General features: G+C 70.5%; 60 protein-coding genes. 10 read left to right on the top strand and 50 right to left on the bottom strand.

Annotated elements, in window-relative coordinates; translation table 11 throughout:
• Both BLS56_RS33075 and BLS56_RS21410 read right to left on the bottom strand, forming a co-directional pair.
• A partial coding sequence (locus BLS56_RS33075; RefSeq protein ID WP_407640546.1) for a pentapeptide repeat-containing protein occupies positions 1 to 151 on the bottom strand: 151 nt, incomplete at its 3' end.
• A 263-nt stretch (positions 152 to 414) separates the two neighbouring features.
• Entirely contained in the window at positions 415 to 819 is a 405-nt protein-coding gene (locus BLS56_RS21410; protein WP_091453860.1) for a VOC family protein, read from the bottom strand.
• A 76-nt stretch (positions 820 to 895) separates the two neighbouring features.
• Here BLS56_RS21410 and menE point away from each other — a divergent pair, with 76 nt between their 5' ends.
• Positions 896 to 2,053 carry an o-succinylbenzoate--CoA ligase gene (gene menE, locus BLS56_RS21405; protein WP_091453857.1) on the top strand — a complete coding sequence of 386 codons (1,158 nt, stop codon included), beginning with the start codon at positions 896 to 898 and terminating at the stop codon, positions 2,051 to 2,053.
• 384 nt (positions 2,054 to 2,437) lie between these two features.
• Positions 2,438 to 3,310: a 1,4-dihydroxy-2-naphthoate polyprenyltransferase gene (locus BLS56_RS21400; RefSeq protein ID WP_091453854.1), complete on the top strand. Its 873-nt coding sequence runs from the start codon at positions 2,438 to 2,440 to the stop codon at positions 3,308 to 3,310.
• 322 nt (positions 3,311 to 3,632) lie between these two features.
• Here the strand turns inward: BLS56_RS21400 and cds1 are convergent, their stop codons facing one another.
• Genes cds1 through BLS56_RS21385 form a run of 3 tightly spaced genes read right to left on the bottom strand, consistent with a single transcriptional unit; the run spans position 3,633 to position 6,033 of the window.
• A complete protein-coding gene (gene cds1, locus BLS56_RS21395) occupies positions 3,633 to 4,730 on the bottom strand; it encodes an L-cysteine desulfhydrase Cds1 (RefSeq protein ID WP_091453853.1) in 1,098 nt (365 codons plus the stop codon).
• 9 nt (positions 4,731 to 4,739) lie between these two features.
• A complete protein-coding gene (locus tag BLS56_RS21390; protein WP_091453851.1) occupies positions 4,740 to 5,213 on the bottom strand; it encodes a GFA family protein in 474 nt (157 codons plus the stop codon).
• Positions 5,200 to 6,033 (bottom strand): SDR family NAD(P)-dependent oxidoreductase, encoded by an 834-nt coding sequence (locus tag BLS56_RS21385; protein WP_175482969.1) that lies wholly within the window; start codon positions 6,031 to 6,033, stop codon positions 5,200 to 5,202. Before BLS56_RS21385 ends, BLS56_RS21390 begins: the two co-directional genes overlap by 14 nt.
• A 57-nt stretch (positions 6,034 to 6,090) precedes the next feature.
• Between BLS56_RS21385 and BLS56_RS21380 the strand changes: the two genes are divergently transcribed.
• On the top strand, positions 6,091 to 6,684 hold the full coding sequence (locus tag BLS56_RS21380) for a TetR/AcrR family transcriptional regulator (protein ID WP_091453845.1): 594 nt from the start codon (positions 6,091 to 6,093) through the stop codon (positions 6,682 to 6,684).
• A gap of 437 nt (positions 6,685 to 7,121) precedes the next feature.
• Here the strand turns inward: BLS56_RS21380 and BLS56_RS32405 are convergent, their stop codons facing one another.
• From BLS56_RS32405 to BLS56_RS21360, 4 genes are all read right to left on the bottom strand, one after another.
• Complete coding sequence (locus tag BLS56_RS32405) at positions 7,122 to 7,394, bottom strand: hypothetical protein (RefSeq protein WP_228771819.1); 273 nt, start codon at positions 7,392 to 7,394, stop codon at positions 7,122 to 7,124.
• A gap of 639 nt (positions 7,395 to 8,033) precedes the next feature.
• Positions 8,034 to 8,867 carry a helix-turn-helix domain-containing protein gene (locus tag BLS56_RS21370; protein ID WP_175482968.1) on the bottom strand — a complete coding sequence of 278 codons (834 nt, stop codon included), beginning with the start codon at positions 8,865 to 8,867 and terminating at the stop codon, positions 8,034 to 8,036.
• A gap of 239 nt (positions 8,868 to 9,106) precedes the next feature.
• Positions 9,107 to 9,403: a DUF4229 domain-containing protein gene (locus BLS56_RS21365; protein WP_091453841.1), complete on the bottom strand. Its 297-nt coding sequence runs from the start codon at positions 9,401 to 9,403 to the stop codon at positions 9,107 to 9,109.
• Between the two features lie 10 nt (positions 9,404 to 9,413).
• Positions 9,414 to 9,872: an Lrp/AsnC family transcriptional regulator gene (locus tag BLS56_RS21360; RefSeq protein ID WP_091453839.1), complete on the bottom strand. Its 459-nt coding sequence runs from the start codon at positions 9,870 to 9,872 to the stop codon at positions 9,414 to 9,416.
• Positions 9,873 to 10,027: 155 nt separating this feature from the next.
• Here BLS56_RS21360 and BLS56_RS21355 point away from each other — a divergent pair, with 155 nt between their 5' ends.
• Both BLS56_RS21355 and BLS56_RS21350 read left to right on the top strand, forming a co-directional pair.
• Complete coding sequence (locus tag BLS56_RS21355) at positions 10,028 to 10,243, top strand: BldC family transcriptional regulator (protein WP_091453837.1); 216 nt, start codon at positions 10,028 to 10,030, stop codon at positions 10,241 to 10,243.
• 80 nt (positions 10,244 to 10,323) lie between these two features.
• Complete coding sequence (locus BLS56_RS21350) at positions 10,324 to 10,518, top strand: hypothetical protein (protein ID WP_091453834.1); 195 nt, start codon at positions 10,324 to 10,326, stop codon at positions 10,516 to 10,518.
• An 84-nt stretch (positions 10,519 to 10,602) separates the two neighbouring features.
• Here the strand turns inward: BLS56_RS21350 and BLS56_RS21345 are convergent, their stop codons facing one another.
• The 22 genes from BLS56_RS21345 to BLS56_RS21245 form a co-directional block, all read right to left on the bottom strand.
• Positions 10,603 to 11,775, bottom strand: a complete 1,173-nt coding sequence (locus BLS56_RS21345) for a MinD/ParA family ATP-binding protein (RefSeq protein WP_407640545.1) — start codon at positions 11,773 to 11,775, stop codon at positions 10,603 to 10,605.
• 681 nt (positions 11,776 to 12,456) lie between these two features.
• On the bottom strand, positions 12,457 to 13,407 hold the full coding sequence (ccsB, locus tag BLS56_RS21340; protein WP_091453829.1) for a c-type cytochrome biogenesis protein CcsB: 951 nt from the start codon (positions 13,405 to 13,407) through the stop codon (positions 12,457 to 12,459).
• Positions 13,407 to 14,903, bottom strand: coding sequence for a cytochrome c biogenesis protein ResB (resB, locus tag BLS56_RS21335; protein WP_091454279.1), 1,497 nt, complete (start codon positions 14,901 to 14,903; stop codon positions 13,407 to 13,409). Before resB ends, ccsB begins: the two co-directional genes overlap by 1 nt.
• Before the next feature lie 47 nt (positions 14,904 to 14,950).
• Positions 14,951 to 15,721: a cytochrome c biogenesis CcdA family protein gene (locus tag BLS56_RS21330; protein WP_456049127.1), complete on the bottom strand. Its 771-nt coding sequence runs from the start codon at positions 15,719 to 15,721 to the stop codon at positions 14,951 to 14,953.
• A 73-nt stretch (positions 15,722 to 15,794) separates the two neighbouring features.
• Positions 15,795 to 16,775, bottom strand: a complete 981-nt coding sequence (locus BLS56_RS30785) for a hypothetical protein (protein ID WP_139190884.1) — start codon at positions 16,773 to 16,775, stop codon at positions 15,795 to 15,797.
• A 119-nt stretch (positions 16,776 to 16,894) separates the two neighbouring features.
• The gene (locus BLS56_RS30780) at positions 16,895 to 17,842 is read right to left on the bottom strand and encodes a hypothetical protein (protein WP_139190882.1); all 948 of its coding nucleotides are present in this window, start codon (positions 17,840 to 17,842) and stop codon (positions 16,895 to 16,897) included.
• A complete protein-coding gene (locus BLS56_RS30775) occupies positions 17,826 to 18,227 on the bottom strand; it encodes a hypothetical protein (protein ID WP_139190880.1) in 402 nt (133 codons plus the stop codon). Before BLS56_RS30775 ends, BLS56_RS30780 begins: the two co-directional genes overlap by 17 nt.
• A 139-nt stretch (positions 18,228 to 18,366) precedes the next feature.
• Positions 18,367 to 18,933 (bottom strand): TlpA family protein disulfide reductase, encoded by a 567-nt coding sequence (locus BLS56_RS21315; RefSeq protein ID WP_091454276.1) that lies wholly within the window; start codon positions 18,931 to 18,933, stop codon positions 18,367 to 18,369.
• 2 nt (positions 18,934 to 18,935) lie between these two features.
• On the bottom strand, positions 18,936 to 19,565 hold the full coding sequence (locus BLS56_RS21310) for a histidine phosphatase family protein (RefSeq protein WP_228771818.1): 630 nt from the start codon (positions 19,563 to 19,565) through the stop codon (positions 18,936 to 18,938).
• Positions 19,562 to 20,881, bottom strand: coding sequence for a glutamate-1-semialdehyde 2,1-aminomutase (hemL, locus tag BLS56_RS21305; RefSeq protein ID WP_228771817.1), 1,320 nt, complete (start codon positions 20,879 to 20,881; stop codon positions 19,562 to 19,564). Before hemL ends, BLS56_RS21310 begins: the two co-directional genes overlap by 4 nt.
• Positions 20,882 to 20,917: 36 nt before the next feature.
• Positions 20,918 to 21,244 carry a hypothetical protein gene (locus BLS56_RS21300; RefSeq protein ID WP_139190878.1) on the bottom strand — a complete coding sequence of 109 codons (327 nt, stop codon included), beginning with the start codon at positions 21,242 to 21,244 and terminating at the stop codon, positions 20,918 to 20,920.
• A 13-nt stretch (positions 21,245 to 21,257) separates the two neighbouring features.
• Complete coding sequence (locus tag BLS56_RS21295) at positions 21,258 to 21,635, bottom strand: hypothetical protein (protein WP_091453816.1); 378 nt, start codon at positions 21,633 to 21,635, stop codon at positions 21,258 to 21,260.
• 139 nt (positions 21,636 to 21,774) lie between these two features.
• Positions 21,775 to 22,332, bottom strand: a complete 558-nt coding sequence (locus BLS56_RS21290) for a hypothetical protein (RefSeq protein WP_091453813.1) — start codon at positions 22,330 to 22,332, stop codon at positions 21,775 to 21,777.
• 58 nt (positions 22,333 to 22,390) lie between these two features.
• Positions 22,391 to 22,840 (bottom strand): hypothetical protein, encoded by a 450-nt coding sequence (locus BLS56_RS21285; protein ID WP_091453810.1) that lies wholly within the window; start codon positions 22,838 to 22,840, stop codon positions 22,391 to 22,393.
• On the bottom strand, positions 22,837 to 23,352 hold the full coding sequence (locus BLS56_RS21280) for a hypothetical protein (RefSeq protein WP_139190876.1): 516 nt from the start codon (positions 23,350 to 23,352) through the stop codon (positions 22,837 to 22,839). The genes BLS56_RS21285 and BLS56_RS21280 overlap by 4 nt, the downstream gene beginning before the upstream one ends.
• Positions 23,353 to 23,386: 34 nt before the next feature.
• Complete coding sequence (gene hemB / locus BLS56_RS21275; RefSeq protein ID WP_091453806.1) at positions 23,387 to 24,364, bottom strand: porphobilinogen synthase; 978 nt, start codon at positions 24,362 to 24,364, stop codon at positions 23,387 to 23,389.
• A 61-nt stretch (positions 24,365 to 24,425) separates the two neighbouring features.
• On the bottom strand, positions 24,426 to 25,958 hold the full coding sequence (locus BLS56_RS21270; RefSeq protein ID WP_091453803.1) for a bifunctional uroporphyrinogen-III C-methyltransferase/uroporphyrinogen-III synthase: 1,533 nt from the start codon (positions 25,956 to 25,958) through the stop codon (positions 24,426 to 24,428).
• A gap of 21 nt (positions 25,959 to 25,979) precedes the next feature.
• Positions 25,980 to 26,939 carry a hydroxymethylbilane synthase gene (gene hemC, locus BLS56_RS21265; protein WP_091453802.1) on the bottom strand — a complete coding sequence of 320 codons (960 nt, stop codon included), beginning with the start codon at positions 26,937 to 26,939 and terminating at the stop codon, positions 25,980 to 25,982.
• Positions 26,939 to 28,258, bottom strand: a complete 1,320-nt coding sequence (locus BLS56_RS21260) for a glutamyl-tRNA reductase (protein WP_091453799.1) — start codon at positions 28,256 to 28,258, stop codon at positions 26,939 to 26,941. Before BLS56_RS21260 ends, hemC begins: the two co-directional genes overlap by 1 nt.
• Positions 28,255 to 29,067: a redox-sensing transcriptional repressor Rex gene (locus BLS56_RS21255; RefSeq protein WP_091453798.1), complete on the bottom strand. Its 813-nt coding sequence runs from the start codon at positions 29,065 to 29,067 to the stop codon at positions 28,255 to 28,257. Before BLS56_RS21255 ends, BLS56_RS21260 begins: the two co-directional genes overlap by 4 nt.
• 538 nt (positions 29,068 to 29,605) lie before the next feature.
• Positions 29,606 to 29,842, bottom strand: a complete 237-nt coding sequence (locus tag BLS56_RS21250; RefSeq protein ID WP_091453796.1) for a glutaredoxin family protein — start codon at positions 29,840 to 29,842, stop codon at positions 29,606 to 29,608.
• The gene (locus BLS56_RS21245) at positions 29,839 to 31,353 is read right to left on the bottom strand and encodes an AMP-binding protein (protein ID WP_091453794.1); all 1,515 of its coding nucleotides are present in this window, start codon (positions 31,351 to 31,353) and stop codon (positions 29,839 to 29,841) included. The genes BLS56_RS21250 and BLS56_RS21245 overlap by 4 nt, the downstream gene beginning before the upstream one ends.
• A 195-nt stretch (positions 31,354 to 31,548) precedes the next feature.
• Between BLS56_RS21245 and BLS56_RS21240 the strand changes: the two genes are divergently transcribed.
• From BLS56_RS21240 to BLS56_RS21230, 3 genes are all read left to right on the top strand, one after another.
• The gene (locus BLS56_RS21240; RefSeq protein ID WP_091453791.1) at positions 31,549 to 32,235 is read left to right on the top strand and encodes a sigma-70 family RNA polymerase sigma factor; all 687 of its coding nucleotides are present in this window, start codon (positions 31,549 to 31,551) and stop codon (positions 32,233 to 32,235) included.
• Positions 32,236 to 32,404: 169 nt separating this feature from the next.
• The gene (locus BLS56_RS21235; RefSeq protein WP_091453789.1) at positions 32,405 to 33,676 is read left to right on the top strand and encodes a DUF5667 domain-containing protein; all 1,272 of its coding nucleotides are present in this window, start codon (positions 32,405 to 32,407) and stop codon (positions 33,674 to 33,676) included.
• Between the two features lie 171 nt (positions 33,677 to 33,847).
• Entirely contained in the window at positions 33,848 to 34,657 is an 810-nt protein-coding gene (locus BLS56_RS21230) for an HAD family hydrolase (protein ID WP_324187532.1), read from the top strand.
• A 197-nt stretch (positions 34,658 to 34,854) separates the two neighbouring features.
• On the opposite strand, the gene BLS56_RS21225 is transcribed toward BLS56_RS21230, so the two are convergent.
• The 5 genes from BLS56_RS21225 to proC form a co-directional block, all read right to left on the bottom strand.
• Complete coding sequence (locus BLS56_RS21225) at positions 34,855 to 35,826, bottom strand: lysophospholipid acyltransferase family protein (RefSeq protein WP_091453785.1); 972 nt, start codon at positions 35,824 to 35,826, stop codon at positions 34,855 to 34,857.
• Between the two features lie 27 nt (positions 35,827 to 35,853).
• A complete protein-coding gene (locus tag BLS56_RS21220) occupies positions 35,854 to 36,879 on the bottom strand; it encodes an NAD-dependent epimerase/dehydratase family protein (protein WP_091453783.1) in 1,026 nt (341 codons plus the stop codon).
• 188 nt (positions 36,880 to 37,067) lie between these two features.
• Positions 37,068 to 37,169, bottom strand: a complete 102-nt coding sequence (locus BLS56_RS21215) for a 30S ribosomal protein bS22 (protein ID WP_018684825.1) — start codon at positions 37,167 to 37,169, stop codon at positions 37,068 to 37,070.
• Positions 37,170 to 37,309: 140 nt separating this feature from the next.
• A complete protein-coding gene (locus BLS56_RS21210; RefSeq protein WP_091453780.1) occupies positions 37,310 to 37,528 on the bottom strand; it encodes a helix-turn-helix domain-containing protein in 219 nt (72 codons plus the stop codon).
• Positions 37,529 to 37,655: 127 nt separating this feature from the next.
• Positions 37,656 to 38,486: a pyrroline-5-carboxylate reductase gene (gene proC, locus BLS56_RS21205; protein WP_091453776.1), complete on the bottom strand. Its 831-nt coding sequence runs from the start codon at positions 38,484 to 38,486 to the stop codon at positions 37,656 to 37,658.
• 236 nt (positions 38,487 to 38,722) lie between these two features.
• On the opposite strand from proC, the gene BLS56_RS21200 reads away from it, so the two are divergent.
• Complete coding sequence (locus BLS56_RS21200) at positions 38,723 to 41,284, top strand: P-loop NTPase fold protein (protein WP_091453774.1); 2,562 nt, start codon at positions 38,723 to 38,725, stop codon at positions 41,282 to 41,284.
• A 29-nt stretch (positions 41,285 to 41,313) separates the two neighbouring features.
• Here BLS56_RS21200 and BLS56_RS21195 read toward each other — a convergent pair whose 3' ends face one another.
• From BLS56_RS21195 to BLS56_RS21130, 14 genes are all read right to left on the bottom strand, one after another.
• A complete protein-coding gene (locus BLS56_RS21195) occupies positions 41,314 to 41,544 on the bottom strand; it encodes a hypothetical protein (RefSeq protein WP_091453771.1) in 231 nt (76 codons plus the stop codon).
• A gap of 8 nt (positions 41,545 to 41,552) precedes the next feature.
• Complete coding sequence (locus BLS56_RS21190) at positions 41,553 to 42,410, bottom strand: thioesterase family protein (RefSeq protein WP_228771814.1); 858 nt, start codon at positions 42,408 to 42,410, stop codon at positions 41,553 to 41,555.
• A gap of 61 nt (positions 42,411 to 42,471) precedes the next feature.
• Complete coding sequence (locus BLS56_RS21185) at positions 42,472 to 43,398, bottom strand: proline dehydrogenase family protein (protein ID WP_175482967.1); 927 nt, start codon at positions 43,396 to 43,398, stop codon at positions 42,472 to 42,474.
• Between the two features lie 52 nt (positions 43,399 to 43,450).
• Positions 43,451 to 44,254: a sugar phosphate isomerase/epimerase family protein gene (locus BLS56_RS21180; RefSeq protein WP_091453766.1), complete on the bottom strand. Its 804-nt coding sequence runs from the start codon at positions 44,252 to 44,254 to the stop codon at positions 43,451 to 43,453.
• Positions 44,251 to 45,819 (bottom strand): hypothetical protein, encoded by a 1,569-nt coding sequence (locus BLS56_RS21175; protein ID WP_091453763.1) that lies wholly within the window; start codon positions 45,817 to 45,819, stop codon positions 44,251 to 44,253. The genes BLS56_RS21180 and BLS56_RS21175 overlap by 4 nt, the downstream gene beginning before the upstream one ends.
• Before the next feature lie 102 nt (positions 45,820 to 45,921).
• The gene (locus BLS56_RS21170) at positions 45,922 to 46,875 is read right to left on the bottom strand and encodes a Ppx/GppA phosphatase family protein (protein WP_091453760.1); all 954 of its coding nucleotides are present in this window, start codon (positions 46,873 to 46,875) and stop codon (positions 45,922 to 45,924) included.
• A 24-nt stretch (positions 46,876 to 46,899) separates the two neighbouring features.
• Positions 46,900 to 47,589, bottom strand: a complete 690-nt coding sequence (locus BLS56_RS21165; RefSeq protein WP_091453758.1) for a response regulator transcription factor — start codon at positions 47,587 to 47,589, stop codon at positions 46,900 to 46,902.
• Positions 47,586 to 48,806 (bottom strand): sensor histidine kinase, encoded by a 1,221-nt coding sequence (locus BLS56_RS21160; RefSeq protein WP_175482966.1) that lies wholly within the window; start codon positions 48,804 to 48,806, stop codon positions 47,586 to 47,588. The genes BLS56_RS21165 and BLS56_RS21160 overlap by 4 nt, the downstream gene beginning before the upstream one ends.
• Before the next feature lie 271 nt (positions 48,807 to 49,077).
• Complete coding sequence (locus BLS56_RS21155) at positions 49,078 to 49,824, bottom strand: phosphoglyceromutase (protein ID WP_091453756.1); 747 nt, start codon at positions 49,822 to 49,824, stop codon at positions 49,078 to 49,080.
• Between the two features lie 501 nt (positions 49,825 to 50,325).
• Positions 50,326 to 51,237 (bottom strand): DUF4349 domain-containing protein, encoded by a 912-nt coding sequence (locus BLS56_RS21150; protein WP_091453754.1) that lies wholly within the window; start codon positions 51,235 to 51,237, stop codon positions 50,326 to 50,328.
• A gap of 72 nt (positions 51,238 to 51,309) precedes the next feature.
• Positions 51,310 to 51,804, bottom strand: coding sequence for a type III secretion system chaperone family protein (locus BLS56_RS21145; RefSeq protein ID WP_091454269.1), 495 nt, complete (start codon positions 51,802 to 51,804; stop codon positions 51,310 to 51,312).
• 29 nt (positions 51,805 to 51,833) lie between these two features.
• Positions 51,834 to 53,129, bottom strand: a complete 1,296-nt coding sequence (gene mshA, locus BLS56_RS21140) for a D-inositol-3-phosphate glycosyltransferase (RefSeq protein WP_228771813.1) — start codon at positions 53,127 to 53,129, stop codon at positions 51,834 to 51,836.
• Positions 53,130 to 53,131: 2 nt separating this feature from the next.
• Positions 53,132 to 53,953 (bottom strand): alpha/beta fold hydrolase, encoded by an 822-nt coding sequence (locus BLS56_RS21135; protein ID WP_091453746.1) that lies wholly within the window; start codon positions 53,951 to 53,953, stop codon positions 53,132 to 53,134.
• Entirely contained in the window at positions 53,950 to 55,101 is a 1,152-nt protein-coding gene (locus BLS56_RS21130) for a L,D-transpeptidase (protein WP_194957330.1), read from the bottom strand. Before BLS56_RS21130 ends, BLS56_RS21135 begins: the two co-directional genes overlap by 4 nt.
• Before the next feature lie 183 nt (positions 55,102 to 55,284).
• Between BLS56_RS21130 and BLS56_RS21125 the strand changes: the two genes are divergently transcribed.
• The coding region (locus tag BLS56_RS21125) for an SDR family oxidoreductase (protein ID WP_091454265.1) at positions 55,285 to 55,844 on the top strand (560 nt) is incomplete at its 3' end.

Genomic DNA, 55,844 nt, shown 5'->3' with positions numbered 1-55,844 from the left:
CGGTCAACCGGGCTGCGGTCAACCGGGCTGCGGTCAACCGGGCTGCGGTCAACCGGGCTGCGGTCAACCGGGCTGCGGTCAACCGGGCTGCGGTCAACTGGGCTGCGGTCAACTGAGCTGCGGCCTGCCAAGCCGCCGTCAGGTGCGCCACGGCCGGTCGATCTCCGGTCGGACAAGCCGTCGTCAGGTACGCGGTCAGGTGCGCGCCGGTCAGCCGGGCCACGGTCCGACGAGCCGTGCTCGGACGCGTGCGGGTCGACCGGGCCAGGCAAGCCGGGGGCGGGCGAAGGCTGGTCGGACACGTCCTGCTCTGGCGCGCTCGGGTCGGGCGATCGTCCGTCAGGCGGGTTCCGCTCGGGGGTGTCGGGGGCAAACGGGTGCTGGGCGAACTCGTTTCGTTCGGGCATGTGCTGGTCAGACGAGGTTGAGCTGCCAGGACACGCCGAAGCGGTCGTTGGTCCAGCCGAACTTGGTGCTGAAGCCGTAGTCGGACAGCGGCATCAGGGGTTGGCCGCCGTCGGACAGTGCCGCGTAGAGGCGGTCGATCTCCGCCTCGGTGTCGCACTGGGCGTACAGCGAGATCGACGGGGTGAAGGTGAACGCGTGTTGGACAGTGCTGTCGATGCACATCACCTGCTGTCCGCCCAGGGAGAAGGTGGCGATCCGCACTGAGCCTTCCGTGCCGGGGCTGTTCGCGCCCCACCGGTCGATGGTGAGGATCTCCGCGTCGTCGAACAGGGAGGTGTAGCAGGTCATCGCTTCCTCGGCCTGGCCCTGGAACATCAGGAAGGTCGTGACCTTCCTCGGCGCTGTCGGCATGGGCTGCCACTCCTCTCGGGACCGTTCCCGCCCGAGCGTAGGGGCGGGCGCCGACACCCGCTGCGAGGATGGGGCCATGCGCCTGATCCCCATTGACGGCACGCCTGCCGCGGTTCGCGTCCTGCGGCGCGCCCTGGGCGACGCGCTGGCGGGCTCGGGTGCCACCGTGCTGCCGGTCGGGCCGGGGCAGTCGGGGGACTTCGCGCGTCCGGACGTCGCGGTCGAGCAGGGGGCCGCGCTGGTGGTGCGGACCTCGGGGTCGACGGGCACGCCCAAGGGGGTGCTGCTCTCGGCCGCGGCGCTGCGGGCGTCGGCGGAGGCGACGCACCGGCGGTTGGGGGGGCCGGGGACGTGGCTGCTGGCGTTGCCCGCGCAGCACATCGCGGGGGCGCAGGTGGTGGTGCGCTCGATCATGGCCGGAACCGACCTGTCGGTGATGGCGGCGGGCGGGTTCCGCGGTCGGGCGTTCGCCGAGGCGGCGTCGGACGTGTTGGGAGCCATGGGACCGCGCTACACGTCGCTGGTGCCGACGCAGTTGACGCGGTTGCTCGACGAGGGGGGCGACGCGCTGGCGGCCTTGCGCGCGTTCGACGCCGTGCTGGTCGGCGGCGCGGCGACGTCGGCGGCCACGCTGGCGCGCGCCCGGGAAGCCGGGGTCCGCGTGGTGACGACGTACGGGATGAGCGAGACGGCGGGAGGGTGCGTCTACGACGGGGCGCCGCTGGACGGTGTGCGGGTGCGGATAGTCGATGGGCTGGTCCACCTGGGCGGGCCCACGCTGGCGCTCGGCTACCGCCTGGACCCGACCGCGACCGCAAGCGCTTTCGTGGACGGCTGGTTCCGGACTTCCGACCTGGGCCGCCTGCACAGCGGCACGCTGGAGATCCTGGGCCGCGCCGACGACGTGATCAACACCGGGGGCGTGAAGATCGCGGCAGCCGCCGTCGAGCGGGTCCTGACCGGCCAACCGGGGATCGCCGATGCCTGCGTGGTCGGACTCCCCGACCCGGAATGGGGCCAGCGCGTCGCGGCGGTCGTCTCCCCGAGCCGACGGCCGCACCGAACGAACGAGCACCAGGTAGACGAAACCGCCGCGCTGGCCGCCGTGCGCGCCGAACTCGGCCCGGCGGCAACCCCCCGCGTCCTGCGCGTCGTGGCGGCGCTGCCCTTGTGCGGACCCGGCAAGATCGACCGGGCCGCCGTCGCCAAGCTACTGGCCGACGAAAACCGCTGATCGCGCCGCCACACCAGGACCTCCGGAAACAGCCCGAACCGGCGGCGAAATCGACGTTTCGCGTCGGGGTCCGTCAACGCGACACAGCGCCTCAGGCCATCGACAAGCAGCAGCCGCGAGCCGCCGTCAGCGAGCGGCCAGGAATGACTCCATGCCGTCCAGCAGTCGGAGCAGGCCGAACTCGGACAAGTCGTCCAGCACCAGGTCGAAGCCGCCGCGGTTCACGGTCATCCTGGCGAACGTCGGGTGTTTTCCGCTTGCCAGACCGTGTGGCCGCTGGTCGCGCGCGATGCGGCCGGGCGTGGTCCACCGGACCTGTGCCAGGTGAGGCGGACGTGACGAGCCACTCGTCCCCGGCGGTCGGGGATCGGTGAAGATGGACCTATGGCGACAGTCGCGGAGTGGATCGAGGGCGCACGCGTGCGCACGCTGCCGAACTCGGTCGCGCCCGTGCTCGTGGGAGCGGGCGCGGCGGGGGCGGTGGGCGCGTTCTCCTGGGTGCGGTCGCTGCTGGCCCTGGTGGTGGCGCTCGCCCTCCAGGTGGGCGTGAACTACGCCAACGACTACTCCGACGGCGTCCGCGGAACCGACGCGGAACGGGTCGGTCCGCTGCGGCTGGTCGGGTCCGGGGTCGCCGCGCCGGGGGCGGTCAAGGCGGCGGCGTTCGCGTGTTTCGGCGTCGGCGCGCTGGCCGGGCTCGTGCTGGTCGCGGTGTCGGGCCACTGGTGGCTGCTGGCGGTCGGCGCGGTGTCCATCGCGGGGGCGTGGTTCTACACCGGCGGGAAGCGGCCCTACGGGTACTCGGGCTGGGGCGAGGCGGCGGTGTTCCTGTTCTTCGGGCTCACCGCTGTCCTGGGAACCCAGTACGTGCAGGCGGGCCGCGTCACCTGGCTGGGGGTCGCTGGCGCGGTCGCGATGGGCTCGTTCTCGGCGGCGGTGCTGGTGGCGAACAACCTGCGGGACGTCCCGACCGACCGGGTGGCGGGCAAGAACACCCTGGCCGTGCGCCTTGGCGAGGCCCGCACCCGGGTGCTGTACGAGGTGCTGGTGGCCGTCCCGTTCGCGGTGACCGCTGCGGCGGCGTTCGTGACCCCGTGGGCGCTGCTGGGTCTGGTGGCGGCGGCCCTGGTCGTGCCTGCCGTGCGGCGGGTGGGTGGCGGGCAGACCGGGCTGGGCCTGATCCCGGTGCTCAAGGAGACCGGCCTGGCCATGCTCGCCTGGGCCGTGGTGACCGGAGCGGTCCTCGGCTTCGTCTGACCCGCGCCTGGGCCCCACGCGATCCGCGCGGTGGACGGCGGGTACCGGCTGGGCGGATATCACGGGGGCAGATCGGCGCGACGGATGTGCGGGCGAACCGCGGCGCGTGGGTCAGTGCGGTGAGTGCCGGTGTGCGGTCACCAGGCGTCTCCGCGCAGGACGATGGGGGCGTTGTCCTCGTCGTCGGTGGGGCGGGCGTCTTTCGCTGGCCGTGCGGGGCTGGGGGGTGCGGTTCTCGATCTCGGTGAAGGTGGTGATGGCGCGGATTCAGTCTGTTTTCCAGAGGTCGCTCATGGAGTTCGCCGTTCTCCCGGGTAGGTGGCTAAGACTGGGTGGGCCAGTGTCCGGTGGACAGGAACTCGCCGAGGAAGTGGCGGTGGGGGGCGATGTCGATGGACTGCGCGGATAGCCAGGAGTCGTCGTAGTAGGTGTGGGTGTAGCGTTCGCCGCCGTCGCAGAGCAGGGTCACGACGCTGCCTGAGCGGCCCGCGGCCACGAGTTCGGCCACGATCTGGAAAGCGCCCCAGAGGTTGGTGCCGGTGGAGCCGCCGACGCGTCTGCCGAGGATGTCTTCCGCCAGCCGGATAGCGGCGAGTGAGCCCGCGTCCGGGACCTTGATCATGCGGTCGATGACCTGGCCGAGGAAGGACGGCTCGACACGGGGGCGGCCGATGCCTTCGATGCGGGAGCCGTGGGTGACGGTGAGGCCGGGGGTGGCGTCGCGCCAGGCGGCGAAGAAGACGGAGTTCTCCGGGTCCACGACGGCCAGGCGGGTGTTGAGTTTGCGGTAGCGGATGTAGCGGCCGATGGTGGCGCTGGTGCCGCCGGTCCCCGCGCCCACGACGACCCAGTCGGGCTCGGGGTGCGGTTCGAGGGCCATCTGCTCGAAGATCGACTCGGCGATGTTGTTGTTGCCGCGCCAGTCGGTGGCGCGTTCGGCGTGGGTGAACTGGTCGATGAAGTGGCCGCCCAGTTCGCCCGCGAGGCGGTGGGACTCGGTGTAGAGCTGACCGGGCTCGTCCACGAAGTGGCAGCGGCCGCCCTGCCGTTCGATCAGCTCGACCTTCTCCTGGCTGGTCGTGCGCGGCATGACCGCGATGAACGGCAGGCCCAGCATCCGGGCGAAGTACGCCTCGGACACCGCCGTCGACCCCGACGATGCCTCGATGACCGGTGTGCCTTCGACAATCCAGCCGTTGCACAGCGCGTACAGGAACAACGACCGGGCCAGCCGGTGCTTGAGCGAACCGGTCGGGTGGGTCGACTCGTCCTTGAGGTAAAGCTGGACGTTCCACTCCGGCGGAAGCGGAAAGGGCAGCAGATGCGTATCGGCGCTGCGGTTGGCGTCCGCCTCGATGATGCGCACGGCCTCACACACCCACGCCCGGGTCTTGTCGCAACATCGGTCGACGGCGGTCATGCCGCGAGCCTAAGCGTTGTCGACGGCTTCCGGCGTCCCTGGCGGACGCGCCCAGGCTAGTGGATCTGGCCGGTGCCGGGGATGGGCGGGGAGATCGTCCGCGTAGGTCCAATAGTCGGCCTGCTGCGAGACGAACAGGTGCCGAGTCGGGCGCAGCCCACTGGGCTGGTCCAGTGACCCGGCGGCGACGCACACCAGGTGCCCTTCCTCGGGAATCCAGAACAGGCTCGATCCGCACGTGGGGCAGAAACCTCGTCGTGCTCGGCGCTCGCTGTTCGGGCTTGTGAACCAGGTCAGCTCAGTGCCGGGTGGCAGCGTGAGCTGGTGCTTGAGCACGACCGTGCCCGCGCACAGGCTTCCGTTCCACCGTCGACAGTCCACGCAGTGGCACAAGAACATCTCCCCGAGCGGGGGCTGCACCTGGTACCTGACCGCCCCGCACAGGCAGCCGCCGCTCAGGATGGCGCGGTCAGCGCGTTCCACGGCCGACCTCTTCCCAGCACCGCAACTCGTCCAGCCTGGTGCTCAACGAGGTCCCGATCGCGTCGACCGCGTCCCCGCCGAGGACGAGACGGAGCGGGGGCTTGGTGGCGCGCACGGCGTCAATGATCGCCACGGCGGCCTTGTCGGGGTCGCCCAGCAGCGAGGGATCAGTGGACGCGAACGCGTCGGCCGCCTTGCCGACGCTGCCCAGGTAGTCGTCCAGCGCGGGAGGTGTCACGTGGAGCGCACGTCCGAATCCGGTGGCGAAGTCGCCCGGCTCGACGATGGTGACACCGATGCCGAGGTGTGCCACCTCGCGCGCCAGCACCTCGTTCATGCCCTCCACCGCGAACTTCGTCGCCGCGTACGCCCCCAGGCCAGGCGCCGGAGGCGCGACTCCGGCCAGTGACGAGAGCTGGACGACGTGCCCCCGGCCTTGACGGCGCAGAACCGGGAGCACGGCTCGGATCACGTTGAGCGAGCCGAAGAAGTTGACCTCGAACAGGTCCCGCACCTCGTCATCAGGTGTCTCCTCCACCGACCCGAACGAGCCTCGGCCCGCACCGTTGACCACGACATCCACCCGCCCGAACTCGTCCGCGACGCGGTCGACCCCGCGCTGGACCTGGCTCGCGTCCCTCACGTCGATCTTGACGACGCCGACTCGCCCCGGCCCCGCCTCGCGCAACGTGGCCACGGCCCCGGTGTCCGGGGACCGCACACCGGCCGCGACCCGCCCGCCCGCCGCGAGAACCGCCCGCGACAGGGCGTGCCCGAAGCCGGAACCGGCTCCCGTGATGAACCAGACCTGGTCGTTCACCAATCCCCCCTAATTTCGATACGGAACGATCCGTATCGTACCGGTTAGGCTGGGCCGGTGCGTGAGCAAGAGCAACGTCCCGGCCGTCCTCGTAGCGAGCGGGCGCATCGAGCGATACTCCAGGCCGCGCGTGCGCTCCTGACCGACGAAGGACTTCCCGGACTCAGCGTCGACGCGATCGCCGCCCACGCCGGAGTCAGCAAGAACACGATCTATCGGAGATGGCCGAACAAGGCCGCCGTCCTGATGGACGCCTTCACCGAAGCGACCAGCGCCAAACTGGAACCTCCCCGCGAGGGGACGGCGCTCATGCGATTTCGCGGTCAGGTGCACCGAGTCGCACAGCTGATGAGCGAGCCTGCCGCACGCAGACCGTTCGTCGCGCTAGTCGCGGCGAGCCAACACGACCCCGAACTCGCCACAGCCCTCCGCGAGAGGTTCGTCGCGACTCGACGAGCCGTCGCCATGGGCATCATCAAGGAAGTCCAGCAGGAGCACCCGACCGCCAGTCCCATGGACCCCGACGTCCTCATCGACCTCGTCTACGGAGCCCTCTACTACCGACTGCTCATTACGGGACAAGACCTTGACGCCGCCTCAGTCGACAAACTCCTCGACGCCGTCCTCGGCCCCAACCCCGAGAACACGTGAGCCCCCCTCGACACCCCAACGCTCGAACCTTGATCTCAGCCGGTGATCGCGCCACCGTGTGCGAGCAGGAGTTCGTTCATCTTCTCGACCGGCTTGTGCCAGCCGAGGGTTTGCGGGGACGGCCGTCGAGTTGGCGGGCGACGGCGTCGAGGTGGGCCCGGGAGCGCACCGACAGGTCCGTGCCCTTGGGGAAGTACTGGCACAGCAGTCGGTCGGTGTTCTCGTTCGTGCCGCGCTGCCCCGGGCTGTGCGGGTCGGCGGAAATGCACGGGCATGCCGGTCGCCATGGTGAAGGTGGCGTGGTCGGCCATCTCACTGCCCTGATCCCCCGTGAGTGACTTCCGCAGGAACTCGGGCAGGGTTTTCATCTTGTTCGCCAACAACAACGCCACCCGATCCGCCGAGCGGCCGTGCGGGACCCGGATCAGCACCACGAATCACGTTTGGCGCTCCACCAAGGCCAGGATCTGCGACTTGCACACCGCGCCAAGAACGAGGTCGCTCTCCCAGAACCCAGGCACCGCCCGGTCCTCGGCCTCCTTGGGGCGTGCGCTGATGTCGACCATGCCCACGATCAGGTCACGCCGCGGCCGCTTGGCCGACGAGGACACCCGCCTGGCCCGCCCGGACCGCAACGCCCGGTAAATGATCGCCCGCAACTCGCCTTCGCCCTGCACGAACAGGGCCTGGCAGATCGCCTCGTGCGACACGTGCATCTCCGAGTCACCGGGATATTCGTTTCATCCTGGTCGCGATCTGCCGCCGCAACCACAACTCGACCAACCCCGCCACCACCTAATCCCGCAACCGGCCATCGCGCTCCAACTTCCGCGGTTTCGGCCGCGCCCGCATCACCCTCGCACGCGAGCCGGCCCGAAACACCCAATACCCGTCCCTGCCCCCATCCCGCGCGACCTCACGCGCGACCACCGAATGACGCCGACCCAACACCCGACCAATCGAACGGAACGCCCCACCAGCCCGCAACTCCCGCGAAATCGTCCCTGATCAGCATGACTCACCACCACACGACACGCCACCACCGATTTCCACCCACTCACACACCATGAAAATCACCCCACAGCCGGCGCATCGCACCCTGGAGGTCAAGGTGCGACATCGTGGTTGATCAGGAGGTGGTTGAGTTTTTCGGTGGGGGTGGCCCAGCCCAGTGTCATCGCATTCACCCTGGCAGCGCGGCGGCAACGAAAACACCGACGGATTGCACGTCAACAGGGTTGCGATCCGGTCATGCCCCGGGACCCTGTTCGCTCTGGGAGTGTGCCGACAGGCCGGTGCCTTTCGGGAAGTACTGGCGTAGCTTCTCCCTCCTTACGTCGCTCCATGTCTCACAACCTTTCCATGGTTTGCCTTATGACACCTCGACTTTCCGGGCCGGACAGGGCTATGCGATCGAGTTCAGCGCGCAAGGTCAGGTAAGGACTGACCTCGGCGTCGTGGAGGTAGATTGTGCTGTTCATCAGCTCGATGTGAACGACGGGCGGGTCTTGGGGGAACTCCAAAAGTAACCAGGAGTGGATCAGCGCCGCGGTCGACACGTGTGCGCGAACCACTCGGATGCTGTGCCCCTGGGTATGCGCGTCGTGCAGGTGTTTCAACTGGCCTTTGAGGACTTCCGCGCCACCGACCAGCACGTGCAGAGCGGTCTCGTGGATGTAGGCCACGTAGTCGAGCGTCGGCAAGCGCTTCTGTCGGTTCAGGCGCGCCGTCCAGCGTGTTCGCGCTTCTTCTGGAGTCGCGCCGTCCTTGGCCATGAAGTTTGTCGAGTATTCCTCCGTCTGCATCATGCCGGGGATCACGCCCAGCGACCAGTTCGTCAGTGCTCTTGCCGATGACTCGTAGCCCGCCAACGTGTCCGCGTCGTGCGACACGCCGGGGAGGGGTCGGGACCACCAGCCTGCTTGGCCATTCGTGGCGCGGGCGGCGTTGACCAACGCGTTCCGTTGGTCGGCGGGGATGCCGTAGATGGCCAGCAAGGCGGCCGTGTCCTCGCTGGTGATGTGGCGCTTGCCGGTCTCGGTCCGGCTGAGCGTCGCTGTGGACCAGCCCATGGCCGCTGCCGCTTGGCCTAAGCCGAGCGTTGTCCGCTCCTGTCTGATGATCCTCAGTTGCGCGCCAAGCGTGCGGTCGCGCGCCTGCGATGACTTTCGTTGCCCGGACACCCCACATGCCTTTCCACCCACGGATATTGAGGCTTGCCCGCCGACTTCGAGTCGGAAAGGTTCGCCTGAGACGGGAGAGACTGTGGTTGCCGTGCGCCTATTTGACGAACTGGAGCGTCCTGGCCACGTTCTTAACTCTTGCTCTCGAGTTCATTCTGCCAGGAATGCGGTGGTCGTCCAGCAAGATCCATCGAAAGAGCTAAGCCCTTGGACCTAGGTCCAGCCGTTGACCTGGGGATTCAGTTCGCGTCCGGGTCGGTTTCGCCGCGGAGTTCGGCGCGGAGGCGGTCGCGTTCGGCGTCGCGGTCGGCGTGGCGTTCGGCCAGGCCCGCGGTGACGCGGTTGTTCAGGCCGCGGAACAGCAGCAGGCCGAGCGGGAAGCCGACGACGACGGCGATGGCCAGGCTGACCAGCAGCGGGACGTCGAACAACAGCAGCACGCCCCCGACGGCGGCCACGAGGACCAGCCGCAGCACGGTGTAGAGCGCGATGTCGCGGCCCAGGTGCGTGTCCGGTTTACCCTGCTCCTCTTGCACGTCCTGGAGGCTACTCGGCGGCCAGGTCGGCGGTGTTGGGCCTGCCCTCGAACCGGGTCGACAGCACTACCGTGGACCGGGTGCGGGCCACGCCCTTGATCCGGCGGAGCCTGCCCAGCGTGTGCTCCAACTCGTCCACGGTGGCGACCCGGACCTTGACCACGAACGCCTCGTCGCCCGCCACCCGATAGCAGGACTCGACCTCGGGCAGCTCGCCGAGAGCGTCGGCGACCTCTTCGTCGTCGGCGGTGTCGGTCGGGTGGATGCCGACCAGCGCGGTGACCCCGAGGCCGACCGCGCGCGGGTCGACCACGGCGTGGTACCCGACGATCACCCCGGAGGCTTCCAGCTTGCCCACCCGCTCGTGCACGGCGGACGCGGAGAGCCCGACCTGGCGGCCCAGTTCGGCGTAGGTGGCGCGGCCGTTGGTGCGCAGCGCCGCGATGATGCGGCGATCGACAGTGTCCACGCGGGCAGCGTACGGCGTGGGCGACCGGTGTCCGAACCGGCCGATTTGTCCCTTACTACCTCTTTACCATCACCCAACCGTTCGAGTACCTGACGGGCGAAGTGCCACGATGATCCTGGTTTACCCGACCACGCGGAGCGAGCAAGGAGACGGCAATGACAGTTGCGCACGTCGGAGAGCGGTTGCTGACCCCCGGCGAGGTCGCCGCGCTGTTCCGGGTCGACCCGAAGACGGTGACCCGCTGGGCGACCGCGGGCCGCATCGGGTCGATCCGCACCCCCGGCGGCCACCGCCGCTTCCGTGAGTCGGAGGTCAAGTCCCTGCTCGCCGAACTGACCACCGAGGCCACCGAGCAGGCCGAGCGCGGCTGATCTGTTGACGAGGCACACACCCACGAAACAGACAAAGGGGTTAACCTCGAACACCTAATCGGTTCGGGAGGTGGCTTCGCATGTTGTATGTCCTCGCCGCGGTCGGCGCGCTGACCATCGCGGTCCTGCTGTGGCGGGCGTTCGGGGTGCAGACAGCCAGTGTGTCCTCGCGTCGCACCGCCCCGATCGCCCCGGACGACGACCCCGAGTTCCTGCGCGGACTCGACAAGTTCCGCAAGCGGGACGAGGACGGTCTTCCGCCCAACGGGTCTTGACGGCCCCTGTGTCTGACAGCGGGTAGCGACACTCCCGCCAGACCCGAGACCCTGGTCTGGTGGGAGTCGGTGGCGGCTACCCGGTCAGCGGGTGCGGCCGAGTTCGTTGGGGAAGTCGTCGGCCACGGTGGCGGCCATTTCCAGGAGGGCGAGCCGGGTTGCCGGGGCCAGGCGGTCCAGTTCGATCTCGGCGCCTTCTTCGAGGTGGGGGTCGAAGGGGATGCGGCAGACGGCGCGGCAGCGGGAGCCGAAGTGCTGGGCCAGCTTGTCCAGGTCGACCGAGCCGGAGCGGGGGCGGACGGAGTTGATCACCGCGACCGAGCGGGAGACCAGGTCGCGGTAGCCGTGGGCGTCCAGCCAGTCGAGGGTGGCCGAGGCGCTGCGGGCGCCGTCCACCGAACCGGATGAGACGATGACCAGGGAGTCGGCGATCTCCAGGACGCCCTTCATCGCCGAGTGCATCAGGCCGGTCCCGCAGTCGGTGAGGACGATGTTGTAGAAGTGCTCGAGCAGGGCGACCGTGCGGCGGTAGTCGTCCTCGCTGAACGCCTCGGAGACAGCGGGGTCCTGTTCGCTGGCGAGGACTTCAAGGCGGCTGGGGCCCTGGGAGGTGTAGGCGCGGATGTCGCTGTAGCGGCGGATGCGGTCGGCGTCGCGCAGCAGGTGCCGGACGGTGGCGGTGGTCTCCAGCGGGATCTTCTGGCTCAGAGTGCCGCGGTCGGGGTTGGCGTCCACGGCGATGACGCGGTCGCCGCGCAGCGAGGAGAACGTCGAGCCGAGGGTGGTCGTGGTGGTGGTCTTGCCCACGCCGCCCTTGAGGCTGAGCATCGCGATCTTGTAGCAGCCGCGCAGGGGCTGGTTGACCCGGGCGATCAGCTGCCTGCGGAGGATGTCCGCCGGGCTCTCGCCGGGGTTGATCAGGTGGCCGCTGGCGACGTAGACGGCCTTGCGCCAGCCCGACTGGGGGGCGCGCTTGGCCTGCTTGAGCAGGCGGGCCGAGGACAGTTCGTCGCCGTGCGGGGTGAGGCGCTGCTGCGGGGGCTGCTGCTGGTGCTGCGGGCCCGACGGGGTGGGCTCGACGTAGTAGCCGGGGTTGACCGGGTAGGGACCGGACTGGCCGGGGTTCACCGGGTACGGGCCGGACTGCGCCGGGTTGACCGGGTACGGGCCGGATTGGGTCGGGTTGACCGGGTGCGGGCCGGACACGCCCGGGTGCTGGGGGTTGACCTGGTGGGGGCCCGATGCCGACGGGTTCACCGGGTACGGGCCGGAGCCGACCTCGTAGGGGCCCGACTGGCCGGACGCGACCTGGTGCGGACCGGACTGGGTGGCGCTTACCTGGTGCGGACCGGACTGACCGCCGCTTACCTGCGGGCCGGGCTGTCCGCTGACCGGGAAGCTGGGCTGATTGGCCGCGTAGTGCGCGCCGGTCTGCGCGACCCCCGAGTCGGGCGTCGCGCTTACCTGGTGCGGACCGGATTGACCTGCCGCCGCATAGTGCGCGCCCGTGCTTGCCTGGCCAGACTTACCGGCGGGGGCATAGTGCGCGCCGGACAGCGTCTCATCGATCGGGTGCGCGCCGACCTCGTACGGGCCGGACTGGCCGGACGCCACCTGGTGCTTGGGCGCGTGGCCCGCCGCTGCGTCCGCCTGGTCCCCGGTCAGGCCCGGGTGCGCCGTGGAATCGGTGGCGGCGTCGTCATCAAGATGGGTGTCGCCGATTTCGGGGTTGGGGCCGAACTCCTGGGCGTCCGCACCCTCGGACGCCGCCTGCGGCCGCCAGGCCACCTCGGACTCCTCTTGCCGTCCAGTCACCCCTGCGACTCCTCCTGCAAGCGTCGAGCGGGGAGTTCCCCGATCTCTTGCGACGGTAGTCGCTTACCGCTGGCGACACAGAAAGGGGGGTGATGCGGTTCGCACGAGCAACCGCAGGTCGGGCTAGGCGTAGGAGTGCAGGCTCGTGACAAGGAGGTTGATGAAGAACAGGTTGAACACGACCATGGCGAACCCGATCGTGTTAATCAGGGCCGCGCGGCTCCCGCGCCAGCCCGCGGTGGCGCGGGCGTGCAGGTAACCGGCGTAGACGACCCACGCCACGAAGGCCACGGTCTCCTTCGGGTCCCAGCCCCAGAACCGGCCCCAGGCGGCCTCGGCCCAGATGGCGCCGCAGATGATCCCGAACGTGTAGATCGGGAACGCGAAGATCGTGGTGCGGTAGGCGAGGCGGTCGAGGGTGTCGGCGTCGGACAGGCGCGGGCCCAGCCGGGCGAACTTCGCCGGGTCGGCGTCGTGCTTGACCTTCACCAGGTAGAGCAGGCTGACGACGCCGGGCACGAGGAACAGGCCGCTGGAGGCCGCGGCGGCGGAGACGTGGATGACCAGCCAGTAGGACTGCAGGGCTGGCTGGACGGGGGCGGCCTCGGTGTAGAGGACGGTGCCGCCGAGGAACATCAGGATCACGATCGGGGTGAGCACGAACGCGCCGAGCCTGCGCACGTCGAACTTGCGCATCAGCACCAGCCAGGTGACGACCGCGACCAGCATGGCCGCCGCCCCGTACTCGTACATGTTGCCCCACGGGGCGCGCTCGGTGGCCAGGCCGCGCAGCACCAGCGACGCCAGGTGCAGGACCGCGCCCAGGACGGTCAGCGCGACGGCCATCCGGCCGAACCGCTCGGGCCTGCTCCGCGTCGGCACCTCGGTGATCAGACCGATCTGGGGGGTGGCGGGCGCACCAGCGTGGACGAGTTCGCGGGCGGCTTCGGACTTCTTCGCCGCGCGGCCGAACGCCTGCTCGACGGTGTAGAAGATCATCGCGAACACGTAGACCAGGGCGGCGGCGCCGAAGCTCCAGTCGCTGTAGCTAGCCAGCGTCTCGTTGACGGGCATCAGGTATCCCTCCGGGGACTGAGCAGCCGCGCTGCGATCCTGCTGAACTCCTCGCCGTAACCCGCCTGGTCGGTGCGAGCGAGACCGCCGACTGCCACTACCGTACGGCCCTCGTCGTCGGGGGCCGCGCGCACCCAGAGCCTGCGCCGCTTGACGACGAGCGACGTGCCCAGGCCGAGGATCATCACGACCGCGGACACCAGCACCCACAGTTGCGTCGGGTCGTGGGAGACCTGCAGGTTCACCCAGCGTTCGACGCCGTCGAAGCGGACCTTCGTGCCGTCGTCGAGGGTGATCTCGCCGCCGGGCTTGAGGTTCTGCCGGGCGACGCGGGTGAGCCTGCCGCTGTCGACCAGCGACCGGTCCACCTCGAAGATCGACTGGCTGCGGCCGGAGTCGAGGCCGGTGTCGCCACGCAGGACGTCGACGGCGACGGCGGGGTCGGTCAGGTCGGGGAAGCTGGAGGTGAGGACCTTGTCGTGGATGAGGGCGGTCGGCGCGAACAGGCCGGTGACCGCCAGCTGCCGCGTGCGGCGCTCCCCGGAGTCGGTGACCCCGGGCGGGTCGAACTTGGTGGCGCCCTCGGAAAGCAGCGTCAGGGTGTCGACGGGGCGCCACTGCATGGTCTGGGTGCGGCGCTGCCCGTCGGGGAAGGTCACGGTGAAGGTGGGCGCGTAGCCCTGGCCGAGCAGGTAGACGCGGTCGCCCGCGAGCCGCAGCGGCTCGTTGACACGCAGGTCGTAGGGGTGCCAGCGGCCCGCGGCGAGGTCGTCGCCCGCCTGGTAGCGGATCTTCACCAGGAACTGGTCTACCTGGCCGTTGGGCAGGTAGCCGACGGTGAAGTCGTCCACCCGCACGCAGAACGGGTGCAGTCCGGTGCCGTCGACGGTCAGGCCGGGGCGGAACGAGTCGTAGTTGGCAGGCGCAGCGTTGCAGTGCTCCCCTGAGCCGTCGGCGAGCACGATGACCTGGCCCTCGTAGTTGAACATCTTGCCCAGGGCCAGGGCGACGATCAGGCCGAGCATGGCGAAGTGGAAGACCAGGTTGCCCGCCTCGCGCAGGTAGCCGCGCTCGGCGCTGAGGCTGCGCGCGCCGCCTGCTTCGTCCCGCTCGGCCAGCCGCCAGCCGCGCAACTGGGCGCGCGCGTCGGCCATGACCTGCTCGGGCGTGGCGTCGGCCGTCACCGTCGCGTGGTGCGGGAGGCGGGCCAGGTTGCGGGGGGTCAGGACCGGCTTGGCGCGCAGGGCCTTGGCGTATTCGGTGGTGCGCGGGACAAGACAGCCGACGAGAGAGATGAACAGCAGCAGGTAGATCGCGGAGAACCAGACGCTGCCGTACACGTCGAAGAACTGGAGCCGGTCGAGCAGCGTCCCCCACCAGCCGTGCTCGGCGATGTACTCCCGCGTCTTGCCCGCGTTCAGCGACCGCTGCGGCAGCAGCGCGCCGGGCATCGCGGCGAGGGCGAGCAGGAACAGCAGCACCAGGGCGGTGCGCATGGACGTCAGGCCGCGCCAGGTGTTGCGCGAGAACGCGAGTGCGCGCCTCACAGGGGCAGCTTCACGTCGTTGACCACGGTGTTGCGCAGCCAGGAGACCAGGTCGCCCCACAGCCCGGTGACCAGCAGCACCCCGACGACGAACAGCATCGCCCCGCCGACGATCTGGATGACGCGGCCGTGGGCGCGCAGCCAGGCCGTGGCCCGCACCGCCCAGCGCGCGCCGAGCGCGATCAGCAGGAACGGCAGGCCGAGGCCGAGGCAGTAGACGACCACCAGCAGGTACCCCCGGGCGGCGTTGCTGCCGGTGGACGCGGCGATCGTCATGACACCGGAGAGCGTCGGCCCCAGGCAGGGCGTCCAGCCGAGCGCGAAGATGCCGCCGAGGACGGGGGCGCCCGCGAGACCGAAGCGGGGGGTCTTGTGGATGCGGATGTCCTTCTGCATCCCCGGGACGAGGCCGATGAACACCAGCGACATCGCGATGGTCAGCACCCCGCCGACCCGTTGGAGGGCCTCGGAGTTGAAAAACAACCCGTCGGCGAGCCAGACCAGGCTGCCGATGGTGGCGGCGAACACGGCGGTGAAACCGAGGATGAACAGGGTCACCGCGCCCAAGACGCGGTAACGGCCCTTCTTACGGTCCTCGTCAGTGTCAACGGCGGGGGCTTCGGCACCGACAAGAGCGGCCAGGTAAGCGAGATAACCGGGGACAAGAGGCACAACACAGGGGGACGCGAAGGAGATCAACCCGGCGAGCATCGCCACCGCACTGGCAAGCAGCAGCGGGCCGGATATGGCGAGCTCCGTCGGGTCCACCCGATCAGGGTAAGGAATGCCTGCTGAGAGCCGATGGGCGGTGGCCTGGTGAGGGGCGCAGGTCACAACCCGGTCAGGAGAAGCGCTTGGCCACGACGTCGGCTACGGCTCGGTCCAACTCGGGGGCTTTGCTGGAGTCGACCTCGTACGCGGCCGCCACACCACGGCCGGGCAGGAAGTAGGCGACAACGCACATCAACCCGATCTTGGAGCCGGGAACCGGCAGCAAGCACAGACGGCGCTGCTCTTTGGTGCTTGCGATCGTGGCTGGGCGGCCTGCCACGGTGGTCCCAAGCCCGCCTGCGGTGTGCGTGCCGTCAGTGAGGTCGCTGTCGTAGTACACCGCAACCTCGATCACCACAGTGTGCGACGACTCGACTAAGTAACATCGCAGTGGCTCGCCTACCCGGCTGCCAAGGACGGGCGCGAAACCCGAGGAGAATACGCCGAAGGCGTCGCGCGTGATCTCGCAGGCGACCCGCGCGTCCCCCGCCGCGGCGGCGAAGGCAGCTTCCGGACCGATAGGAACCGGGACAGCAGTGCTGGGCTGACAGGTCATGCCGAAGGGGAAATCGACGCAGGCCCCGATCAGCGCGACGTCCGGCTCGCTTCGGAACACCAGCGCACCCAGCTTGCCGACCGCCACCTCACCCGCAGCCTTGACCGAGGCGCAAAGGTCGCCTTGTGATCTTGGCCCATCCCGGCCGACGATCGTCACGGCCACCTCGAAGGTCGCCGGGATCGCAACCTGACACTGCCCGACCCCCGGCCCTGAAGTCAGGTAAGCGGTGGCACCATTGAGGACAAGCGACGCGGCATTGTACTTCTGGATCCGGTCAAACCGGTCATCGACATCGACTATGAACCGACTATCTCCCGCTCCCTTGGAAATTGCACACTTGTGCGCTTCCGGTGGCTCGGGTGTAGTCCCTGCTGGGAATCCAATAGCCGTCGGGTCAAATAACACGCAGGGATTGAGCGCGCGCAGTGCCTTGACAACGGTACCCTCGTCACGGTCCTTCGGCACCTCGACTTCCGGATATTGCACGGCCACCGGCCGAGCCCGCTCCGGCTCCGCACCGTCCGATGAGCACCCGACCGCAGTGACAGCCAGGACCAATGCGAGAAACCACGCTCGATTCATCGGCCCAATCCCACGTATGATCATTCGGTTTACCCCGGCAGCTTCGGCATGTCCACCAGTCGCCCGGCGAGCCTCGTGAGGTCGTCGTTCAATCTGTCAATCTCTGCACGCACAAGCCGCAGGATCTCTGCTTGAGCAACGAAGTAGTCGTCAACAAGCTTGCGCCATGTGGTGCCGCCGATTTCCGGCCCGCCGCTATCAAGCGTCTTGTCAATCACGGCGGTCATTCCAGCCGCCCAAGCAGCCGCCGCGGTTCCTCCGGACACGTAGGTGAGCGCCGCCCCGGAAATCGCGACCAGAGCCTTGATCAGCACTTTTTCCAGTGGGTTCTCATTCGCATAGAACTTTCGATGAAAAGCATCCACGAGTTTACCCATGGCATTGTTAAGGCTTTTTCGAGCGGCATCGATCACCCCGCCATATTCCAACAAGACTGCGGCCAACTCGACAGCAATCCGGTTGAAATCCTTCATAAAATCATCGATAGCGCCCAGAAACTCTCCAGCACGCAGACCAGCGGAACCTTCCCATACTTGCCGAAGATCCTCAAATTGCCCGCTCAGTTTCCCAATCCAGTCATCATTCTTCCAGGAAGTATCACATAGCCCCTTGAACACCTTGCTAAGGTCGCAATATTCGCCATCGAGGTGTTGCCCGGAGAGAGCTAGGGCCGGATCAAAGAACTGCTCGATGTAACAACCTTCAATCACCGACTCGAATGGGTAGTACTCCGTCGGCTTGACCGGGTCCGGAACCAAGGGGCCATTTGGGTCAATACTGTTGTCTTTTATAGGAAGATTGCCACGCGACTCAACCTTGGTGCCATCTCCTAAGATAATCATCCGGTCATAGTGATGCTCTTCCGGGTGAAGAAGCCACTCAACCCAGGCGGCTATCTCACCTACGTGCCCGAATTCGCTGTCAACTCCCGTGGCCGCCGAGTGGTAAGGGTCAGGACTCCTATCTGGTGGTGCCATCGGAGTTCAACCTCGTTTCCAGACCTCCGGCAAGACGAGTTAGCGAATGCGCGGCGTCCGCCTCTTGCTGCATGTACGCAGCGTTCGTTTGTAGCAGTTTATCGCGAAAATCGCTCACAATGTGTACTAGATTCTGCTGCCGTTCAGTCATCGTACCATGCACATCAAAGAAGGTGTCCAGCATTCGCCGACATGCGTCAGTAAATTCATGACCACCCGCAAGCAGAGGTTTCCCTAGCATTTGGGTATACGAAACACCGGTATCAGAGTAAAGCCTGCTTGCTACAAGATCGAAATTCTCCAAGGCAGGAGTGACCGTCTCATTTACATAGCGATCAAAAGCCTCAGACGAGGTCGAGTATCCCCCGGTCCCCTCGTGATCCACTTCGCCTCCTAGCAGCCATCCAGCCGTACTGCGACGTCGACTTGTCCGCACGAAGGGTAACCGTCCGCATACGAGCTGACTGCCGATCGAATGACCAGTGACGTTACTCACAAACATGATCCCCGGGGGCGGGCAATCGCTACTCGGCTGAGAGGCGGTCTATTACCGGGGTGAGGTCCTCTACCAGGAGTTCGCGGAGGTAGGCGGCGGCTACGTTGCCTTGTTTGTCTATGACGAAGGTGGCCGGGACAACCGTGCGGGGGTAGCCCTTGAGGACCAAGAGGGTGCGACCGGAGGGGTCGTAGATGGAGGGGTAGGTCAGGCCGCGGTCGCGGACGAAGTCCTGGGGGACTTCGCGTTGGTTGTCGCGGAAGTTGATGCCGAGGACTTGGACTCGGTCGGGGTAGGTTTCTTGGATTTTTTGGAGTTGGGCGGCTTCGGTGCGGCAGGGGGCGCACCATTGGCCCCAGACGTTGAGGATTACCACCTTGCCTCGGTAGTCGGTCAGGGAGAGGCGTTTGGTGTCGTCCATCAGGTCGCTGCCGGAGAGGTCCGGGAGCGGTTTGCGGTCGGGGCCGTCGTAGAAGATTTCCGTTTTGCCGCCTGGGGAGACGAAGACGAACTCCGAGCTGTTCGTGTTCTCTCCGGTTGCGCAGCCGGTCAGGGCCAAGGCGAGGGCCGCTATGGCTGCCAGGAGGGCGCGCATGGTCACGCGCCCGTCTTCCTGGGGTCGCTGGAGCCCGCTGGTTCCGAGTAGCGGATCTCGACCAGCTGCTCGTCGTCGAAGACGAGGCTGGTGAGGGAGGCCAGGGAGCACTCGCGGCGGGCGGGGTGGTGCCAGAGGCGTTTGCCCTCCAGGTAGCGGCGGATGGTCCACACCGGCAGCTGGTGGGACACGCACACCGCTTCGTGGCCGTCCGCCGCTTCGCGGGCGCGGTGGACGGCGCCGAGCATCCGGTGCGCGATCTCCAGGTACGGCTCGCCCCAGGACGGGGTGAACGGGTTGCGCAGGTGGGGCCAGTTGCGGGGGGAGCGCAGCGCGCCGTCGCCCACCGAGACCTTCTGGCCCTCGAAGACGTTGGCGGACTCGATGAGGCGGTCGTCGGTGGCGATCTCCAGGCGGTGGGAGCCCGCGATGGGGGCCGCGGTCTCCTGCGCGCGTTGCAGGGGGGACGCCACGACGTGGGTGATGTCGCGGTCGCTCAGGTGCTCGGCGACGGTGAGGGCCTGGCGTTTGCCGGTCTCGGACAGGCGGAAGTTGGGGAGCCTGCCGTAGAGGACGCCGGTGGGGTTGTGGACTTCGCCGTGGCGCAGCAGGTGGACGACGGTCTTGCTCACGCTGGCTCCTTCGCCGCCGCCGCCGCTGCCGCCGCGTGCGGGAGGGCCTCGGCGATCTGGGTGAACGCGTCGTCGTCGAGGACGGCGTTGACGAACCATGCCTCGAAGGCGCTGGGCGGGGCGTAGACGCCGCGGTCGAGCAGGGCGTGGAAGAACGGCGGGAACCGCCAGGTCTGCGCGGCCTTGGCGCCCGCGTAGTCGACCACGGGGTCTTCGGTGAAGAAGACGCTGACCAGGTTGCCCGCGAACTGCACCCGGTGCGGCACGCCCGCCTCGGTCAGCGCGGTGGTGAGCAGCGCGCCGAGCTGGGTCGCGTTGGCGTCCAGGGCGCGGTAGACAGTCTCGTCGGCTGCGCGCAGCGTGGCCAGGCCCGCGGCGACCGCGACCGGGTTCCCGGACAGGGTGCCCGCCTGGTAGACCGGGCCGGACGGGGCGAGCGCGGCCATGATCTCCGTGCGCCCGCCGAACGCGGCGGCGGGCAGGCCGCCGGACATGACCTTGCCGAAGGTGTAGAGGTCGGCGACGACGCCCTCGATGCCGAACCAGCCCGCCGCGGAGACGCGGAAGCCGGTCATCACCTCGTCCATGATCAGCAGCGCGCCGTTGGCGGAGGTGAGCTCGCGCAGGCCCTCGTTGAAGCCGGGGACCGGGGCGATCGCGCCCATGTTGCCCGCGGCGGCCTCGGTGATCACCGCGGCGATCGTCTGGCCGTGCTCGGCGAAGGCGGCGCGGACCGCGTCGATGTCGTTGTAGGGCAGCACGATGGTGTCTTCGGCCTGCGCGCCGGTGACGCCCGGCGTCGTGGGCAGGCCCAGGGTCGCCACGCCGGAGCCCGCCTCGGCGAGCAGCGCGTCGACGTGGCCGTGGTAGCAGCCAGCGAACTTCACGATCCGGGTGCGGCCGGTGAAGCCGCGGGCCAGCCGGATCGCGCTCATCGTGGCCTCGGTGCCGGAGTTGACCAGCCGGACCTGGTTGACCGGGGCGACCCGGCCGATGATCTCCTCGGCGAGGTCGATCTCCCCCGCCGTCGGCGTCCCGAACGACAGCCCGTTGCCCGCCGCGGCGCGCACCGCCTCGACCACGGCCGGGTGCGCGTGCCCGAGGATCATCGGGCCCCACGACGAGACCAGGTCGACGTAGCGGTTGCCGTCGGCGTCCCACAGGTGCGGGCCCTGGCCGCGGACCATGAACCGGGGGATGCCGCCCACCGCGGAGAACGCCCGCACCGGGGAGTTCACCCCGCCCGGGGTGACCGCCTTCGCGCGGTCGAACAGCGTGGCCGAACCGCGCACGTGCGCCTGGGTCTCAGCTTCCACGGGGCCAGTCTCCCAAATCAGGTCGAGTGTCCGCGCTCACGTACGCCGGGAGCGGGCCCGCACGGCCAGCGTGACCTGCCGCACGGCGTCGAGGACGACGACCAGCGCGAGGGTGCCCGCGGCGACCGCAGCGCCGATCCAGTTGCCCTCGTAGCGTTCGAAGGCGAGGTCGGGGCGCTCGGCGATCGGGGTCAGCGGCACCGTTCCGCGCGACCACAGCCACACCGCGAGCCACACCAGCAGGGCCGCGGCGACCAGTTCGGCAGCCGCGACCAGCGCCCGCTTCGGCTCGTTGAGGCCTGCCGTGCCCACCGGCCAGGCCAGGTCAGGGGCCTCGGGCTCGCTCGTCCCCGCTGCTGTCACGTCGGTCAGCCTCTCATGGCTCGGTCGCCCTGGGCGCGGTGGCCGCGCCGGGCCGGCCCGGGTCGGCGAAGTGCTCCCGGACGTCGACCCGCAGCAGCAGGACGACCACGGCGACCCAGAGCGTGATCAGCAGCGCGCCGACGTAGGCGGCGGCGCCGTGGCAGAGCGCGTTGGCCGCGGCGGGCGCGCACAGCGCCCCGACCGGGGCGGTGACCAGGAACGCGTAGCGGGCCCAGGCCTGCCCCGCGCGCAGCGGCAGGGCGAGGACGAGTGCGACGACGGCGGACAGGCCCGCGCCGAACCCCAGATAGCCCAGGGGCCGGTCGGACAGGAACAGCAGGGCGCCCGCGAGCGCGGCGGCGGCCAGCGAGCCGTAGCAGGCTCCGGTCACCGCACCGGGTCTGGAACGGGGCGAATCGGGCGGGGAGGCGGTCATGCGAACTATGTAGTCCCCGGAGACACCCGTGTTACGAGGTGTACTTAACGGTCGTTCGCGCGTCCCGAACCGCCCCGCCCGCCGTCGGACGCGGTCAGCTGGCGCGCTTGGCCGCGTCGAAGTACGCGGAGGACTCCTTGGTGTACATGAGGTAGATCGCGGTGCCGACCAGGGCGATCTGCACGATGCCGACCACCGTTTCGAGCGCGCCCTGCCCGCCCGCGGCCAGGCCGTAGAGGGCGTAGAGCAGGCCGAGGCCGCCCAGGATCGCCAGGGTCAGCCGCGCCCAGTTGCGGCCAGCGCGCATCTTGAACGCGAACAGCAGGTAGAGGCCGAAGAACAGGAGCGCGAAAAATCCGGTGAAAATGAGCGCGGCAGTGACCGCGGTGTCGACATCGGCCTCGGTGAAGGGCCTGCCCGTGTCCTCGAACGATTTCCTGGCCGCCTCGCGCGTCGCGTCCTGGCCGAACACGAGGGTGAGGACGAACCCGAGCAGGCTCAGTCCTGCGCTGACCATCCACAGGGTGAAGGCGGTGTCGACCTGCTTGGGGCGGGCGGGCGTCTGCGGCAGGGATCGCGGGTCGACCGGCGGCGCGGTCGGAAACGGCTCGTAGGGGTCGTTGGGTTGGGGGCCGGGTCCACTCGTTGTCATAACTGAGAAACTATTAGCTTGCCTGGCCCGGTGCACAGCGACTTGGCGACATCGACGATCACGATTTCCGCTCGACCAGTGGCTTCAGCGCCTCGGTCAGGTCCTCCGGGTACCGCGCCCAGGCCAGCACCACCGACCCGTCATCCAGTTCCACCGGCACCTCGGTCGTCTTGCGCGGCACGGTGAAACCGCCGCCGAGCGGTTTCGCGCCCGCGGGGGCCTCGACACCGGTGACCTTGGCGATGCGCCCGACCGGCAGCACTTCCCGCCCCTGGCGCAGCGAGGTGGCGGTCAACGTGACCGCGCAGACCTTTCGCCGAGCGTTCACCCAGCCCGCGGTCATCAGCGTCAGCAGCGCGCCTACCAGCACCCAGGTAAGGCCGTGCACCACACCGGTAGTGGCTTCCAGGCCCGCGCCGACAGCGGAGAACAGCGGCCCCCACAGCACCGGCCACCAACTCGAACCGGGCTCCAGGTAGTGGATGGGCGCTTCGGGCTGCCCGCTCACCGTTCGTCGCTCTCGGCGAAGAACCGCCGCGCCGTGGGCATGTAGAGCATCCCCAGCCCGACGATCACCAGCAGCGCGCTGATCAGCCCGTAGATCGTGACCCGGCCGAACGAGTACTCGAACAGGCAGGCGATCACGCCCACGACCAGCAGCAGCGTCCGGGCCTTGCGCGCGCCGCGGCGCGCGTGGTGGGCCAGCAGCAGGAAGAGCCCCAGGAACATCAGCGAGCCCAGCAGCAGCCACCAGGACAGGCCCACCGCGACCTGCATGACGTCGACCGACTTCATCTCGGGCGTCACGCGCTTCTGGTTCTCGGCCCACTCTTCGCGCAAGATGAAGAAGAGGATCGAGCCGATCAGGCCGATCAGCCCCGCGCTGACCCAGACCCAGAACGCGACCCGCACGACCCGCGGCGCGTCCGTCCGGGCGTGGCCCGAGTCCGCTGCCTCGGCCGCGGTCGGCATGACCGGCTCGTCCCGCGGCGCGGGGTCCGATTCGTCTGGTGTGCTCACGGCCCGAACATACCTGCCGGGTTCCGGGCCGGTGTCAGTGCTCGCGCAGCCAGCCCGCGGCCTCGGCCGCCCAGTAGGTCAAGATCACATCGGCGCCCGCGCGGCGGATCGAGGTCAGGGTCTCCAGGACGGTGCGCCTGCGGTCTAGCCAGCCGTTGGCGGCGGCGGCCTCGACCATCGCGTACTCACCGGAGACCTGGTAAGCGGCTACCGGGACGTCGGAAAGCTCGCGGACGGCGCGGATGACGTCGAGGTAGGCCAAGGCGGGCTTGACCATGACCAGGTCTGCGCCCTCGGTGAGGTCGAGTGTGACCTCCCGCAGCGCCTCACGGGCGTTGGCCGGGTCCTGCTGGTAGGTCTTACGGTCGCCGGTTAGCTGCGAGTCAACGGCCTCACGGAAAGGGCCGAACAGGGCGGAGGCGAACTTTGCCGAGTACGCCAAGAGGCCGATATCGTGGTGGCCCGCGGTGTCCAACGCCTCGCGGATAACGCCGACCTGGCCGTCCATCATGCCGCTGGGGCCGAGCAGGTGCGCGCCCGCCTCGGCCTGGGCCAGGGCCATGTCGGCGTAGACGGCGAGGGTGGCGTCGTTGTCGACTTCGCCGTGCGCGTCGAGGACACCGCAGTGGCCGTGGTCGGTGAACTCGTCCAGGCACAGATCGGCCATCAGCACCGTCTCGTCGCCCAACTCGGCCCGCAGGTCGCGCAGCGCGACGTTGAGGACACCGTCCGGGTCGACGCCGCCGGAGCCCACCGCGTCACGGGTCTCGGGGACGCCGAAGAGCATGATCCCGCCGACCCCGGCGCGCACCGCTTCGACGGCGGCCTTGCGCAGCGTGTCGCGGGTGTGCTGGACGACCCCGGGCATACTGCCGATGGGCGTCGGCTCGGTCGCGCCCTCCTTGACGAACATCGGCAGCACTAGCTGCCGGGGCTCGACGGCGGTCTCGGAGACCATGCGCCGCAGCGCCGGGGTGCGGCGCAGCCTGCGTGGCCGGTGGTTCGGAAACATCTTCAGACCTCCCCAAAAAGCCGCGGGCGGCGTGCCCCCTGCACACCGCCCGCGGGTGGTACTAGCGCCTCGCGCGCTTGGTCTTGCGCGGCGGCGGCAGTGCGCCCTCCGCGCGCAGCCGCGCCGCGTGCTCGGCGAGCGCGTCGACCAGGGCGGGCACGGTGGCGTGCTCGGGCTGGACGTCGACCCGCAGGCCGAACTCCCGGGCGGTCTCCGCGGTCTTGGGGCCGATACAGGCCACCAGGGTCCGCGCGTGCGGCTTGCCCGCGATGCCGACCAGGTTCCGCACAGTGGACGACGAGGTGAAGCACACCGCGTCGAACCCGCCGGTCTTGATCATCTCGCGGGTCTCGGCGGGCGGCGGCGCGGCGCGGACGGTGCGGTACGCGGTCACGTCATCGATCTCCCAGCCGCGGTCGCGCAGACCGGCGGCCAGGGTCTCGGTGGCGATGTCCGCGCGCGGCAGCAGCACCCGCTCCACCGGGTCGAGGATGTCGTCGTACGGCGGGAAGTCGGCCAGCAGGCCCTCGCTGGACTGCTCGCCCGATGGCACCAGCTCCGGGTTGATGCCGAACGAGCGCACCTTCGCCGCGGTGGCCTCGCCGACGCAGGCGATCTTGACGCCGGAGAACGCGCGGGCGTCGAGGCCGAACTCGGCGAACTTCTCCCAGACCGCGCGCACGGCGTTGGTCGAGGTGAAGATCACCCACTGGTAGCGGCCGTCGACCAGGCCCTTGACCGAGCGCTCCATCTGCGCCGGGCTGCGCGGCGGCTCGACGGAGATCGTCGGCACCTCCGAGGGGATGGCCCCGTGCAGGTGCAGGCGCTCGCTCATCTCGCCAGCCTGGTCCTTGGTGCGCGGCACCAGCACGCGCCACCCGTAGAGCGCGCGCGACTCCCACCAGGACAGCTTCGAGCGCTGCGACACGGCCGCGCCCACGGTCACCACCAGGTGCCCGGAGATCTCGCCAGCGTCGGCGGCCAGCGAGGCCAGCGTGGTGTCGATGGTGCGCTGGCTGGAGCCGGTGCCGTCGGCGGTCACCGCGACCGGGGTCTGCGCCGCGATGCCGTGCTCGACCAGCGACGACGCCGCCTCGGCGAGGTGGCTGGCGCTGGCGTGCAGCACGATCGGGCCGGGCACGCCAGCCAGGCCCGCCCAGTCGATGTCGCCGCGCACGTCGACCTCGGTGTGCGTGGAGCCGAGCGCGATGCCCGCGTAGGCGGGGACGGCGGTGGCGGCGGAGACGCCGGGCACCACGTCGAACACCGCGCTGGTCCGCGCGACGGCTTGCGCCTCGGCGACGACCGCTGAATGCGTCAGCGGATCGCCCGCGACCAGTCGCACGACGACGCGGCCTGCCTTGGCCTCGCCCGCGAGGTCCTTGGCGACGTCGGCTGGTTGCCCCACGGCGGGGCGGACTTCGGCACCGGGGCAGGCGAACGCCAGCACCCCGGAGGGCACGTCCGGGTCGGTAACCACGAGCTCCGCGCGTTCGAGCAGCTCTTTGGCTCGAACGGTGAGCAGCCCGGCGTCGCCGGGGCCGGAACCCACGAAGGCGACGCGACCGGGGGACTTGCGTGCACGGGTGGTCATGTCAGGCCACTTCCTCATCAACTACGCCTCGGGACCGGAGAGCACCCCGGCCCCGAGTTCCAGCAGCTCGGCGGCCAGCGCACGACCGAGCTGCTCTCCTGCGGTCAGGTCACCGGTGGCCGAGGCGCGCATGATCTCGACGGGCCCGGTGGGGTCGCCGTCGGCCAGGTACGCGGCGGCTACCCCGCGCAGCGACAGGCGGTAGACCACCTGGTCGTCGCTGTCGAGGTCTTCCACGACATCGGCCAATGCGCCAACCGGCGCGCTGCAGCCCGCTTCGAGCGCGGCCAGCATGGCGCGCTCAGCGGCCACAGCGGCCCGGGTGGCTTCATCGTCTACAGTGGACTGGAGTAGGTGCTCGACGTCGACGTCGTTCACCCGGCACTCGATCGCCAGGGCCCCCTGCGCAGGCGCGGGCAGCATCTGGATCGGGTCCAGGGTCTCGGTGATCTCGTCGAGCCTGCCCAGCCGGGCCAGGCCCGCGCGGGCGAGCACGACCGCGTCGACCTCGCCTTCGCGCACCATCTTGATCCGGGTGTCCACGTTGCCCCGGATGGGCACGATCTCGTGGCCGAAGCCCAGCGCGTGCAGCTGCGCGGCGCGGCGCGGCGAGCCGGTGCCGATGCGCGCGCCCGGCGGCAGCTCGCCCAGCGTCAGCCCGTCGCGGGCGACCAGCGCGTCGCGCGGGTCCTCGCGCGGCGGCACACCGGCGAGCGAGAGCCGCGGGTCAGGGGCGGTCGGCAGGTCCTTGTACGAGTGCACGGCCACGTCGACCGTGCCGTCGGCGAGCGCGTCGCGCAGAGCGGAGGTGAACACGCCGATCCCGATCTCGGCGATCGGGGCGGACGAGCGGTCGCCGGGGGTGGACACGACGACGATCTCGGTCTTCGCGCCCGCTTTCTCCAGCGCGTCGGCGACCGTGCCGGTCTGCGCCAGGGCGAGCGCGCTGCCGCGCGTGCCGATTCTGATCACGCGTTCCATCAGCGACCACCGTCCACGGGCGTCTCGAAGGGGGCGGCCACGGCGGCGGGCGCCTGCGGGTCGAGCTGGAACAGCTCGCGCAGCGCCTCGGCGTAGCCCGTGCCCGCGGGGCCGGAGGCGAGTTCCTTGACCCGGACCGTCGGGGTGTGCAGCAGCTTGTCGACCACGCGGCGGACCGTGCGGGCCAGCTCGGCGCGGACCGGGTCGTCCAGCTCGGGCAGCCGGGCGTCCAGCCGCAGCAGCTCGGCGTCGACCACCTCGGCGGCCCGCTTGCGCAGCGCCGTGACGGTCGGGGTGACCTCGGCGGAGCGCTGCGCGGCCAGGTAGGCGCGCACCTCCTCGGCGACGATCTCGCCCGCGCGGCGGGTGTCGATGCCGCTGGGCGCCTCGGCGAGCCTGCGCTGGAGGCTTTCCAGGTCGACCACGCGCACGCCCGCGATGCCGGCGACGCCGTCCTCGACGTCGCGCGGCAGGCCGAGGTCGCAGATGACCAGCGGCCGGTCGGCAGGCCGGGCGGTGACCGCGTCGACCCGCACGACCGCGCCCACCGCGCCGGTGCAGGAGATCACGACGTCGGCGTCGGCGATCCGCTCCCGCAGGCCGTCGAGCGCGACGGCGGCCGCGGGCACGCCCTGCTCGCGCAGCGACGCGGCCAGGCGCTCGCCGTTGCCCTGGGAGCGGTTGGCGACGACGACCTCGCCGATCGCGGCCCGGCGCAGCGCGGCCGCGGCCAAGCCGCCCATCGACCCGGCGCCCACGATCAGCGCCGTGCGGCCAGCGAGCCCGCCGAGGGCTTCCTCCACGTCGGCCAGCGCCTCGGACACGACCGAGCCGCCCGCCTGGTCCAGGCCGGTGTCGGTGTGCACCCGCTTGCCGATGCGCAGCGCCTGCTGCACCAGCTCGTGCAGGGTGCGGCCCACGGTGCCCGCCTCGCGGGCGGCGCCGTAGGCCAGCCGGACCTGGCCGAGGATCTGCGACTCGCCGACGACCATGGAGTCCAGGCCAGCGGCGACGGTGAACAGGTGCTGGGCCGCGGCGGCGGCGTAATGCACGTAGAGGTGGTCGTAGAGGGCGGAGACGTCCTCACCGGAGTGCCGCGCGAGCACGCCGACGATGTCGGCCAGCCCCGCGTGGAACGCCTCGACGACCGCGTAGACCTCGACCCGGTTGCACGTGGTGACCAACACGGCTTCGGAGACGTTGGCGCACGCCAGCAGGTCGTGCAGGACCTTGGGCACGTCGACGGCCGAGACGGTGACGCGTTCGAGGACCCGCACCTCCGCGGTGCGGTGCGACATCCCGACAGCGAGAACGCTCACGACACCACCATCCCGTTGACCTGCAGATCCGGACCCATCCCAGCCACCCCGTCACCCTGGGCCGCGTCGTCGGCCCGGCGCGCCACGTGGAACGACAGGACCTGCAACTCGACCGCCAGGTCGACCTTGCGGACCTCGACGTGGTCGGGCACCTGCAGGACGACGGGAGCGAAGTTCAGAATGCACTGAACTCCCGCTTCGACCAAACGGTCGCATACCGCCTGGGCGGCGGGCGGCGGCGTCGCGATGACCCCGATGGACACCTCGCGCTCGGCGCAGACCCTCGGGATGTCATCGATGTGGTCGACCGGGATCCCGCCGACGGGCACGCCGACGAGGTCGGGATCGACATCGAACAGAGCTGTCACGGGGAAACCTCGTCCAGGAAACCCGCCGTAGTTGGCGAGGGCATGTCCGAGGTTACCGATTCCGACCACCGCGACGCTGTGTTTCCGGGTCAACCCGAGAATCCGCTCGATCTCCTCGATGAGCACCACGACCTCGTAGCCCACGCCCCGGGTGCCGTACGAGCCGATGTAGGACAGGTCCTTGCGCAGCTTCGCCGAGTTGACCCCGGCGGCGACGGCGAGTTCCTCGCTGGACACGGTGCCCGCGCCCTGCTCCTGCATCCCGGACAGCACCCGCAGGTAGACCGCGAGCCGGGCCACCGCGGCCTCGGGAATCGCGCGGGCCCGATCACGCGCGGCGGGCACCTCCGCGACCCTCGGGATCGGCGTCGTGATCTCGGCGGCGGTCGGGGCGGGCGGGGTGTCGCCGACCCCGTTCCGCTGGCCTCGCTGTGCCGCCACGCTGCTACTCCTCGACAGATTTCGTCTCCGGGTCTGCCACCACGGTACCGCTTGTGAACGTGTGCACAAAGTTGGTGGCCAGGGCGTAGACGAAGCCCACATCGGCGCTTGCCCACTGCGCGCGGGGCCGCGTGGGCCTTCTCGGGGTCTGCTCGATGGGGTGGATCGGTTTCTTCGGGGCCCCTACGAAGGAAGATCGCCCGTGTGAAAGAGGGTGGGAAGCCCGCGGCATCACTCGCGCGGCCAGCTTGGCGATCTTCCTTCTCCCCCGAAGAAACCACTCCACCCCATCGAGCACCTGGCAGCTTGAGGTCCGATTGGCAGAAGGGCAGGTGCGTCATGCTCGCGAAAGAGCTTCATTTCGCCGCCCCGCCGCCCCACAGCCCCACAAGAAAGCCCCACCCACCCTGGGGGCTGACCCCGCTCCAGTCTATCGCCGCAGGTCAGCATGGGGAAGAGGGTGCGCCGCGCCTGTGGATAACTCGCGATCATCAACGGCCCAGACGATCAGCGGCGCTGGGTGGTTAGTCAGGTCAAGTCAGGTCAGGGCGGCGCGGAGGCGGGGTTCTTCGACCTTCCAGTAACCGTGTTCTTCGCCGTTGATGAGGATTACCGGGACCCGGTCGCCGTATTCGGCGCGGAGTTCTGGGTCGGTGTCCACGTCTTCGGTGTCCCAGGTGACGGTGGTGAAGTCGGCGCAGATGCGGGCGATGTCCGCCTCCGCCACCTCGCAGGCGTGGCAGCCCTGGCGGGTCACGACGGTCACGTGGGTCATGGGGCGACGCTACCGCGCAGGGTGGAGCGGCGGAGTTTGCCGGTTACCGAGTGGGGGAGGGCGGCGGTGAACTCGATGGTGGTGGGGACCTTGAACCTGGCCAGCCGTTGCGCGCAGTGGTCGCGGAGTTGGTCTTCGGTCAGGGTGGCTCCTGTACGTAGGACTACTACTACCTTGACTCGTTCACCGGTTCGGTCGTCGGGGATGCCCACGGCCGCCGCCTCGGCCACCTCGTCCAGTTCCATCACCGCGCGTTCCACTTCGTGGGGGTAGACGTTGAAGCCGTTGACGATGATCAGGTCGTTGGCTCGGTCCACCAGCCTGAGGTCGCCCTCCTCGTCGAAATAGCCGACGTCTCCGGTGCGGAACCAGCCGTCGGGGTCGGGGCCGTGGGCGCCGTCCGGCCAGTAACCGCTGAACAGGTTGGCTCCTCGGGCGGCTATGAGGCCGGTTTCGGAACCGTCGGCGATGAAATCGTGGGCGATCGTCTCGTCGGGGTCGGTTTCGGAATCCAGTGGCCTGCCGTCGCTGTCGACCAGGCGGATTTCGACGCCGGGGATGGGTTTCCCGACCGAACCCGCCTTCGCGGCGCCGCCTACCAGGGTTGAGGTGAGGACCGGGCCGGTCTCGGTGAGGCCGTAGCCCTCGTACACCGGTAGCCCTGTCTCCTGTCGGAACAGCGCGAGGGTGCGCGGGTCCAGCGGGGCCGCGCCGGAGGTGGCGAGACGGACGGTGGACAGGGCCTCGCCGAGGCGGTCTGCGCCCGCGGCGACGAACGCCTGGTACATGGCGGGGACGCCGACGACGGCGGTCACCCGGTTGGTCTGGCAGGCGTCGAGAGTGCTGTCCACACCGAACTTGTCCAAGAGGACACCTGTAGCGCCCGCCGCGGCCACTTGCCAGAGGCCGGATAGTCCGTACGCGTGGGAGAGCGGCACGACCAACAGCACGCGGTCAGTGGCGGTGACCGGGGCGGGGCGCAGGGCGGCGCACTGGTCCACATTGGCCAGCAGCGCGCGGTGGGAGAGCATCACGCCGCGGGGGACGCCCGCTGTGCCGGAGGTGTAGCAGAGGAACGCCAGGTCCTCGCCGCCGCCGATGGCGGTGAACCGCTCGCCGGGGACCACAGTGGACGGGTCCAGGTCGGGTGGGGTGAGCGCGGCCGTCCCCGGCACGCCCAGGGCCAGGCTCGCCCCGCTGTGCTCCAGCAGCCGCTCGACCTCGCGCGGCGCCGCGTCGACCCCGACCGGCACGACCACCCCGCCCGCGCGGAGCACCGCGAACAGCGCGACGCAGGCCGCCAGGGTGTTCGGCACGGCGAGCGCGACCCGGTCGCCCGCGGTGAGACCGGCCTTCACCAGCACATTCGCATAACGATCAACGACGGTGTCAAGCTGCTGCCAAGTGAGTGAACGGCCCGCGGAGGCATCGACCAGAGCCGGATGGGCCGGTACCTTCTCGCACGCTCCGGCCACCAGGTTCGCGACGTTTCCGATAGGCGCCTCGGTCATCGCCAGGCCCTTTCACTCGGGATCTCAGGGGACCCGCAGTGTGGCATAGATCACCAACGACAGGTTAAGTACCCAGTAGAACCCATCCTTGGACCCCCGGGCTTGTCCCCTACCACAAAGTAACCAGACGTAAGCTGCTGACGAAACCCCAACGGTGGCGACCGTGGGGACGCCGAGGGAGTGTGCGGCCGCTCGATGACCCGCCAAACGCGATCGGACACGGCCGCGGCCGTGCCACCAGCCCGACCGGCACCGGACCGGGCCGGGTCGGGCCGCGCGCGGCCCGGCGGGCCCCCGCCGGATGACGAACCAGAGCAGGCGCGGCCCGACGCCGAGCACGCGGCTTCCTGGGAGCTGGTCAGCGCCGCCCAGGCTGGTGACACAGTGGCCTTCGGCCAGCTCTACCACCGCTATGTGGACATCGTGTTCCGGTACGTCCTGTTCCGCGTCGGCGACCGCGAACTGGCCGAGGACGTCACCAGCGAGACTTTCCTGCGCGCCCTGCGCCGGATCACCTCGGTCAGCTACCAGGGCCGCGACGTCGGCGCCTGGTTCGTGACCATCGCCAGGAACCTGGTGCTCGACCACGTGAAGTCGAGCCGGTTCCGGCTGGAGGTCGTCACCGCGGAGATCCGCGACTCCGAGCGCGTCGAGGCCGGGCCGGAGCAGCGGGTCATGGCGATGGCGACCCGCGACGCGCTGCTGCGCTCGATCGAGCAACTGGGCGACGACCAGCGCGAATGCGTGGTCCTGCGGTTCCTGCAAGGACTGTCGGTCGCCGAGACCGCCGCGGTGATGAACCGCAACGAGGGCGCGGTGAAGGCGCTGCAGCACCGAGCCGTGCGCAGGCTCGCGCAACTTCTGCCGGGTGAACTGCGTTGACTCCTATGGCGTTGACTCCCATGAAGCTGATTCCTATGACGATGATTCCTATGACGATGATTGCTGTATCGCTGCCCGGGCAGGCGCCGCCACGGCGGTGGCGAAGCCGTAACCCGGGGCCTGGCCAGTCGTTTCACCAGGGGAGACCCACAAGAGTCGGAGCGGGATAGTGGAGAGCGGATCGGGGCCGTCGAGCCCCAGCGGCGAGCGCGCGGGCGACCCCCGCGAGCCGGTCGAGCCTGAACCGGAGTTCACCGACGACGACCGTGCTGACGACGACCGTGCTGTCGTGGAACTGCTCGCGGGCCTGCGTCCGCTGACCGCGCCCGGGGCCGAGGCCACCGACCGGATGCGCGCGAAGATCCTCGCCGAGCTTTCCGCCAAGCCGGTCCGCGCGACCTCGCCCGCCCCGACCCGCCCGCCCCGGCCCGCCCGCGCGGGCCGCGCGCCGCGCGCCAGGCGGGTCAGCCGCCCCCGGCCGGACTCGGCCGCGGCCAGAGCCGGTTCCGGCGCCCGCGGCAGGCTCGCGGTGGCCGCCATCGCGGTGCTCGCCCTGGTGTTCTCGCTGGCCGGGATGAGCCTGCTGCTGGCCCGCGACGCCCTGCCCGGCGACACCCTCTACGGCATGAAGAGGACCGGTGAGGCCGCGTCCCTCGGCTTGGCCTTCGGCGAACAGGACAAGGCGGTCAAGCACCTGGGCTTCGCCGCCGCCCGGATCACCGAGATCGAGACGCTGGCGCTGCGCTACCCGAACCCGGCCGACGCGCCCGCGGGCGGTTACCTGTCCGCGTTGAGCGACTTCGACAACGACGCCACCGCTGGCGCCCGCGGCCTCATCGCGGCCGCCACCGCCCGTGACGGCAGCCCGCTCGACACGCTGCGGCTGTGGGCGCGGCAGCACAGCGACCGGCTCGCCGCGGTCGGCCCGAGGCTGCCCGCGGCTGCCCGGAGCAGGCACGCGTCGTCGCTGGCGCTGCTGGCCAAGATCGAGGCCCGGTCGACCGGGCTGCTCGCCCGCTTCCCCTGCGAGCAGATCGTCTCCGGCTCGGCCGACGAGATCGGCCCGCTGCCCGCGACCAAGCGGTGCGACGCCGAGTCTGGCTCGCCGCGGGTGCTCGCACCGCCGTCCGCGGCGGGACCCGACAGCGGTGCTCCCGCGGACGCGCGGACACCGGGAGTAGTCGTCGCGCCCGGCCCGAGCGAGCCGCCGCCGTCCAACGGGCCGCCCGCCCGCACCGGCGCCCCGCGCACCGACCTGCCGGGGACGGACGGGCTGCCGCCCCTGGTGTCGCTGCCGCCGCTGATCGGCGCACCCGCTCTGACGTCGCCGGAGATCACCGTCCCGGCGACACCGCCGGTTGTCGCGCCGCTGCCGCTGCCGCTGCCCACGCTGGCCCTCCCGCCGCTGCTGCCCGGCGGGCCCGGGATCGGCATCGGCTGAGGGCCGCGCGAAACCGGGCGTCGGATCGCTACGCTGTGCCTACAGCCATGGTCAGAGTGCCCGAACCACGGGAGGCGTGCGGTGTCCCTGCGGCGTGGGGGTAGGAAGAACCCCGAACTGGAACGCCTGGCCGCGCTCGCGGGCGAGGCGAGCGCCGAGGCAGCCGTCGCCATGGAACAGTCGGAGCCCTCGAGAACCGCGGAGCCCGCGGACCTCACCGCGGCGGCGTTCTTCGACGTCGACAACACCATCATGATGGGCGCCTCGATCTTCCACTTCGCCCGGGGCCTGGCCGCGCGCAAGTTCTTCTCCAACTCGGACCTGGTCAAGTTCGCCCTGCAACAGGTCATGTTCCGCGTCGGCGGCAAGGAAAGCGCCGACGGCATCCGCAGCAGCCGCGAGCAGGCACTGTCCTTTGTGGCAGGCCACACCGTCGCGGAACTCACCACCCTCGGCGAAGAGATCTACGACGAACTCATGGCCGACAAGATCTGGCCCGGCACCCGCGCCCTGGCCCAGATGCACCTGGACGCGGGCCAACGCGTCTGGCTGGTCACCGCGACCCCGGTGGAACTCGCGACCATCATCGCCCGCCGCCTCGGCCTCACCGGCGCCCTGGGCACCGTCGCCGAAAGCGAAGACGGCGTCTTCACCGGCAAACTGGTCGGCGAAATGCTCCACGGCCCAGCCAAAGCCCACGCGGTCCGCTCCCTGGCGGCCCGGGAGGGCTTGGACCTGCGCCGCTGCACCGCCTACTCGGACTCCTCCAACGACGTCCCCATGCTCTCCGTCGTCGGCACAGCCGTCGCGGTCAACCCCGACAGCGGCCTCCGCGAGGTAGCCCGCAAACGCGGCTGGGAAATCCGCGACTTCCGCACCGGCAGAAAAGCCGCCAAGATCGGCGTCCCCTCAGTCCTGGGCGCAGGCGCCGTAGCGGGCGCCGTGGCCGCGGGCCTGGCCCACCGCAAACGCGCCGTCTGACGCTTCAGCCGCAGGCACCCTTGACGGACCAGTCGACTAGTCCGATCTCCAAACAGTTGGATTGTTGAACAACTGATTGATTGATCAATTGACTAGCGCAGTGGAACTGCAAGGACACCCCGCCCCCTGCCAGGCCGAACCCACGCCCGCCCAGTGAGCCAACAACGCAACCCAGCCCCACAGCGAGCCCCCACAGCTCACCCCAGGAACGGGTTCCCCCGCTGGTTCAGCATCCGGTACAGCGTCTGCTGAATCGTCTCCCGCACCTGGTCGGTCAGGTTGAACACCAGCATCGGATCTTCCTCGGCCGCTGGCCCGAACCGGTCCGTGGCGATCGGCTCCCCGAAGCGGATGTGCCACTTGGACGGAAGCGGAATGACCCCAAGCGGCCCAAGCAGCGGAAACGTCGGCGTGATCGGAAAATAGGGCAGCCCCAGCAATCGGGCCACCGCCTTCAGATCCCCGATCTTCGGATAAATCTCCTCCGCCCCCACGATCGAGCACGGAATGATCGGAACCCCGGTCCGCAGCGCGGCGGAGACGAACCCGCCCCGCCCGAACCGTTGCAGCTTGTACCGGTCGGCGAACGGCTTCCCGACGCCCTTGAACCCCTCCGGCCACACCCCGACCAGCTCCCCCGAGCGCAGCAGACGCTCGGCGTCCGGGTTGCAGGCCAGGGTCTGGCCGGATTTGCGGGCCAGCGCGCCGAGCAGCGGGACCTGGAACACCAGGTCGGCGCCCAGCATCCGCAGGTAGCGCCTGCGGGGGTGGTTGTCGTGGACGGCGACGGCGGTCATCATCGCGTCGATCGGCAGGGTGCCGGAGTGGTTGCTGACGATCAGGGCTCCGCCGTCCACCGGGAGGTTTTCCACGCCGCTGACTTCGACGCGGAACCAGTTTCGGTAGATCGCGCGCAGGGGTGGGAGCAGCAGGGTCTCGGTGAGGTCCTGGTCGAAGCCGAACTGGTCGACGGTGTAGTCGCCGGTGAACCTGCGGCGGGCGAAGGCGAGGGCGTCGGCGACGGCTCGGCGCAAGGTGGACGGCTCGGCCGGTGCTGGGGTGGGTCGCAGGGGGGTCGGCTCGACGGGCGGGCGGTCCGCGCGGGACAGGGGCGGGAGCTGCCTGCGGCGCTCCGTCCGCTGGAGGGGGATGACCCTGGCTTCCTGCATACCTGCTGCCACCTTCTTAGCGAGACGTCACCGGATGCCCAGCACCCGGTGTTCCAGGCCCTCGAGCAGTTCCGGGCTGATCACCGGACGCAGGGCGTTGCCGTGCACGTAGTCATCAAACGCCTGCCGGGTAGTCCAGCGGGGTGTGAAGCCGAGAACTGTGCGCAGTCGGGTGGTGTCCACGACCCGGCCGTAGTTGAGGTACCGGACGTGGTCCGGGGAGAAGTCGACCAGGCGGGCGCCGCGCAGGATGCGGCCCGCCGCGGGGATCGCCGAGCGCAGCACCGGCAGCGGGATGCGGCCAGCGCGCCGGATGGCCTGCGAGAGCATCAGCACGCCGTCGCCGCCCGCGTTGAACACCCCGGGCGCGCCGCGCACCGCGGCCTGCTCCAGCACGGCCAGCGCGTCCTCGGAGTGCAGCAGCTGGATGCGGGCGTCGTAGCCGAGCACCGTCGGCACAACCGGCAGCGCGAAGTAGCGGGTGAGGACGGTGTCGACGCGGGGGCCGATGAGGTTCGTGAGCCGGATCAGGGTGACGTCGACGTCCGGGCGCCTGCGGCTGAAGCCGCGCACGTACGCCTCGACCTCGACGGCGTCCTTGGCGTAGCCGCTGGAGGAGATGTCCTTGGGGGCGTCGTCCTCGGTGAACACCGCTGGTGAGCGGGCGCTCGCCCCGTAGACCGCGGCCGTCGACTTGACCACCAGCTTGCGCACCGACGGCGCGCGCTGGCAGGCGGCCAGCAGCTGCATGGTGCCGATGACGTTCATTTCCTTGATCGGCGTGCGGCGCGACGGGCCGGGCGGGTTCGCCGTCAGGGAGGCGTGCACGACGGTGTCGACCTCGGCGCCGGTGATCACCTTCGCGATCAGCGGGTTGCGGATGTCGGCGCGGACGAACTCCGCGCGGCCCAGCCTGCGGACGACGTCGCGGTGCGGCGCGGTGGTGTCCACGCCGAGCACACGGTCGATGTCCGGGTTCGCCGCGAGCCGGGCGGCCAGGTTGCCGCCGAGGTAGCCGCCGACACCGGTGACCAAGACGACTTTGGGTGTCACGGGTTTCCCTGGGGAGTTGGCGTTGGAAACCCGACAGTACTCGGCCGCGGAGGTCAACCGAAACGCGGCAACGGACTCTTAACGCAGGTCACACGGGTTGTTGGGCTAAACCACCCGATCCGGCTCACCCACGGCCAGCGCCCGCCCCCGATGCGGGTGCGGGCGCGGGCCGTGGGCGAGGGAAGAAGCTACTTCTTGAGCTTGCGACGCTGGACGCGAGTCTTGCGCAGCAGCTTGCGGTGCTTCTTCTTCGACATGCGCTTGCGGCGCTTCTTGATGACCGAGCCCATAAGGATCCCTAGCTCTCGACGGTGAGTCGTTCCGGTGTCCGGCGCTCCGGTGCGGCGACGTCACCGACGCGCGCCAAGACACCAGGCACAACGGCTGACCAGAGTACCCGCTCGTCCGCGCGCGCCTGCCGGCGGCCTGCTCAGCCCGCGTCGAAGTAGGCGTTCTGCAGATAGTCGTGCACAGCCTTCTCGGGCACCCGGAAGGACTTGCCTACCCGCACCGCGGGCAGTTCACCGCTGTGCACAAGCCGGTAGACGGTCATCTTCGAGACTCGCATCATGGTCGCCACCTCGGCCACCGTCAGGAATTGCACCTGGGAGAGTCCGGGCGGGTCTGGGTCGCGCTTGTTCGCAGGCATGGCTCACCGCGTCCTTAAACACGCGTCGCGCCGCCGGCTTCCCCACCGACGGATTCGACACGCACGTGCTCTATCGAGAGTAGCGGGACAGGTGTGACTGATGCGACGTCACATTCGCCAAATCCGCTCAGCCCGGCTCGTGCGCCGCCCCCAGTTCCCGGGAGCGGTCCCTGGCGGCCTCGATGGCCGCGATCAGCGCGGCCCGCACGCCGTGTTTCTCCAGTTCACGGATAGCGCTGATGGTCGTGCCCGCGGGCGAGGTGACGGCCTCGCGGAGGATGACGGGGTGCTCACCGGTCTGGGCGAGCATGGTGGCCGCGCCGACGGCGGACTGGATGATCAGCGCCTCGGCGACCGCCCTGGGCAGGCCGAGCAGGATACCCGCGTCGATCATGGCCTCGACCAGGAAGAAGAAGTACGCCGGGCCGGACCCGGACAGCGCGGTCACCGCGTCCTGCTGCGCCTCCGGAACCCGCACGACCTTCCCGACCGTGGACAGCATCTCCTCCACGACCGCCAGGTGCTCGGCCTCGGCGTGCGTGCCCGGGGAGATCGCGCTCATGGCCTCGCCGACCAGCATCGGCGTGTTCGGCATGGCCCGCACGACCGGCACGCCCGCGGGCAGCCGCCGCTCGAACAGCGACGTCGGCAGCCCCGCGCACAGCGACACGACCAGGGTCTCGGCGTCGACGACGGGCGCGAGTTCGTCCAGCAGCGGCTCGATGTCCTGCGGCTTCACCGCGACGACCAGCACGTCCGCGGTCTTGGCCGCGGTGGGCACATCGGTGGCGCGGATGCCGTAGGCGCTGGTCAGCTGCGCGGACCGCTCCGGGTAGCGCTCGGTGAACAGCAGCTCGTCCGCCTGCCTGCCGCCGTGCAGCAGCCCGGACAGCAGCGCCTCGCCGATCTTGCCCGCGCCGAGCACGGCGATCGTGGGACGCCCTTTCTCCTCAGTCATGTCCGTCAGGCTAACCACTGGGTCTTGGCGGGTCGCGACCAATAACGTGGTGCGGCACATCCCCGACCGGATCGGAGCGTTCCATCGGATGAGCGAGCTTGCGAGCGAACCATTGACACAGTGCGCAGGCCCGCGAGGCAACCGAACGGGTGAGGTTGGCCCGTGAGCGAGCCAGCGAGCGAACCATTGACACAGTGCGCAGGCCTGCGAGGCAACCGAACGGGTGAGGTTGGCCGATGAGCTGGCAGGACGACCTGCGCGCACTCGACACCGAGTTAGCGCGTGGCGCCATCAGCGCCGCCGACTACCGCCAACGGCGGGACGAGATCCTGGGCAGCGCGACGAGTTCGCAGGCGCCGGTCCCCACGCTCCAGCCCGGCGGCGCGGGCGACGCCCAGCAGCAGGCCTGGCCACCGGTGTCCTGGGATGCCACGGCGACGCAGGCGCCGCCGTGGACGAGTGGGGAGTGGCCGGAATCGGAGTCGGGGTGGGCCCAGCCGGACTCGGCCGAGCTGGACGACCTGGAGTCGCTTGAGTCCTACGCGGAGTCCGCGAGCTCGAAGCGCACGCCCGAGGAGCTGGAGGCCGAGCTGCTGGCCGAGGTCGTGGAGGGGGCGCTGCGGCTCCCGGAGATCACCACCGGCCTGGCGCGCGCGGGCCTGGACTCCGGCGTCCTGGTGCAGGCGGTGCACGCCGAGCGCGCCGCGATCCTGGGCCGGGCGGCGGCCGAGCGGGACCGGCTGGTCCAGGCGCGCACCGCCGTGGCCGACGCGGGGACTCCCCGCCCCGGGGCCGTGTCGAATCGGACCGTATCCATCGGCATGATCGTCTTGGGGCTGATCCTGCTTGTCCCGGTCTGGCTGGCGACCGGACTCGGCGACGGCATGGAAACGATCTGGCGGTGGCTCGCCTGGTTCGTCGCCGCAGTCTCCGGGCTGATCGGGCTGATCCTGCTGATCGTCGCGGCCATGGACCTGAGCGGGAAGCTCGTGCCGTCGACGCTGCCCCAGCGGCGGGCCGCCGAGCAGGTCGAGTCCGCGCGGGCGGAGTGGCTGCGAACGGTGCTGGACGACGGGGTGCTGCCCGTCATGCGCCGCGTCCTCAACGCGCACCTGGCCCCGATCCGCCGGACCAGCCTTGAGCTGACCCCGGAGTCGGCCCCCGGCCTCGGCGGCGACCGGGCCGCGTCGATGGCCCAGGTCACCGGGTCGGTGCGCCGGTTCCAGGACGCGGCCCGGCGCTCGCGCAGCGGGTCGATCGGGCTGGCAGGCCCGCGCGGGGTCGGCAAGACCACGCTGATCGACTTCTTCGCGGGCCGCGTCGGGCCGGAAACCGGCCCGCTCAAGATCGTCGTGTCCGCGCCCGTGCAGTACGAGGCGCGGGAGTTCGTGCTGCACCTGTTCGCGAAGGTGTGCCACGCGGTCATCGCCCGGGAGGCCGAGCGCGCCGCGCTGGGCGAGGTCCGGGTGAGCAGGGGCGGCCGGGCCGGCCGGTTCGCGATCCTGACGGTGCTTTCCGCCGCGCTGGCAGTGGCCGCCGCGCTGCCGCTGGTGGGGCCGGGCGGCGTGTTCGGCAAGCCGATGTGGGACAAGATCATCGCCAACGACCTCTGGCTGATTCCCTCAGCCGTGTTCGTCCTCGGCGCGCTGACCGCGCTCGGGATGCTGCTGTGGACGCTCGCACCGAGCGTCGGCCGGGGAATGGTCGCGGCGGTGCGCTGGCTCGCCGGTTTCGGGCGGGCGAACCGCGACCAGCCGGTCGCGCTGGCCGCGCGGGCCAGGGAGCAGCTGGTGCAGATCCGCTACCTGCAAACCCACACCAGCGGCTGGTCGGGCAAGTTCACCGTGGGCGCCGCAGAGGGGAACTGGAGCAAGACCGCGCAGCTGGCCGAGCACCCGCTGACCTACCCGGAGATCATCGACGCGTTCGAGCGGTTCCTCGCCGCGACCGTCCGCGCGTACCCCGGCGACCCGGCGGTCGTGATCGCCATCGACGAGCTGGACAAGATCGAGTCGGCCGAGGCGGCGCAGCGGTTCATCAACGAGATCAAGGGCATCTTCGCCGCGCCGCGCACCCAGTTCATCGTGTCGGTGTCCAGCGACGCCCTGGCCGCGTTCGAGCGGCGCGGGCTGCCGGTGCGCGACGCGTTCGACAGCGCGTTCCAGGAGATCGTCCCGGTGAACAACCTGGACCTGGCCGACACGAGCCTGCTGCTGCGGAGCTGGGTCCTGGGCCTGCCGGAGCCGTTCGTGCGGCTGGCGCACTGCCTCGCGGGCGGCCTGCCGCGCGACGTGCGCCGGGTGGCCAGGGCGATGGTCTCGGTCGCGGTGGACGCGGCCGAGCCGCCGCTGCTGGACACCGTCTGCGCGCGCCTGGTCGGCGACGACATGGACCGCAAGGCGCACGCCATCCAGATCGCCCTCGGCCAGCTCGACCCCGAGGACGACCCCACCGACTTCCTGCGCCTCATCCGCACCCTGCGCCCGACCGCGGCCAGTGTCCTGGGCGTGCTGACGCAGCTGGGGCAGATCCGGCAGGCCGACCACTCGGCCGCGTTCGTCCGCCTGGTCCGGCAAACCGGGACTTACCTCTACCACTGCGCGACGGTCCTGGAGGTGTTCACCCGCGAGACCGACGAACGCCTGGAAAACGGGCCGGACGACCCCGCCGCCAAGATCGCGTCCTTCGAGCTGCTGGCCACCGCGAAGCAGTCCCTGGCCGTGCACCCGCGACTGGCCTGGGTGCAGATCGATGAGTTCCGCGAGGTGTGGGGCCTGACCCAGTCCCGGCCGCTCTAGGCCCTGTCTCGACAGGACCTAGACAGGACCTAGCAGTCCGCGCCCGCGATGAGGTGGACCAGGGTCTCCACCGCGGGCGCCACATCGGGGGCCGCCGTGCAGGTGACCACGCGCGGCTCGTCGACGGCCAGCACGATGCCCCAGGTGATCCCGGCCGCCAAGACCAGCGCCGCGGCGATGACGGCGAGCAGGCGGCGCGCGCGGCGGCGGTCCGGCGGGGGCTCGTTCCCCGCCGGACGCAGCCACTGCGAAATACTCATCGGAATGTTCAACCGATCGCGGACAGGGCCAGCTGCCGGGCCTGGCAGACCAGCCTGCCGGTGGAGTCGACCACGGTGGCGTCCGCGTCGAACCACATCCCGTGGACCGCCTTGGACTCGACCTGGATGCGCAGCCAGCCCGGCGCCGGCCGGGAGCGCAGGTGCGCGGTGAGCTGGACCGTGGGCGACCAGCCGAGCCTGCCCAGGTTGAACGTCACCGGCATCGAGATATCGCCTGCCACCAGGGCGAACAGCGGGTCCGCCTGCTCGCCGCGCGGGCGGGCCCACAGCCGCAGCCGCAGCGGGTCGCCGACGTGCCCGTGCAGGAATCCCGCGCCGTTGGGGTCGAGCCGGACGTCGCAGGACTCGCTGAGCCGGAACACCGCCGCCGAGGGCATCGCGGCCAGATCGATCGCGTTGCCCGGCGGTTCGGCGGGCTGGTTGGGCAGATCCGCCCAGGCGGCCCGTTCCCGGGGGAGCCTGCCGGTGGTGACCACGCCCTCCACGCAGCTGTGCCCGCTCTGCTCCAGGTGCACCGACACGACTGTGGTGCGGCGCCCCGACTTGCGCACGTCGGTGCGCAGCAGCACCGGCCCCACGCCGGGCGGGCGCAGGAACTGCGCGCTCACCGACAGCGGGTCGATCAGGGGCGCCCCCGCCCCGTTGTGCGTGGCCACCCCGGCCTTGGCCAGCAACGCCATCAGGAATCCCCCGTGCGGACGCCCCCCGACGGTCCAGGCGGCCGGGAGGTCCGCGGCGAAAGTGCCGTCCCCCAGCGGTCGCACCCTGACGGCCGCGGCGAACGCCCCACCCGCGGGCGCCGGGCCGCCCGCCCGAACATCGCCGTGCCCAGCAGCACTACTCATGGGCGATAGCCTGCCACGCCAGGCCGGACGTTTTTACGCTGCGCCACGGATCAACGACCGTTCACGACCGGGTCATCACGGCGCGGAGGAAGAACATCGTGTTCGCGGGCCGCTCGGCCATTCTGCGCATCAGATACCCGTACCACTCTCCGCCATACGGCACATAGACCCGCACAGTATTGCCCAACCGCGCCAATCGGAGTTGTTCTTCCGGCCGAATCCCGAAGAGCATCTGGTATTCGAAGCCGCCGGGTTCGCGGCCGTGGACCCGGGCGCGCTCGCCGATGATCCGAATCAGGCGCGGGTCGTGGGTGGCGAACATGGGGTAGCCCTCGCCCGCGAGCAGCGCGTTGACGCAGCGCACATAGCTTTTGTCGACCTCGGCGGTGTCCGGGTAGGCCACCGTCTCGGGCTCGGAGTAGGCGCCCTTGCACAGCCGCACGCGGGAACCCTCGGTCGCGAGCCGGGTGGCGTCGTCCACTGTGCGGCGCAGGTACGCCTGAAGCACCGCGCCCACCCACGGCCAGGTTCGCCGCAGCTCGCCGAGCACGCGCAGGGTCGAGTCGGTGGTGGTGTGGTCCTCCATGTCGAGGGTGACCGTGGTGCCCGCCGCTTGGGCGGCCCGGCAGATGCGGGCGGCGTTGTCGAGCGCCAGTTTCTCGTCGAGCAGCTGACCGACGGCGGAAAGCTTCACGCTTACCTCGGCGCGGTCAGCGAGGTTTTCCGCGTGCAGGTGTTCCAAGAGTTCGACGTAGGCGTCGACAGTGTTGGCTGCCTGGATGGCGTCAGTGGTGTCCTCGCCGAGGTAGTCGAGGGTGACGGCGAGTCCGGAGTCGACCAGTCGCCGGGTCGCGGCGACGGCGTCGGCGGTGGTCTCGCCCGCGACGAAGCGGCTGACCACGTCCCGGCTGACCGGAGCGGTCGCCACCAGGGAACGGATCGTGTCGTTCCGGGCGGCGGCCAAGATCATCGAGCGCAACGGGTTCACGCGGCAGACTTTACGGCCCGGGCACCCGTTACCGGCCAGGCATCCGGTCGTCCTACCTTCCCGGCTCGCTCAGGTGCCAGCGGGCGAACAGCAGCGCCTCGGCCAGCTCCTTGGCCCGCTCGCCCGGCCCCTTCGCCCGCCGCGTGTTGATCTCCAGCACCACCTGCCCGGTGAACCCGCGCGCGGCCAGCGACTCGCACAGCCGCGCGCACGGCTGGTCGCCGCGCCCGGGGACCAGGTGCTCGTCCTTGGGCAGGCCGGTGCCGTCGGCGAGGTGGACGTGGGTGAGGCCGTCGCCCATCCGCTGGGCCAGCGCCATCGCGTCGACGTGCGCGGCCGCGGTGTGCGACAGGTCGAGGGTGTAGTGCCGGTGCCCGACGTCGGTCGGGTCGATCGAGGGCCGAAACGCCGACATCTCCACCGACCGGGCCCCCAGCCCGCGCCGCACCGGGAACATGTTCTCCACCGCGACGGCCACGCCGCTGCCGTCCTCCAACTCCGCGACCAGGTCGGCGAAGCGGTCGGCGTAGCGGCGCTGCCAGCGGAACGGCGGGTGCACCACGACCGTCGGCGCCCCGAGGTCCTGGGCGACCTCGACCGACCGGCGCAGCCGGGTCTCCGGGTCCGGCGACCACACCCGCTGGGTGATGAGCAGGCACGGCGCGTGCACGGCCAGCACCGGCGTGCCGGTCTCCTGGACGCGGCGGCGCAGGCCGCCCACGTTCTGGCTCAGCGGGTCGGCCCAGACCATCACCTCGACGCCGTCGTAGCCGAGTTCGGCAGCCAGCGCGAAGGCGGTGGCCGCGCTCTGCGGCCACACCGACGCGGTGGACAGGCCGACCGGGATCGCGGTCAACGTCCCAGCAAGAGCAGGACGGCCGGGGACACCGTCGCGACCAGGCCGACCAGCACCGCGAGCACCGTGGTCTGCAGGTCTTCCGCGCGCCGGATCTTGCGGACGAGCAGCACCAGCCCGACGATCACGGCCAGCGCGCCGACCAGCGCCGCAGCGGGCAGCACCCGCCACAGCCAGTTGAACAGCAGCCAGACCACCGCGCCGCCGACCACGCCGAGGGCAAGCTGCCCGGCCATGATCAGCCACTCGCGGGCGGGCGAGGTCTCGGCGTCCAAGTCGTCGATATCACGGTCGCGCTCGTCGTCGAGGTCGCGCTCGTCGTCATCGTCCAGGCCGTCCAGGCCGTCCAGGTCGGCGCTGTCGTCGTCGGCGTCCCGGTCGCGCTCGCCGCCCGGGAACTCGTCGTGGGCCTGGTAGTCGGTGAACCGGGTCGCGGCCTTCTCGTCGAAGCCCTCGTGCTCCTCCAGGAACTCCGGCGGCGCGCCCTGCGGGTCGATCTCGGTCTGGGACGCGTCGCCGGGGAAGTCCGCGGGCCGCCGGGGCGCGAAGCCCGGCTTCGGCAGCTGCTGCGACGGCTGCGGCTTGGGCAGCGCCTGCGACGGCTGCGGGCCCACCGGCGGCCGGGGGAGCTGCTGGGACGGCTGCGGACCCAGCGGCGGCTTCTTCAGCGGCTGCGACGGCTGGGGGCCCACGGGCGGCTTCTGGAGCTGCTGCGATGGCTGCGGGCCCACCGGCGGCTTCTGGAGCTGCTGGGACGGCTGCGGGCCGACGGGCGGCTTGGGCAGCGCCTGCGATGGCTGCGGGCCCACCGGGGGCTTGGGCAGCGCTTGCGACGGCTGCGGCGGCGCGGGCCGCCGGGACGTGCCCGGCGCGCGCCGGGGAAGCAGGGGCGCGCGGCCTGCCGGGCCAGGGCCGAGGCCCGCTGGGGGCTCGGCCGGGTCGGGGCCGTCCTCGGGGACCCGGGGCAGCTGCTCGGTGTGCGGGTCCGGCGCGTCGAGCCGGGCGCTGATCGGCGGGCGCTGCGGACGCGCTGGCTCCCGAACGGGTGGCTCGGCCGCCCGCCGCCGCGACGGCGCGGGCAGCGGCTGCGAGTGCGACCCGGGCCGCTCACCCTGCGCGGGCTGCGCCGGGTGCTGCTGGGTGCGCTCGACCGGGGACAGCGGCTGCGCCGGGCGCTGCGGGCGCTCGACCAGCGGCGCGGGCCGCTGCTGGGCGCGGTCGGAGTCCGCCTCCCGCTGCGACAGCGGCGGCGGCGCGGGGTGCTGCTGGGTCAGTTCCGCTGGCGAGGGGGGCGGCGGCAGCGGCTGCTGCGGCTTGGGCTGCTGCGGGCCGCGGACCTGCCGGTGCGACGCGCGCTCGTGCGGCTCCTGGTCGTCGCGGATCGGCAGCATCGTGCCGCTGTCGGACAGAACCCGCTCGATGATCGCCTGCGGCGCGGTGTCCGAGGCGTCGTCGGGCCGCCTGCGCCGTCGCCGGGGCGCGGCCTCGCCCGCGTTGCCGCCGTACTTGGCCAGCAACTCCGCCACGGTGCGCTGGGTGCGCTCCGAACCGCCTTCTTGACTCATCCACTCCACCGTGCCCCGTGCAGGCCGATCCGTCCAGTTGCCGCACCCGCCGCGGGCGGCACCGGCGTGGGCGTTCGGGTGCGGGCGCCACCGTCGCTGACGTCAATCCGAGGAGACAGTGTGGTCCTCACCGTTCGTCTGGTCCAGCCGCCTAAGGATGACGCCCTCGCGCAGCGCCCACGGCCCGATCTCCAACTCCGGCAGTGACAACGCTCGCATAGTGGCCTGCGCCACCAACGCCCCCGCCACCAGCTGGTGCGCCCGGCTGGGGCTGACGCCCTCCAGTTCGGCCAGGTCGGCCGCGGACATCCGGGAGATGAACGCGATCAGCTGGCGCAGCCCGTCCTCGGTGAGGACCCGGCGCACCCTCGGGCCAGCCGACGACGGCGCGGCCCCGGTCAGCCTGGCCAGGCTCCGGAACGTCTTGGAGGTGGCGACCACCCGGTCCGGCACGCCGAACTTCGCGATCTTCTTCGCCACCGGGGCCAGTTCCTCGGCCAGCCACTCGACGGTCTTGTCGATCTGGTCGCGGCTCGGCGGGTCGCTGGTGAACCGGGTGCGGGTCAGCCTGCCCGCGCCCAACGGGAGCGACCAGGCGAAATCGGGGTCCTCATCGATGCCTGCGGCGATCTCCAGCGAGCCGCCGCCGATGTCGAGGACCAGCAGGTTCCCCGCCGACCAGCCGTACCAGCGGCGGGCCGCGAGGAAGGTGTAGCGGGCCTCGTCCTCACCGGATAAGACCCGCAGGTCGACCCCGGTCTCCTTCGCGACCCGGCGCAGCACCGCGGCCGAGTTGCGCGCCTCCCGCACCGCCGAGGTCGCGAAGGCCATCAGGTCTTCGCAGCCCAGCCGGGTCGAGGACGCCTTGGCCGCGGCCACGGTGCGCACCAACTCGTCCGCGCCCGCCTTGGACAGCTCCCCGGACGGGCTGATCCGCTCGGCGAGCCGCAAAACGGTCTTCTCCGAGCACGCGGGCGTCGGGTGCGCGCCACGATGCGCGTCCACCACAAGCAGGTGGACGGTGTTGGAGCCGACGTCTAGCACACCGAGGCGCACGGCCAGAACGGTACAGGCACTCGATCAGGACTCGAACTTGTAACCCAGCCCACGCACGGTGACCAGGTGCCGGGGCGACGCCGGGTCGGGCTCGATCTTCGAGCGCAGCCGCTTGACGTGCACGTCCAGGGTCTTGGTGTCGCCCACGTAGTCCGCGCCCCACACCCGGTCGATCAGCTGGCCGCGGGTGAGCACCCGGCCGACGTTGCGCAGCAGGTACTCCAGCAGGTCGAACTCCTTGAGCGGCAGCGGGATGTCGACGCCGTCCACGGTCACCACGTGCCGTTCCACGTCCATCCGGACCGGGCCCGCCGCCAGGACCTGCGGCAGCAGCTCCCCGTCGCCGCCAGCCTCGCCGCCGCGGCGCAGCACCGCGCGCACCCGGGCGATCAGCTCACGCGCGGAGTAGGGCTTGGTCACGTAGTCGTCCGCGCCGAGTTCGAGGCCGACGACCTTGTCGATCTCGCTGTCGCGGGCGGTCACCATGATCACCGGCACGGCCGAGCGCTGGCGGAGGGCCTTGCAGACGTCGGTGCCGCTCATGCCGGGCAGCATCAGGTCGAGCAGCACGATGTCGGCGCCGTTGCGGTCGAACTCCTCCAGCGCCTGCTGGCCGGTCGCGGCCACCGCGGCGGTGAAGCCCTCCTTGCGCAGCAGGAAGGCAAGCGGGTCGGCGAAGGACTCCTCGTCCTCGACGATCAGCACTCTCGTCATGCCATTCCTCCGTGATCGGTACCGGCGCCGTCGGCTTTCGACGGAGCACTCACGCGGCCGCCCACCCTGCTGAGCTCCACGCTGTTCTGGGGGTCGGCGACCGCGTCGACGTGCGCGGGGATGCGCAGCGTGAAGGTCGAGCCGAGGCCGGGCTTGCTCCACAGCTTCACCTGGCCGCCGTGGTTGGCCGCGACGTGCTTGACGATGGCCAGGCCGAGGCCGGTGCCGCCGGTGGCGCGGGAGCGGGCCTTGTCGACGCGGTAGAACCGCTCGAACACCCGCTGCTGCTCCTCCTCGGCGATCCCGATGCCGCGGTCGGTCACCGCGATCTCGACGAACCCGTCCACGAGCTTGCGGCTCACCGACACCGGGCTGCCCGGCGACGAGTACGCCAGGGCGTTCTCCAGCAGGTTCGACAGGGCCGTGACCAGCAGCGTCCGGTCCCCCTCGACGAACAGGTCGCTGTCCTCGTCTGTGGTCACCTCGATGCCGGTGGACTCCATGACCAGCCGGGCCCGGCCCATCGCCTCGCGCACCACGGCGTCGACGTTGACGGTGTTCATCTCCGGAAGCCGCTCGGCCCCCTGCAGGCGCGACAGCGCGATCAGCTCGGTGACCAGGGTCCCCAGCCGGTTGCCCTCATGCAGGATCTTGGTGGTGAACCGGCGCACCTCGACCGGGTCGTCCGCCGCGTCGAGAACGGCCTCGGCCAGCAGCGCCATCGCGCCCACCGGCGTCTTGAGCTCGTGGCTGACATTGGCCACGAAGTCGCGCCGGGTGGCTTCGAGGCGAACCGCGTCGGACTGGTCGTCGGCGTCGACCACGGTGAAACCCTCACCCAGCGGCCGGACCTCGCCCAGCACCGCCTCCGGGGACCGCCCGCCGCGCGACTCCAGCGGCGAAAGGTCGATCTCGATCGGCTCGCCGGTCTCCAGCACGACCTCGGCGGCCTTGCGGGCACGGTCGTCGACACGGTGGTCGCGCACCAGGCCGAGAGTCTCGGCGCGCGGGTTGTGGATCACCACATCGCCGAAGCGGTTGAGCACGACCACTCCGGTGTGCGAGGAGTGGACGAGACGTTGGACCAGCTCGGCGACGGTGGGGCCGGGCGGCCTGCGGCCGGTTCCGCCGCTCCTGGACCGTCCGGAGAGGAAACCGACATACAGGCCGATCAGCAGGGTGCCGAGCGACAGCGCGAAACAGACCGGGGCGGCCACAGGTGGGATCGTAAACAGGCCGATGGTCGTTTTGACCAGCCTCGAAACCGCATTGGTGACCGTGCCGACACCAATAGGCCGCCTTGTTCGCGCGGCGGCCAGCCCGTGTTCACCCGTCCGTGTCCTACCGCCGGGTAGATCACGTCAGACGCGCGCTCGATGGGGCGTGAGCTGGTTGCGCGCTGGTGAGTCGACAAACCAAGCGACACCACGCCGGGGGTGTGCGGCGTGGTGTCGCTTGGCGTGGGTGCGGCTTGGTGTGGCGTGGTTGTCAGCGGCCCTGGTTGGCGACCGCGCTGATGGCCGCCGCCGCTGCCGCTGGGTCGAGGTACTGACCGCCCAGGGTGAGGGGCTTGAGGGAGTCGTCCAGGTCGTAGCGCAGGGGGATGCCGGTGGGGATGTTCAGGCCCGCGATGGCCTCGTCGGAGATGCCCTCGAGGTGTTTGACCAGGGCTCGGAGGGAGTTGCCGTGGGCGGCGACCAGGACCGTCTTGCCAGCCTGGAGGTCGGGGACGATCTCGGTCTCCCAGTAGGGGACCAGGCGGACCACCACGTCCTTCAGGCACTCGGTCAGCGGGGCGGCGTCGCCTAGGTGGGCGTAGCGGGGGTCGGTGTCCTGGCTGAACTCGCTGCCCTTGTCGATGGGCGGGGGCGGCGTGTCGTAGGAGCGGCGCCAGAGCATGAACTGCTCTTCGCCGTACTGGGCCAGGGTCTCCTTCTTGTTCTTGCCCTGGAGGGCGCCGTAGTGGCGCTCGTTGAGGCGCCAGTCGCGCTTGACCGGGATCCAGTGGCGGTCCGCCGAGTCCAGGGCGAGGTTGGCTGTGGTGATCGCGCGCCGCTGCAGGGAGGTGTGCACGATGTCCGGGAGGAGACCGGCTTCGCGCATCAGCACGCCCCCGCGGATCGCCTCGGCCACACCCTTGTCGGAGAGGGCGACGTCGACCCAGCCGGTGAACAGGTTCTGTGCGTTCCAGACGCTCTCGCCGTGGCGGAGCAGCACCAAGGTTCCGATGGCCATGGCGGAAGCCTGCCAGACGGGGGAACGGGGCCGCGAAAACCGCGTCGGCGGGCCCTTGACAACCACCGGACGGGGGCGCGGACAGCCGACTTGGGCCGTTCAGCCGCCGAAGTTCGGCCGGATAGCCGCAGATCGGTCAACTACACTAGTGGATGTAACCCATTTGGGGGATGTTCGAGGCAGGAAACCGGTGAGTAATGACACATAGTTGTCGAATCACCGATTCTCGTCACCGGAAAGTTACCTACGGACGGCGACATCCACGAATGGGTCACACTGTGGCCTTGTGCGCCCGTCCAGCTTCTGACAAGTTGGCCTAAGCCTCACCGGATCAGCTCCCACGCACTCCCTGGTCCGGGGGGCGTCCCGCGCGGCTCGACTCCCCTGCCGAGCCGCACACCCGCCGGGTCCCAGGTGCCCCCCGCCTGGTGGACCCAAGCGGGCAGCCGCGGGGCGGTTCGACTCGCGACTCCCCCCTCGCCACGAACCGCCCCGCGACTCTCACCCCGCTTCCGGCGCCGTCGCAGGCGCAGGCGGGGCCGCGGCGGGCCTGCGGCGCCTGATCCGCCAGACGACGTACGCGGGCACGCCGAGGGCCACCGCGAAGGGCAGCGCCGCGCCGACGACCCGCAGCACCAGGTTCCCCGCGTCCAGGAACGCGCCCCAGCCCGCGGCCAGCGCGTCGAGGAAGTCGTCCTCGTCCTCGGTGACCGGCGCGGCGGGGCTGCCCGCCTTCGCGATCCGCAGTGTCACCGTGGACATCGCCACGCTGCCCGCCAGCCCCTCGCGCCGCTTGAGCAGCGAGTCGAGGTCGGCCTCGCGGCGGGTCACCTCGCTTTCCAGCCGCACGATCTCGGAGATGTCGGTCGCGCGGTCCAGCAGCGCCCGGACCCGGTTGAGACTGGCCCGCTGGGTCTCGATCCGGCTCTCCACGTCGATGAGCTGCTCGGTGACGTCTTCCGCGGTCTGGTTGCGGGACCGCACCTGGCCTACCGAGCCGTCGGTCAGCCGCTGGAGCACGGCGTCGAGCTTGTCCGAGGGCACGTGCAGGGTCAGCGTCGCGCTGTGCTCGCCGATCTGCTCTTGGCCCGCGTAACCGCCGACGGCGATGGCCTCGCCGCGGGCGGTGTCCGCGGCCTCGGCCACCCGCGGCGCGGCGATCTCCAGGGTGGCCGAGCGCACCAGCTTGCGGTCCACGCCGGGCTGGCTGACCTGCTGGTCCTGCCGCGCGGGCTCGCCGCGACTCTCGCGACCGGCGGAATCACCGGCGCCCGCGCCCGCCGCGGGGGCCTGCGGGGCCACCGCCGCCCGCTCGGGCGCCGCCCCCGAGGTGGACGACATCTCCGCGGTGCACGCCGCCCCGCCGCCCACCGCGGCCAACACCAGCGCCAACCCCGCTAACCGACCTCGCATAGTCCCCTCCAACGCTCGCCCTTGTCTCCCCCTCAGACGGGAAAGCACGGGCGGCGCGTTGCGGGGCGCGGGTCACGAGTCGGACTCGTCCAAGCGCCCGCTGCGCTGGGCGGGCTGGAGCAGGTGCTCGAACGCCTTGAGGTTTGCCAGCGGCTCGCCGCGGGAGGTGCGCCAGTCCCACTCGCGGCGGATCGCGGTGGCGAAGCCGATCTCCAGCAGGGTGTTGAAGTCGCCGTCCGCCGCTTCGAGGACCTGCCCGAGCAGCCGGTCCAGCTCGTCGGGGGTCACCGAACCGTGCCCGACGCGGCCGACGAGGTAGATGTCGCCCAGCCTGTCGACCGTGTAGTGCACGCCGTAGAGGCGCGCGTTGCGGCGAAGCAGGAAGCGGTAGACATCCTCGTGCGCCTCGTCCGGCTTGCGGCAGACGAACGCCTCGATGACCAGCGCGTGGTTGCCGACGATCAGCCAGCAGTTGGTCTGCTGCTTCTTCGTGCCGGGCAGCGTGACATGGAAGCGGCCGGTCTGCGGATGCTCGTACGCCAGCTCCCGCTCGTCGAGCGTCGCCATGATGACCTGATCGAGTGATTCCAGTGAACTCACGAGGCAACTTCAGCACGCAGCAGCGAGTAGCGCAGCATGTGGCCCGCCTCCACGTAGCCCGCGATGAGCGCGTCGGTCGTGCGGTCCCAGGAGAACTCGCCCGCGTGGCGCACCGCGCCAGCGGCCAATTCGGCGCGCAGGCGGGCGCTGGTGGCGAGTCGGCCGAGCGTGTCGGCCCAGTCGCGGATGGCGTGGCCGTCGACCAGCAGCCCGGAGACCCGGTCGGCGACGGCGACCGGGAGCCCGCCGACGGCGGCGGCCACCACCGGCGTGCCGCACGCCTGCGCCTCCAGGGCGACCAGGCCGAAGCTCTCGTTGTGGCTGGGCACGGCGACCACGTCGGCGGCCCGGTAGACCGTGGCGAGAGCGTCGCCGGACTGCGGCGGCAGGAACCGCACGACGTCGGTGATGCCCAGCGCCACCGCCAGGTCCTGCAAAGCGGCGGGCTGGTCGAGGCCGGTGCCGGACGGGCCGCCCGCGACCAGCACGACCAGCCGGTCGCGCGGCACGGTCCCGCGGGCCAGCAGCTCGGCGGTCGCGCGCAGCAGCACGTCCGGGGCCTTGAGCGGCTGGATGCGGCCGACGAAGGCCAGCACCACCGCGTCCTCGGGCAATCCGAGCCGGGCGCGGGCGGCAGGCCGGTCGCCGGGGCGGAAGCGGTCGAGGTCGACGCCGGGGGCGATGGCGCGGACCTTGGCGGGGTCGGCGCCGTAGAGGTCGACCAGCTCGGCGGCCTCGACGTCGGTGTTGGCGATGAGCTGGTCGGCCTCGTCGACGACCTGCTGCTCGCCGATGACCCGGACGCGCGGCTCGGGGGTGTCGCCATCGGCGAGCGCGGCGTTCTTGACCTTGGCCAGGGTGTGCGCGGTGTGCACCAGCGGCACCCCCCAGCGCTCCCTGGCCAGCCAGCCGACCTGGCCGGAGAGCCAGTAGTGCGAGTGGACGAGGTCGTAGTGGCCGGGGTCGTGCCTGGCCTCGGCGCGCAACACACCGGCGGTGAACGCGCAGAGCTGACCGGGCAGCTCAGCGCGCTCCAAGCCCTCGAACGGGCCAGCGGTGACGTGCCGGACCAGCACGCCGGGGGCCAGCTCGGCGACCGGGGGCAGGTCGGACGACGTCGCCCTGGTGAAGACCTCCACGGCGATGCCGCGCCGCGCCATCCGGGTGGTCGTCTCGGTGATGTAGACGTTCATCCCGCCCGCGTCGCCGGTGCCGGGTTGCTCCAGCGGGGACGTGTGGACCGAGAGGACGGCTACCCGACGTGGCCTGCGTAGCTGCGTGGGAGTAACCACGTTCACCCCTTCCGGCCCACCGCCGCTTCGCGGAGGGTGCGGTTGAACTCGTCGACGCGTTCGGCGAAAGGCAGATGCCCCACCCCTGGGAACCAACGCGCCGTCGCACCGGGAATCTTCCCGAGCGCGTACGCCGCGGCGGCCGGGTCGACCACCCGGTCCTCGGTCCCGTGCGCGACCAGCGTGGGCACGGTGATGCCCGACAGCACGTCCGCGCTGCCGGTGTCCCGCTTGAACAGCGCTTTTCGGACCCGCGGCGGCACGCTCAGCGTCGCGCCGATCCGCCGCTGAGTCTCCCCGCCGGACGCGGGCTCGGCCGTCATCCCGGCTGTGAGAGTCGCGACAGTCGGCAGCGCCAGAGCCGGGTCTTCGGAAAGCGCGCCCGGGATGGCGTCACGCATGAGCGAGCCGATAGCGCCGCCTGGGCGGTTCTTACCGATCTCGGTAAGCGCGCCGACCAGAACGATGCCCGCGAGTTCCGCGCAGCCGCGTTCCCGCACGTAGTCGGTGATTACCAGGCCGCCGTAAGACCAGCCGACGACCGTCGCGGGCGAGCCTGCCAGCCGCAGGACAGCGGCCAGGTCTTCCGCCCACACCGCCGGGTTGTCGTAACCGTCGTCCGGTATGTCGGAACTACCGTGGCCGCGTAGGTCTACCGCGAGCAGGTAGTGCTCACGAAGCAGGTCGGGGTCGGCGAACTGGTTTGCCCAGACCGCGCCGGACTGGGCCCAGCCGTGCACGAACACGATCGGCGGCCTCGCCGGGTCGCCCGCGACCCGCACGGCCAGGGCCGCGCCGCCAGCGCCGACGACGCCTGCGATCACCGCAGCGCCGACATGGACTGCCACTGGCCCCACGGGATCAGCCAGTCGAACACGTCCGAGGTGGTGGGCATGTTCGCCTTCGAGCCGCTGACCTCGACGGGGTCGCCGATCAGCGCGCTGTCGAAGTAGGCCTTCGCGTCGGCCTCGAACAGGTTCACGCAGCCGTGCGAGGAGTTGACCTTGCCGATGTTGGCCCGGTTCTCCTCGTTCTCGTGGATGAACTCGCCGTGGTTGGAGAACCGCACGGCCCACTTCTTCTTGACGTTGGTGTAGCCGTAGCGCGGGTTGGAGAAGTCGCCGATCGGGTCCTTCTGCATGACGATCATCGTGCCGTTGGGCGTGTTCAGGTTCGGGTCGTCGTCCTTGCCGTTGCTGGCCGGGTAGCTGGCGAACAGCTTGCCGTCGCGGTAGACGTCCATCCGGTGGTCCGGCGTGTGGATCTTCACGACCTGGTTGCGGCCGATGGTGAACTTCGTGCTCAGGTCGGCCTTGCCGTACGCGCCGCCGCCGTAGGCCAGGCCGTAGAGCTTCGCGGTGACGGTCACCTTCGTCCCGGCGGGCCAGTACTCCTTCGGCCGCCAGTCCACCTGCTGGTCGTTGAGCCAGGCCCACGAGCCCTCGACCGGCGTGGACGTCCGCACGGTCAGCGCCTTCTCCACCGCCGCCTTGTCGGCGACCTTGCCCTCGGGGAACTTCACGCTGATCGGCATGGCGACGCCGACCTCGGCGTTGTCCGCCGGGTTGATCGTCGCGCGCGGGGTCTTCGCGGGCTTGAGGGTGGTGAACGCGCCCTTGAGCTCGGCCTTCTTGCCATCGGAGCCGGTGGCCGATGCGGTGTAGGTGTACTGCTTGCCGTAGCCGAGGACCTCCGCGGACGTCCAGGTCAGCTTGTCCGCGGACACCTCGCCCTTGATGCCCTTGCCCTCGGCGTTGACCAATTCGACCGTGTCGAGCGTGCCCTCGGCCACGGTGATCGTCACCGGCTCGGTCGGCGGCACGTCGACGGCGTTCGCGGCCGGGGTCGCGGTCAGCTTCGCCTTGGGCGGGGCCTCCTGCCGCTGGGTGTCACCGCCGCCGCCGGACGCCCCGGGTTGCTCCGATGTGCACGCGGCGAGCAGCGCGAGAACCAGGAACAGGGCCCCGATCAGGCCGGTGGTCCTGGTCGTCGTAGCCGGTCGCCTCACCACGCACCTCCGAAATCGAACACAGTCGAGTCTCACCCCATCAGATGAAGACGCCCGAGCGACGGTGGGGTGCTCCCACACAGGGTGTGACAGTGCTCATAACCCCGCGCTGGCCGCTCGGTTACCGGCGCGGGGAGGATCGGACCCGTGAACAACCCCATTGCAGTAGTGACCGGCGCGAGCGCGGGCATCGGCGCGGCGACCGCCCGCCACCTGGCGGCAGCGGGTTTCGACGTCGTGTTGGGCGCCCGGCGGGTCGACCGCCTGCGCGAGGTCGCGGCCCCGATCGGCGGCGTCGCGCTCGAACTCGACGTCACCGACCCCGCCTCGGTCGAGGCGTTCACCGCCCAGATCCCAGCGTGCCACGTTCTGGTGAACAACGCCGGTGGCGCGAAGGGCCTCGACCGGGTCGCCGACGCCGACGAGGAGCGCTGGCGGTGGATGTGGGAGGCGAACGTGCTGGGCACCCTGCGGGTGACCAAGGCGCTGCTGCCCAAGCTCGCGGCGTCCGGAAACGGCCATGTGGTGACGGTCACCTCGATCGCGGCGTACGAGATCTACGACGGCGGCTCCGGCTACACCGCGGCCAAACACGCGCAGTCAGCGCTGCACAAGACCCTGCGCGGCGAGCACTTGGGCGAGCCCGTGCGGTTCACCGAGGTGCTGCCGGGCATGGTCGAGACCGAGTTCTCGGTGACCCGCTTCGA

The sequence above is a fragment of the Actinokineospora iranica genome (assembly GCF_900101685.1).
In the GTDB taxonomy this organism is placed as follows: domain Bacteria; phylum Actinomycetota; class Actinomycetes; order Mycobacteriales; family Pseudonocardiaceae; genus Actinokineospora; species Actinokineospora iranica.
This window is presented reverse-complemented; position numbering and strand designations above follow the sequence as displayed.

Excerpts from the sequence above, each read along its gene's own strand:
- BLS56_RS21410 (WP_091453860.1), bottom strand. The coding sequence starts at position 819 with ATGCCGACAGCGCCGAGGAAGGTCACGACCTTCCTGATGTTCCAGGGC.
- menE (WP_091453857.1), top strand. The coding sequence starts at position 896 with ATGCGCCTGATCCCCATTGACGGCACGCCTGCCGCGGTTCGCGTCCTG.
- BLS56_RS21400 (WP_091453854.1), top strand. The coding sequence starts at position 2,438 with ATGGCGACAGTCGCGGAGTGGATCGAGGGCGCACGCGTGCGCACGCTG.
- cds1 (WP_091453853.1), bottom strand. The coding sequence starts at position 4,730 with ATGACCGCCGTCGACCGATGTTGCGACAAGACCCGGGCGTGGGTGTGT.
- BLS56_RS21355 (WP_091453837.1), top strand. The coding sequence starts at position 10,028 with ATGACAGTTGCGCACGTCGGAGAGCGGTTGCTGACCCCCGGCGAGGTC.
- BLS56_RS21350 (WP_091453834.1), top strand. The coding sequence starts at position 10,324 with ATGTTGTATGTCCTCGCCGCGGTCGGCGCGCTGACCATCGCGGTCCTG.
- ccsB (WP_091453829.1), bottom strand. The coding sequence starts at position 13,407 with ATGCCCGTCAACGAGACGCTGGCTAGCTACAGCGACTGGAGCTTCGGC.
- resB (WP_091454279.1), bottom strand. The coding sequence starts at position 14,903 with ATGCGCACCGCCCTGGTGCTGCTGTTCCTGCTCGCCCTCGCCGCGATG.
- BLS56_RS30780 (WP_139190882.1), bottom strand. The coding sequence starts at position 17,842 with ATGGCACCACCAGATAGGAGTCCTGACCCTTACCACTCGGCGGCCACG.
- BLS56_RS21315 (WP_091454276.1), bottom strand. The coding sequence starts at position 18,933 with ATGCGCGCCCTCCTGGCAGCCATAGCGGCCCTCGCCTTGGCCCTGACC.
- BLS56_RS21290 (WP_091453813.1), bottom strand. The coding sequence starts at position 22,332 with ATGACAACGAGTGGACCCGGCCCCCAACCCAACGACCCCTACGAGCCG.
- hemB (WP_091453806.1), bottom strand. The coding sequence starts at position 24,364 with ATGTTTCCGAACCACCGGCCACGCAGGCTGCGCCGCACCCCGGCGCTG.
- BLS56_RS21270 (WP_091453803.1), bottom strand. The coding sequence starts at position 25,958 with ATGACCACCCGTGCACGCAAGTCCCCCGGTCGCGTCGCCTTCGTGGGT.
- hemC (WP_091453802.1), bottom strand. The coding sequence starts at position 26,939 with ATGGAACGCGTGATCAGAATCGGCACGCGCGGCAGCGCGCTCGCCCTG.
- BLS56_RS21250 (WP_091453796.1), bottom strand. The coding sequence starts at position 29,842 with ATGACCCACGTGACCGTCGTGACCCGCCAGGGCTGCCACGCCTGCGAG.
- BLS56_RS21245 (WP_091453794.1), bottom strand. The coding sequence starts at position 31,353 with ATGACCGAGGCGCCTATCGGAAACGTCGCGAACCTGGTGGCCGGAGCG.
- BLS56_RS21240 (WP_091453791.1), top strand. The coding sequence starts at position 31,549 with ATGACCCGCCAAACGCGATCGGACACGGCCGCGGCCGTGCCACCAGCC.
- BLS56_RS21230 (WP_324187532.1), top strand. The coding sequence starts at position 33,848 with ATGGAACAGTCGGAGCCCTCGAGAACCGCGGAGCCCGCGGACCTCACC.
- BLS56_RS21225 (WP_091453785.1), bottom strand. The coding sequence starts at position 35,826 with ATGCAGGAAGCCAGGGTCATCCCCCTCCAGCGGACGGAGCGCCGCAGG.
- BLS56_RS21215 (WP_018684825.1), bottom strand. The coding sequence starts at position 37,169 with ATGGGCTCGGTCATCAAGAAGCGCCGCAAGCGCATGTCGAAGAAGAAG.
- BLS56_RS21210 (WP_091453780.1), bottom strand. The coding sequence starts at position 37,528 with ATGCCTGCGAACAAGCGCGACCCAGACCCGCCCGGACTCTCCCAGGTG.
- proC (WP_091453776.1), bottom strand. The coding sequence starts at position 38,486 with ATGACTGAGGAGAAAGGGCGTCCCACGATCGCCGTGCTCGGCGCGGGC.
- BLS56_RS21200 (WP_091453774.1), top strand. The coding sequence starts at position 38,723 with ATGAGCTGGCAGGACGACCTGCGCGCACTCGACACCGAGTTAGCGCGT.
- BLS56_RS21195 (WP_091453771.1), bottom strand. The coding sequence starts at position 41,544 with ATGAGTATTTCGCAGTGGCTGCGTCCGGCGGGGAACGAGCCCCCGCCG.
- BLS56_RS21190 (WP_228771814.1), bottom strand. The coding sequence starts at position 42,410 with ATGAGTAGTGCTGCTGGGCACGGCGATGTTCGGGCGGGCGGCCCGGCG.
- BLS56_RS21175 (WP_091453763.1), bottom strand. The coding sequence starts at position 45,819 with ATGAGTCAAGAAGGCGGTTCGGAGCGCACCCAGCGCACCGTGGCGGAG.
- BLS56_RS21165 (WP_091453758.1), bottom strand. The coding sequence starts at position 47,589 with ATGACGAGAGTGCTGATCGTCGAGGACGAGGAGTCCTTCGCCGACCCG.
- BLS56_RS21155 (WP_091453756.1), bottom strand. The coding sequence starts at position 49,824 with ATGGCCATCGGAACCTTGGTGCTGCTCCGCCACGGCGAGAGCGTCTGG.
- BLS56_RS21150 (WP_091453754.1), bottom strand. The coding sequence starts at position 51,237 with ATGCGAGGTCGGTTAGCGGGGTTGGCGCTGGTGTTGGCCGCGGTGGGC.
- BLS56_RS21145 (WP_091454269.1), bottom strand. The coding sequence starts at position 51,804 with ATGGCGACGCTCGACGAGCGGGAGCTGGCGTACGAGCATCCGCAGACC.